Here is a 45,197-nt window from a genome sequence, read left to right as displayed (position 1 = left end):
CCTGAGCACCGCCACCAACGGATACTCACAAGTCTGTATCGCGACGATCGGCGCCACGGGTGCCGCCGTCACGTTTACATACGACGGCGTCGGAATCACGTCGGGTATCTCAATTGGTACGGTTGACGTCGGCGTTACGTCATATGTCAAAATAACGCAGTACGTGAGTGCGGCTTCCAACCCGAACAACCCAGCCTTCACGGTCCAGGACGGAGCGATCGAAGGCGCGGTCATTCAGATCGGAATCCAATCCACGAACACCCAGACCTTGCGGCTTTCCAACGTTAACGTTGCGGGCTCCATCGGAACGGGCTCCGGAACGCTGGCGGCGGAAGACGCAATCGGTCAGATCGACTACGCGTTGAACCAACTGCTGACGCAGCGCGCGTTGCTCGGCGCCGTGATCAACCGGTTGAACGAAGACGAAGACAACAACAACATCGCTTCGGTCAACCTGACGGCCTCGGCCTCGAATATCACCGACCTCAACGTCGCAGGGGCGACCACCGAATACACCAAGCTTCAACTCTTGGTGCAGGTCGGAACGTCGGTTTTGGCGCAATCTAACGCCAACGCGGACTCCGTCTTGGCTCTGTTCAGGTAGGGATCTACCAAGAACGAGGGGCGGGCCCGCTGAGGCGGGCTCGCCCGTCGGTCCCGAAAGGAGGCGGTTGACGACATAAAAGCCCACGGATAAAACTGAATAAGATCTTTTCGCAACATCTTTAGGAGGATGTTCCGTGCTCGTACTGCGGGCGCGGATCAAGGAGGAAAAGATAATATGCCAGGAATTGGTGGCCTCTCTATTGCTACCAACCTACTTGCCAATGCCGTCACGCTCGACCTGAATCGCAACCAGGATCGGCTTCAGACGGTAGTAACGCAACTTTCGAGTGGTCTCCGGATCAACACGGCCGCAGATGATCCCTCGGGATTGGCAATCGCGACTCGCTTAAACGCACAAGCTCAAGCGTTCGATACGGCGAGTCAAAACGTCCAGGACATGAACAACGCGGCGACCGTAGCGGACGGCGCTCTGCAGACCGAGACCGACATTCTGCAGCGCATTCGCAACCTAGCAGTTGAAGCGTCCTCAGACGTTACGTCGGACAACGACAAGTTGAGTCTGCAAGCGGAAGTCTCGCAGCTATTGCTCGAGGTCAACCGCATCTCGCAAGACACCAACTTCAATGGAGCATATCTGCTGAGTGGCTCAAATGAGGGCTTCACGCCGCAGATTAACTTCAACGCGGTTATCTACTCGAACTCGGTTCTTGGCGCAGCGTCAGGCACTCCGGGCGTCAATAACCTGCTCATCGCGAGTACGACGTACTCGGTGACGAACAACACGTCACTGGACGGGACGCTCGAACTGCAAGTCGCACAATTGGGTCCGACACAGCAGGGCGTCATCTTCTCGTTCCTGAGCACGGCAACGAGTGGGTATCAGCAAGTCTGCATCGCGACGGTGTCCGGCGGCGCGACAGTCACCTTCACGTACGACGGCGTCCAAGTCACCACCGGTATCTCGATCGGTACGGTTGACGTCGGCGTCACGTCATATATCAAGGTCACCCAGTATGTCAGCGCAGCTTCTAATCCGAATAGCCCCGCGTTTACAATCCAAGACGGGGCAGACGAAGGGGCGGTGATCCAGATCGGAATCCAAGCTACCAACACCCAGACACTTCGTCTTTCCAACATCAACGTCGCGGGCTCTATCGGTACGGGTTCCGGGACGCTGGCAGCGGAAGACGCGATCGGGCAAATCGACTACGCCCTAGACCAGCTCCTCAATCAGCGGGCACTCCTCGGTGCCACGGTCGTCCGGCTGAACGAGGACGAGGACAACAACAACATCGCCGCGGTCAATCTGACCGCGTCGGCGTCGAACATCACGGACCTCAACGTCGCAGGGGCGACGACCGAATACACCAAGCTGCAAATCTTGGTGCAAGTTGGTACCTCGGTTTTGGCGCAAGCCAACTCGAACGCCAACTCGGTTTTGCCGCTCTTTCGGTAACATCTCGGTGACCGCACCCGGGGCTTCCACGTCGACGGATAGCCCGTAAAGGGGTAGGAGCCGGAGCGGGCCCGCTGAGGCGGGCCCGCTTGCTCCGTCTCAAGCCGGCGGCCGCGGCTTCCGATGAATCTATGAGAGAGGTTCATCATGGCCACCGATTCGTCACGCCCCGCAGAGGCCGAAGCGCCGACCCTGCTTTTTGGTATTCCGCAGCCGCCTGACGAGCATCAGCAGCTTCCTGAGGGGATCAGCCTGTGCATGATCGTCAAGAACGAGGAGCGCTTCCTCGAAGCGTGCCTTCGCAGCGTCGAGGGGATCGTCGACGAGATCAACATCATCGATACCGGCTCGACGGACCGGACGCTGGAGATCGCGGCCAAATTCGGCGCCAGAATCGAGCACCGCGAGTGGCGTAGCGACTTCTCATGGGCCCGCAACGAGGCGCTCGGGATGGCGACCAAGCGCTGGACGCTGGTTCTGGACGGCGATGAAGAGATCGCTCCCGAATCGCGCCGGCGGCTTCTCGACTTGCGGACGGTCCCGTCATTCCTGACGGTGCTCTACTGCCGCATTCATAACGACACGACCGAGTACGGTGCGTCGACGATGATGTCGCACAGCCTTCCGCGCATCTTTCCGACGACGTCGCGCATCCGCTATCGCGGCCTGATTCATGAGACGCTCGTCGTCGATGAAGGTGAGACGAAGGCGACCGCCGTCATCTCGCCGATCCGCATTCTGCACCGGGGCTACACGCTCGAGATCATCGGCGCGAAGAAGAAGGACGATCGCAACGCGCCTCTCTTGGAGCGCGCGACGATTGAAAATCCTGAAGACTCATTCTCTTGGTTCAATTACGCGAACTACTTGCTGGGCCACGATCAGTACGACGAGGGCATCAAGACCATGGAACGCATGGTCGAGATGGAGCGCGGCAAGGACATGCGCGGCTACATTCCACTCGGCTACGTGTTCTTGGCGGGAGCCTACGCCTCTCAGCGCAACGATTTCGAGCGCGCTTTGGCGACGATTGACGAATGTCTGGAGCGCGCGCCCGGCTACGTTCTTGCGATCTATTGCAAGGCCGAGATCTTAGCGCGAGCCGGACGATTTGAGGACGCGCGCGAGTGGTTCAAGAAAGCCATCGCAACCAAAGGACTCGAAGATCGATACAGCGTCGTCGACGAAGAAATTTCGCTCTGGAAGGCGCAATCCAATATCGCCGCCACGTACTTGAATGAGAACAAGTTCGAAGAGGCGATTCCCTGGCTCGAAGAAGCCCAGCGCAACAAGCCCGACATTTGGATGGTACAGGAGCGCCTGGCGTGGGTCTTCGAGACCTGCAAACGCTACTTCGATGCTGAGATCGTGCTTCGCGGAGCGTTCGAACGCGAGAAGAACGACCAAACCATCACGGCCTATGTAAATTATCTCGTGCGCCGTCAGCGCATGACACGCGCGCTCGAAGTGATTGAAGAGGCGCTCGAGCGCGTCGACGAGCAAATGACTTCATCGCTTAACGTTGCCGCAGCGATTATCGTGCGGCGTGCCAAGTCGGCCGATCCGGTGCCGTATCTGCGTACGGCGCTAGAGCGCGCTCCCGGGAACGGGCTTGCGCTGGGGATGCTCGAGGAAATCTATCGCGAGCAGGGAGACGAGGTCGCCGTAGCGCGGTTGCGGCGCGACGAATTCGAAGCGCCGCTCGTTGCCGCGGACGATTTCTTGCGGCGCTCGCATCGCCTATTGGAAGAGGGGCGCGTTGCGGAAGCAGCCGTCGTCGCCGAAGAAGGGCTGATTAAATCCCCGAACAACGCCGCTTTGCGATTCAATCTCGGCCTCGCGCTCGCGCAGGTCGATGGCGAGACGGATCGCGCAATCCACATGCTCGGAATGGCGCGAATCGGTGAACGGAGAGTCGTCGAGACGGCAACCTTCTTGCGCGCATCGCTTATGGAGCGCAAAGGAAACCTCGACGACGCCCTCCGGGTTCTCGACGAAGTCTTCGGAGAGGCGCCGGTTCATGAGGACGCGCTCCTGTTACGTGCGCGACTCCTCGAGGCTTTGGGACAAATGCTTCCCGCCGAAACGATGCTGCGTTCTGCGATGGGGGTGGGACGCAAGCGCGTTGGCGTCGAGCTCGCAGCCTTGATGTTGCGGCAAGGCCGCTATGCGGAAGCCAGCGGCGTGGCCAGCGAGGCAATGGCGACGGCCTGACATGGACGTTGCGGTCCTGTTTCTCGGTGCGCCGAACCTCTCGTCACGACGAAGCGTTCCGCGCGACATGCCGGTGTTCGAAAGCAGTCCGGAAAACGTGCTTGCCGCAGTGGCTGCAGTCGATGCACGGCAGCTGCTGGTCGTGGAGCCACAAGGTTACGCCGGACCCAACACATATGCAGCCGCACTGAGCCTCAACGCCGACGGTGGAATCCTCGGCGGCTGCCAGCTCGAGGCGGACGGCACTCGGCGCTTTGGTGCGGTTTTCGCTTCGGTCCGATTCGGACCGTATGATGTCGAGCCGTTCCCTCTTATCGATCCGCGCGGAAAAAATGCTTTGCAGCAGCCGCAGCGTAACGCGATCGACGTCGTTTGCCCGGGAGTCTATCTCGTCGATCGTGCCGCTCTCATCGAGGTCGGCGGAATCGATCCGAAGCTCGAGACACCGTGGCGGGTCTACGATCTGTGCATGCGCATGCGAGCCACCGGTAAGAGCGTGCGCTGGGATCCACGCCTAACGTTTTCCGTGGAGATCGGCGTCGTTCGCCCCATCGAGGCGGTCGACCGCCGGAATTTCATTCGCCGCTGGAGCAACGCGCTCGCGCCGCGTTTCGATCTGGAAACTCCCGTACGCGGCGCAATTCGACGAACGGTGCGGACGGCACTGGGCCAACGCGAGGTCGTCATGGTCGCGTTGCCGGCGACGGAAGTCATTCTTTACGGCGACGGTCCGCTTTCGCCGAACGCGCTTCGCTCGACGATACGCGCACAGCGCGTCAGCATTACCGATGCACGCGGTGAGGATCCGCGTTCGATGAAGGCGTTGCGCGATGCGCTCGGCTCGCGCGCCGATCGTTATGTCGCGCTTGTCGACTCCACCAAAACGCCGCCTGCCGGTTGGCTCGAGCGGATGCTCGTCCAGCTAGAGTCACGGCCGAACGTTCGCGGCGTGCGCGAGGAAAGTTGCGCACTGCTGGCCGTCTCACGCATTCCGTTTGATATGAACCCGCCGCAGCACGAAGCTTCGGTGGTGCGCGCCGTTGACCGATTGCTCGGACCGCGCGCGCCGGCCGGTCGAAAGCTCTCGATCGTCATGGTTGCGCATGCGCGTGCCGACATTCACCGCACGTCGTTTGAAGGTATCTATGGCGGTCAGCTGGATGTCGATTACCATGCGGTGGTTAGCGCCGCGAAGCCCGACGTGATCGCACTTTTGAAAGCGCATGCGACGCTCGACGTGCTCGTCGACGAGTCGCGCGGCATGGCCAAAGGCATCAACACCGCGTTGGCGCGCTCGACCGGCGAGATCGTCATCGTCATCGGCGACGATTTCTATCCGCCGCCCGGCTGGTTCGACATCGTACGCGAAGCATTCGGGCTCAGGCCCGAGATGGGTATGCTCGGGTTCAGCTCTGTTTTCGTCCAAGGCTCGCAGTGCGTCGATCTGGCGTATGCAGACATCAAAGCGTTCAAGGCGCTCGCGGAGCAACGCCGTGCAACGATGGCACGCGATGCAAAATTGACGGACGGTCTTACAGCACTCGATTTCGCGATCGATGCGCGTGCGCTCAAGTCCGTCGGTGGCTTCGATCCGAAACTCGGCGCGGGACGCTTTGGGGTCGAAGACTTGAGCCTGCGCGTCCGGCGTGCCGGATACGAAGTATATGTTGCCGACGATCTGTTTCTGCATCACTTCGAGCGTGAGATGGCCGAAGCGTTGCTGGGCGATCCGCAAGATGAAGCGCGCAACGCACGCATCTTCAGTGACAAGTGGAAGACGCGGCCGGATTACGTTCCGGCTCGCGACGCCGTAGCGCTCGCATGAGATATCACCTGACGCACCATGAGCTCGCGATCTGCTTCGGCAGTGCGCCCATTGCGGAGATCGCAGCCCCCGAGACGCTCGTCGCGGCGCGGTTCGAGCCGGTCTTGCGTGGTGACAAAGGCAGCGCGACGCTCGATCTGCACTTTTCGCGCGAAGGCAAGCACGCGAGCGTGGCGTGTATCGTCGTTGACGTTGCGATGCTCGAAGCACGCGAACGCGATCCGCTCGTATGGCCGGAATCGATTCGTTCATCCGGTATCGACGACGCCGCAATTGCTGCGCGCGTCGAGCCCTGGCTCGCGGAGCTGCTCGCGCAGGGAAGTTGTACGCGCGAAACCTGGAAGATATTCGGTGACGAATCGGAAGAAGCGCGCTTCATGCGCGCGCGCGAGGCCGGTTTCCTCGGTGCCGCGCCGCTCGAAGACGTCGCGCGTCGTGCCGCACCGTTTGTCTACGCACGGCGGCTCATTCGCAGCCGCGACGTCGTGATCGCTTCACGCGACGCTGCCCTTGGAGCGACGTTGCTTGCGAGTTATGCGCGCCGCGTACGGATCGAGGGCGACGACGCTCTCGGGATCGCGTGGTACGGACCGGCGATCGAACCGGCGGATTCCGACGTCCTGATCGTTGACGGCGAGCATCGTGCAAATTCCGAGGCACGTGAAGCCCGCGTCGTGATCGACCTGGATTGCGCGAGCGACGGTTTCCGCATCGCGGTTGCGGAGTCGATTCCGCTCGATAGTCTCCTCGATTTCACGCAGATCTCCGGCGCTGATTCAGCCTTCTCAGTCGAGGTACGTTCGCCGCGGTCGCTGCCCGAGCCGAATTTGCCCGCACGCGACGCGGTCGGCGGTTCGACTGGGCGAATTCTGTTCGTGCTGCGGCGCGGCGCGCGACGATTCGGCGGCGCCGACGTCGATCACGCCGAGGCGATCGCGAGTGCGATGCGTGACGAAGGCTTTACGGCTGGCGTCGTTGATGATTTGAACGAGATCGCGGAGTTCCAGCCCGATCTAATCCACGCGATCGGACTCGCGGATGCGGGCGCAGCAGCTGCCGCTCAGCGTGCGGCCGCATCGCGCGGCATTCCCTTCGCAATCCATCCCTTGTACGATGCAGCCGGACTTGGCGGATACTGGGGCGCGACGGTGACGCCGTATTGTTATCGTTTCAACCAAGATGAAGCCAGCGTTGCGCATCTGCTCGGACTGATGCGGGATCGGCGGCTTGCGCTCAACGAGATCGTTTGGGGGATGCCGTTTCATCCGACCAACGCACGTTGGGAAGATGAGGTTCGTGCGGTGCTTCGCGCCTCCGATGCCATCTACGTTGGTGGCGACGACGAGCTCGAGGCGATTCGAAACTTCGGCGTTCAGACCGAAATCTTCAGCGTTCCACCGCCCGTTATGCCGGCATTAGAGGCGGCCGCGATCGACGCGCTCGTCGGCAGCGAACCGTACTTGTTGCTGCACGCGCCGTTCGAGTCGACGCAAAATCAAATTCAAGCCGTTCGCGCAGCGCAGATCGCCGAGCTTCCACTCGTACTCGCCGGACCGATAGCAGACGCGGGATACGCCTCGCTCGTGCGCTCCTTCGCCGGCGACCGGACGGTCGTCTTGGGCGAGCCGGACGCCGCGACCCTCGAGGGTCTTTATCGCGGGGCAGCGGTTTACGTCGACGTCGCTTGGGTTGGTTGTGGACTCGCGCGTGCCGCTCGAGCGGTTTCACGAGGCGCGGGCCTGGCGATCTCAGCGCGGCTTCCGGCCGTCGATCTCGGCGCCGGTGAATTTCTCTGCGTCGTCGATCCTGGGGATGTCGAAAGCATCGCGCGAGGTTTTGGTAATGCTTGGTACCGCCGTCAGGAAGAAGCTGGGAAATTCGAGGGAATTCGCGCGGGTTTCAGCGAGCGAGCTGACGTGCGCGAGGTCACACGCTCCATCGTCGTCGGGTACGTCCAGGCTCTCGAACGGCGGGAGCAACTCGTTGCGCTGTAAAATGTAGATGCAGCCTGTCCGATATATCTCTAGGAGGGACCCTTTTTTACATGGACGTGTTCAGGCTGAATTTCCTATTTACGCTCGGAGGTCCTAACTAATGTCAGGACTTTCAGGCGTCGGCTCATCTACGAGTTCGACCCAGACCGGAACGCTCGGCAACGCTGCGCCGATTTCGTTCCCCGGTATCGCTTCGGGTATCGACTACAACGCAATTATCGAGAAGTTGACCTCGCTCACGCTGGCACAAAACCAGCCGTTGACTGCCGAGAGCAGCACGCTCGCGTCTGCAAACAAAGAGCTACTCAAGATCAGCGGGTTGGTCCAACAGGTCCAGCAAGCGATCATGCAGCTCGGCGATCCCTCCCTGTTCAATTCGTTTGCTGCGACCGTTAGCAATGGGGCCTTCGCATCGGCGCAACAGATTTCGGGCCAGACGCCTCAGCCCGGCACGACGACGATTCTGTCGCAAACGCTTGCGACCTCGACGCAGCTCTCGAGCGACTCGGCGGCGAACAAGGCTGTCGACGTCACTCAGACGCTCACCAATGCCGGATTCCAGATCACGCCGAGCAACGGCTCCGGAAGCTCAGGCGGAAAATTTACCGTCAACGGCACGCAGCTTTCGTACGACGCCGGCACCGATACGGTCAACGGCGCTCTTCCCGCAACCTCGATCGTCTCGATGCTGAACGGCATCAGCGGCATCAAGGCGAGCTTCCAAAACGACGAGTTGACGATTACGTCGACCGGCAGCCCGCTCTCGCTCGGCTCGGCATCGGATTCCGGAAACCTCGAGCAAATCTTCAAGCTCGACACTGCCCAGATCGTCGGGGGTCAAGAAAGCACTTCGACGACCGGCGGCGTGACGGCAACTGATACGCTCGGCGGCGACGGCGCGACCGACGCAACCGGTACGCTGACGATCAACGGGAACGCTATCGCCTACAACAGCGGCGAGACCGTCCAGCAGCTGATGAACTCAATCAACGCGGTTAGCGGGTTGAGTGCTTCGATTCAGGGTGGGAATCTCGTCATCGCGACGACCACCGGCGCGGCGCTGACGATCAACGACAGCAACGGTGACGCCGGCAGCTTCATGCTCGGCTTCAACGGTGGAATGGGAGCTGCGACGACCTATCAATCGGTCACGTCGTCAGCACCGGTCGGCGGTATCAATCCGAACGTTTCGCTGAATCTCGCCAACAGCACGACGGCGCTCAACAGCGGGACGACGTTTAGCATCAACGGCGTTGCGTTCACGATCAATCCGGCGACGATGAACCTGCAAGACGTGATCAACATGATCAACGCCTCGAATGCTGGCGTTACCGCTGCGTGGAACACGACGGCCGGTCAGCTGCAGCTCGTTGCCAAAGCGACCGGACCCCAAAGCATCGTCCTGGGCTCGCCGAACGACACGAGCAACTTCCTCCAAGCCTTCGGCCTGACAACAGCAGGAGCGACGACGCAAACGGGCCAGCAGGCCTCGGTTACGTATCAGACAGCGTCCGGCGGAACAGCGACGATCTACAGCAACAGCAATGCGATCACGAACATCATTCCGGGCGTGACGCTGACACTGCAGCAGAGCACGACGTCCGCGAATCCTTACACCGTTACGGTCGCGGCCAGCAATACGAACCTCATCAGCGCGATCAACACGTTCGTATCGACGTACAACGCTGCGATCAATGAGATCAACAGCTCAACGACGCCGCCGGTCGTCCAGACGCAAGCTCCGGGTACGCCCTTAACGTCCGGCACGGCGACTTCCAGTCAAGTCGTCCCGGGCGGCGTGCTGTTTGACAACTCCTCAGTTCAAGAACTGAAGGATCAGCTTACCAATCTCGTTTCAGGGCTCACCCAAACGGGATCGTCGTCGTATAACTCGTTTGCTTCAATCGGCCTTTTGCTCGACTCGAGCATTGCGGTTATCACGAGCGACTCGACTTCCGGCTCTGGCGACTCGAATGATTCGGACGACACCGGCGGACTCTCGACCCAGACGTTCGATGGAACGAGTGGAAAACTACAAGCACTCGATGCCGTAACGTTTGATGCAGCCATGGCAGCAAACCCGGCCGCAGTGCAGAGCATGTTCACCGGCACGAGCGGCATACTTTCGCAGCTCGGCACGTATCTTACATATGTCACGGGCTCACCGACGCAACTCGGCCCGAACGGCAACTTCCTCGGCAATGCGCCGGACGTATCGTTGCTGCAAGGAATCGAGAACACGAACTCGGCGCAGATCGACTCGATCAATCAGCAGATTGAATCGGTCAACGATCAGGCGACGGCGCAGGCCAACCAGCTACGCGCGCAGTTCACGGCGTCGGAGACGATGATCGCGCAGCTGCAGCAAGAGCAGGCATCGCTCTCGAGCATCCTCGGAACGTCCTCGACGTCGTCGACCTCGAGCTGATCTCGTGACGCCGCAAGAGCTCAAGTATCTCGAGACGTCTCTAACGACGGCTCCGAAAGAGGAGCTGATTCTGCGCGTTTACGACGCGTTGATCATGTTCGCTCGTCAAGCCGTCGATCGTCTTTACAACGATCCGGGAGACATCCAGACGATACACAATCTCTTGCTGCGGGCGCAGCGTGCGTGCATCGAGCTGATTTCCTCGCTCAATTTCGATCTCGGCGGTGACCTCGCGACGAACCTGAACCTCGTGTACGCATACTGGCATCGCGAGCTGGTGCGCGGGAACATGGAACAAGACCCGACGCGCATCGAGAAAATTCTTCCCGACATCATCGACTATCGCAAAACGTGGGCGGAGGCAATCAAGGAATGGCGCAAGCAACAAGCCGCAGGCGGAGAGGAGCTCGGCGATGAGTTCGCAACGACCGCTTAGCGAGCGCCTCGCGGTGCTTTTGGACGAGTTCGAAGAGCAATGCGCGCAGGCCGAAGTCGCGCTTCGGGGCCGGCAATGGCAAGCGCTCGAGCGATTCATCTCGGATCAACGCCGTACGCGTCAGGCCATCGTCAACGAGCTTGCGGCTGAAAACGCAGCGGTTCAAACGATGCCGGACGTCTTCGGCCGTTTGCAGGCGATATTCACGCTTCGCAACGACCAGATTCGGAGGCTCAACTCGTATCGAACCGAGGTCAGCCGCCGTTTGCAAATCACGCGCAAATGGAAAGATGCGGCGCGCTCGGCGCGGCGCGGCATGGGCCCCTCGCCCGTGCTATTTTCGAAGACGCAGTAGACTACTCCACGCTTAGATAGTCAAACGTCACCGCGCGATGCTCTTCGTTACCGCGCGGTAACGACTCGTCAGCTGCGATCAAGGCTTCGCCGCTCGGCGTTTGCACGTACATACGCGGCCGAGCAGTAACGCTAGGATCCTCCCACTGCGCGGGAGCGAATTGCTGGCTCTTCCGGTCGAAGTGCCGGCAACGTACGCCGGCGTGAAGCCGCACGCGGTGCCCCGCCCCGCGAAGCCGTTCGCAGAAGAGATAGTCCTCGTCGGCGACCCATACGCGCCGGGCTTTGCGTTGCACGAAGATGTGCGCGGAGAGAAATGGACGCGATAACGCGGCCACCGCTGAAAGCCGAATCACGACGCAACCGAATCCGACACCGTCGACGACGACGGCCGAGTCATCGAATGCCGGGATAAGCGCAGTCGTCGTGTCCTCTCCGGACCAATTGTCGACGGCCATCGGACGCAGTCCGTCGCGGCTATAATAGAGCGCGCCGACTAGGGCAGTCTGGGCATCTTCGTTGAGCGCGCTGACCATCTGAGCGAGCGCGTCGGGTGGAAACTGAATGTCATCGTCGATCATTGCAAGCACCTCGAAACCGCGTGAGAGTGCTTCGTCAAAGAGCAGTTCGCGTTGCGCCGGAATGAAGTTGCCGGCAACCAGACATCGATCGAAATCGACGCAGCCCGGCGGTAAGACCAAGGCGGCGAGGCTTTCAAGAAACGGTGCAGTCGGAGACCCCGCGGACGGTAAGCCGAGAAGAAGCCTCACTCGCTCTCGGTGATCGTCCCTCTGATCGCCTCGATAACTGCGCGAGCCGCCGCGTCGAGCTGCGTTGTTGCGGCACGAGTCGGATCCAGGCGGCGATCGAGTTTCATGCGCGTTCCGAACGCAACGAATGCAAGGCGCGCTTGCAGAGCGTACGCGTTCAATGCGGATTTGACGGCTGCAGCGGCAGGCCCACTATCGTCGGCCAGCCCTTGCGCGCAGAATGTCAGCGTTACGAGACGAAGCGCAAGCCAGCGTGCCAGGGGCCGATCGTACGCGTTGCGGGCTTCAGTGAGACGCTGCGCGTCGAGTGGCGCGCTCAGAAGTGCGGCGCCCGAAATGCGAGTCGATTGCGGATCGACGAAACGAAGCATTGCGTGATCGATCTCGAGCGCCGGTGGCGAGCCCGTGGTCTCCTCGAGCGGAAGCGGCTTTCCTAAGCGGGCTGCGACTTTCAGTCGTCCGAGCAGCGCAGCTTCGCGATCGATGAACGCCGCAAGACCAAGCGGATCGCTTCCGTCCCCGGCGGTTGCAACGGCGAGCAGATTCGTGAAAACGAAATGCGGCAAGAGCCCGAGCGGCGCTTCGAGCAAACGCTCGACGAAGCTTAAATCTCCCGGACGAAGCGTACGGTACAACCTTTCGCGCGGCGGCGCGATCGGAGCCGGTTCGACGACCGGCGGCGCGGGCGAGGTCGAGATCGCGCTGAGTATCGCGGTCTCTTGAATTTCTTCTTCGGTCGTAAGCTCGTAGAAGGGCGCTTCGACGTCTTCGTGCGTGGTGGGGACGCGGTCGAGGCGCGACACGGCTTCCGCGACGTCGGTGCGAAAGGCGCCCGACATTTTGCCGCGTTTCAGAACCAGTGGACGTGCGGCGACAATGGGAACAGCAGCCTGCACGCTGGGTGAAACGATGATGTCGGTGGTGCCCGCGAGGACGTCCAGCTTCCATGTGATCGCGTTGCGTCCGGCGGCGACGATGCGGCCGATTTTGAGCCCCTCGCCGAAGAGCGCATCGGTGCTGTCGTCAGCGTCACGTCCGTCGTGTTTGAGAGAACCGGTCCGATAGGCGCATCCCGAGGGGATCGGGGCCGCGACGGTGATGGAGTCGGCGTTTTCGATGCCGCCGTTGTTGAGGACGATCGTAACCGTCACGACCGCTCCCGGAACGAGTCCGTCCGCCGGCCACGCCGTGACCGCGACGTCGAGCCGCGCTCCGTTGCGATCGATCGTCGCCGCAGGGGCCATCGAGGTTGGGCTCTCGCGGGTGCGGCTCCAGGTGGCGTTCGTGGTAACGGCCGACGGGGAAGCACCAAGCTCACGGCGGCGATGCTCGAGTAAGCGCCGTTCGGCGCTCTGTGATAGCGCCTCGTAATCCATCTAGACGCCTATCCGCCGCGTGTTGAAAAACCGCATGAAGCCCCCGATCCGGCGGCCTGATTCCGTGACCGGAATGCGCGCCTCGGGAATTCCACCGGCGACGACCGGGACGGGCTCTGGAATCGGCAGCGGCGCGCGCTCGACCAGAGTTGGCGGCGGCGCGATATCGCGGCGCGTGACGGCCAGGCCACGGTCGCGGGCTGCAAGGAGCGCCTGCTCTTCGAAAACTCGGCTTTGGCCGTGGGCTGCGGCCTCTTCCATCGCACCGCGTGCGACGCGAATCAGGCGGCGCGGAAGTCCGGCTGCCGCGCGTACGACGATATCAAGGGCACCCTCGGTGAAGATCGATTGCGGGTCGCGAGCGCCGGCCCGCACCAAGCGGTGAAGGATCAGCGCCCGGGCGGCCTGTTCGTCAAGCGGTCCCAGACGGATCCAGCCGTCGACGCGGTCGTAGAGATTGCGTTGCCCGAGAATCCGCGGCTCAAGCTCGCTCTGTCCGAACAGGACGAGATTGATGAGCTTGCGCTGCGGGATGTCAAAGTTCAGAAGAAGACGGAGCGTCTCGATGCTCTCGGGAGCCAGCGTTTGCGCCTCGTCGAAAAACAGAACGACGGTGCGGCTCTCGAGAACGGCCGTATCAAAGAGAAAGTTCTTCAGCGCGTTCTTAAGGAATGCGGGCGTTCTCGCGGGCAAACCGAGGCCGAACGCGCGACCGACGGCGAGCAAGAATTCGGTCTCGCTCGTAAAGTGCGGGTCAAGAATCTTTCCCAACAGGACATCGTCCCGTACGAGAAGGGTAGTCTCGACCGCAAGCGCGAGGCTTGTCTTCCCGGAGCCCGGATCGCCGATCACGACCGTGAGGCCACGCGACTCGTCGATGGACGAGAGCAGCTTGGCCTTGGCTCGCGCGACTGCCGGCATCTCCCAGAAGAAATGCGGATCAGAGGTATCGAGAAACGGATCTCTCTCGAGACCGAAGCGTTGGAAGGCCCTTGACATGCCGCGCCCATATTTAGCCGGTCCTCGTCCAAACTCTTCGTCCCGAGCCTGAAATCTATACTAAGTCTGTGTTAACTGCGAGCCGATACCAGGTATGCGATGGCTCACAGCCCTGTGTGCAGGTTTTGCCGTGCCCAATTGCGTGTGGTCTTCGTCGATTTGGGGATGTCGCCGCTCGCTAATCGTTTTCTTTTTGAGGGCGAGTTGCAGAAGATGGAATCGTTCTATCCGCTGCGGGCATACGTTTGCGAAAACTGCTTTCTCGTGCAGCTCGAGGCGTTTGCGTCGCCGCAAGCGATCTTCGGCGACTACGCATATTTTTCGTCATATTCGTCGACCTGGCTCGAGCACGCGAAGAGTTTTGCGGATGTGGCGATCGACCGGCTTTCACTCGGCTCGAAACATTTCGTGCTCGAAGTTGCCTCGAACGACGGCTATTTGTTGCGGTGGTTTCGCGATCGCGGCGTCGGCGTGCTCGGGATCGAGCCGGCCGGGAACGTTGCGGAAGCGGCGCTGGGCGAAGGCATTCCGACGCGCGTTGAATTCTTCGGGGTCGAGAGCGCGAAACGTTTAGTAGAAGAGGGCTACGCGGCTGATCTCTTGGTCGGAAACAACGTGCTCGCGCACGTTCCGGACTTGCGCGATTTCGTCGGTGGCTTGGCGCTCGCCGTCAAACCGGGCGGAATGATCTCCGTCGAGTTTCCGCACCTCTTGAATTTGATCGAACGCTGCCAATTCGATACGATCTATCACGAGCATTTTTCGTACTTGAGTCTAACGACCGTGCGACGCATGTTTGCTGAACACGGCTTAACCGTCGTCGACGTCGAAGAAATCTCCACGCACGGTGGATCGCTGCGCGTCTGGGCGATGCGGGCCGATTTGGCCAAAGCTCCGACTCCGCGCGTTGCGGAATTGATCGCACGCGAGATCGCTGCTGGTCTGGATCGCGTGCACACGTACGAGCAGTTCTCGACCTCGGTGATGCAATGCAAACATGCCTTGCTCGAATTTCTGATCGGAGCGAAACGCGCCGGACACTCGGTCGCCGGTTACGGCGCGCCGGCCAAGGGCAATACACTGCTCAACTACTGCGGCGTTCGAGGCGATTTCATCGACTATACCGTCGATCGTAATCCGCACAAAGTCGGACGTTATTTGCCGGGTACGCACATTCCGATTCATGCCGTCACGCATATCGCCGAAACGAAACCGAACTACGTGTTGATCTTGCCCTGGAACCTGCAAGACGAGATCGCCGACCAAATGAGTTTCATCCGCGATTGGGGCGGGCGGTTCGTCACCGCGATACCGCGCACGGTCGTTCACGAATGACGGCGGGATGAAACCGCTCGTCCTCTGGGGCGCGACGGGGCAAGCGGTCGTCCTGGCGGAGTTTGTTTCCCGTCTCGATTTCGAAATCGTCGCGCTCTTCGACAACGATCCGGCCGCGCGGTCCCCACTCTCAGGCGTCGAGCTCTTTGCGGGAAGCGATTTCGAGAACAGGCGCCCGGCATTCGGCGCGGCGCTGCACGCGCTCGTTGCAATCGGAGGCGAGCAAGGTGACGCACGTCTCGAGATTGCGGATCGTCTCGTCGCAGCAGGCGTCACCCTGGCGACGGTCGTGCATCCCGCCGCCTACGTCGCAAACGACGCGACGCTCGGCGCCGGCGCACAAATTCTCGCAGGCGCGGTCGTGTGCGCAGGCGTCGCCATCGGCCGCTGCGTCATCGTCAATACGAAAGCGAGCGTCGATCACGAATCGAGCGTCGGAGACGGTGCGCACATCGGGCCGGGAGCCTCGCTGGCCGGCTGTGTCGAGATCGGCGCACGCGCGTTCATTGGAACCGGTGCGTCAGTCTTGCCCAGAATCGCAATCGGAGAGGATGCGCTCGTCGGCGCCGGGGCAGTCGTTACGCGCGACGTCCCGGCCAGGGCGGTGGTGGCGGGAAATCCAGCAAAGTTGCGCCGATACCGTTAGTATGCCCGAGCAAATTCCCGTCTTCGTGCCGTGCGTCGGCATCGACACCCTCAAGCACATGACCGATGCGCTCGACGTCGGGTGGCTCGGCATGGGTGCGACCACCAAAGAGTTCGAGGAGCGCATCGCGACCTTCTTGGAGCTGAACGACCGTTACGTCGTGGCAACCAACACCGGAACGTCCGCGCTGCATCTGGCCATGCTCCTTGCCGGTATCGGACCCGGCGACGAAGTGCTGACAACATCGTTCAACTACGTCGCCGATCACCAAGCGATCCATCTCGCCGGTGCCGACGTTGTGATGTGCGATATCGAGGACGAGACGTGCGGCATCGACGTCGCCAAAGCGGAAAGGTTGATTACGCCTCGGACCAAGGCGATTCTACCGCTTCACTTCGCAGGGATTCCATGCGACCAGGACGGCGTGTACGGGCTCGCGCGCCGTCACAATTTGCGCGTCATCGAGGATGCGATGCACGGGTTCGGCACGCGCATACGTGGCCGGCGGATCGGCAGTTACGGCGACATCGCGTGCTTCAGCTTCGATCCCGTGAAGCTGGTGACGTCGATCGACGGCGGTTGCATCATCGTCAATACGCCGGATGAGGTCGAGCGTCTACGACGCTATCGATTCTTGGGCGTCGATAAAGAAACGTCCGAGCGCTACAAGAATCAACGCGCGTGGGAATACGACGTCGTGAGCGAAGGCTTCCGGTACCACCTCACCAACATCATGGCGAGCGTCGGCGTTTCGCAAATCAAGCGCGCCGAAGAATTCATCGAGTCACGCGCTGCCGTTGCGCGCCGTTACACCGAAGCGTTCAAATCGATCCCTCAGCTGCGCGTTCCGAATTCCGATTTCGACGGCATCTCGCTCTTCATTTATAGTCTGCGCGTGCTGGGCGGCGAGCGCGAAGCACTGATCGAGCATCTGCGGGCACGCAACATCGCGACGGGGATTCATTTCCTCCCGGTCCATCAGCACACGTTCTTCCGCGATGCGCGCCGCGGCAACATGTCTGTCACGGAAAAGGTCGCCGACGAAGTACTTACGATCCCGTTTCACTCGAACATGCGTGAAGAATTCATCCAGCGCGTGATCGAGGGCATCGTTAGCTTTTTTAGCGGGAAGCGAGCGCAACGCGGTTCTGAGCGCACGGCAACGACAGTTGCGCACGCGTAAGGGCGCGTAGATCGTCGCCGCCGCGCCAGGCCGCGTACCAATCGGCCGTTGCGGCGACCGCGGCCTCGAAATCGAAGTGCGGTGTCCATTCCAACTCTGCTCGGGCGGCGCTGGAGTCGAGCGCAAGAAATGTCTTTTCCGTAAACGCCGGCGCCTCGAGCTCGAGGCGGCACGCGCTATCGTAGCGAGCAAGAAAGCGTTCTGCTAACATGCCGACGGAAACGTTGGCGCCGGCGGCGGGGCCGAAATTCCAAGCGCGCGCGAGCGCGCGATCGGCGCTTAACCGCTGCGCGAGAAGCGCGTAGCCGGCGACAACGTCGGCGACGTGCTGCCACGGACGGACTGCTGCGGGATAGCGTAGCACCGCGGGCTTGCCGCTCGTGGCTGCACGCACGAGATCGGGGATCAAGCGATCTTCGCTCCAATCGCCGCCGCCGATAACGTTGCCGGCGCGCGCCGTCGCAAGATGTACTCCGTCTCCGAAATAGGATGCACGATACGATGCAGTGACGATCTCGGCGCAGCCTTTGCTCGCGCTGTATGGATCGTCGCCACCGAGCGGATCGTTCTCGCGCATCGCACGCGGTTCTTTATTCGCATAGACTTTGTCCGAGGTGACGACAACAACACTTTCGACCGACGGCGTTTTCCGGATGGCTTCCAAGAGAAGCGCTGTACCGAGCACGTTGGTCGTAAGCGTGTCGATGGGCTCGTGGAAACTGCGGCGTACAAGCGGCTGCGCCGCCATGTGCACGATCATTTGCGGTCGTGCCGCAGCGACCGCCCGCCCTAGGCGTTCCCCGTCACGAATATCGCCGATCTCTTCGCGGACGCGCTCACCTATGCGGAGCAACTCGTATGCGGATGGTCGCGTCTCGGGCGCGAGGGCGTAACCGGTAACGTCGGCGCCGAGCTCGCACAGGAGCAGAGCCATCCAACTTCCCTTGAAACCGGTGTGGCCGGTGAGGAAGACGCGACGGCCCCTCCAAAAACTCACGTGCGCACCGCCCGCTGGCGTAGTCGCGTTCCGGCTGCGACGCGATAAAAATCCGGCAACGCACTTGGCGAGCGGCTGGCTTTCGGATGGTTTGCGCTCAGGAGCTCGAGATCGACGAGCATCTCGCGTCGCAGCTCAACTTCCGTTTCGTCGTCCGGCCCGGGCCATGCGGCATAAAGTGCTTGCGCTGCGGCGAGTAGGGCGCCGAACGGAATATCACGATCCGGCCAGGTCAGCATCGTGCGAATCTCGACTTCGGAATCGAGCGGTGTAATCGGGGTGGCGTTTTGCAAGCGAAGTGCAATCTCCCAATCTTCGAAGACGGGCAGCTGCTCGTGGAACGGGCCGATCTGATCGTACATTTCCATGCGAAACGCCAGCGTGTCGAGCGGTACGACCGAGGCAACGCGCAGCATCGACATGTCGGGCCAGCCGTGCAGGTCGCGCCACAGATCCAAACGGCGGCGGTTCGGCATCTCGCCTTGGAGCTGATCGATTGCAATTGCTGCGCGCGCCGCAGTAATCTCGACACCGTCACGCTCGAACGTCGCTGCCAAGGTTTCGAGATGCTGCGCCGGCCAGACAGTCCCCGCATGCATGAACGCGAGCACGTTGCCGCCAGCGATGCGAAGCGCTTGATTCAAACGTGCGCCATCGTGACCGATCGTAATCAGCTGCAGAGTCTTGATCCGGCCGCGCGGGTCACATTGTCGCGCCAGGGGTGCCCACGAGTGTCCCGGCAGCTGGACGACGAGCGCCTCCCAGTCCTCGAACGTTTGCGCTACGAGTGAGCGTAACGTTTCCTCGAGAGGCGTAATGTATTTTCCGGCGAGGATAACGATCGTCGGACGGCTTTTCCGCGGACGCTCGCGGTTGCGTTCTTTCACTCCTGTCAGGTAATCCATGGCGTTCCGCACGTCTGCGACAAGCTCGGCATCGTCAGCCAGCTGTGCATTATGTTTTGCGCCGTACGTGAATGCGCCCGCGATGTGCTGCGCGATGCGCTTTTCGTATCCGGCTATGCGCGGCTCGTTTTCGGGAGAGACGTACTTGCGGACGAGGTAGATCTGTTCTCGCACGTCGAGGCCGGTCGCAAAGTTGTTCTGGATGCCGCTGAGCTGTTCGCTGTGGAGCCTGACGCCAATGACCGGCTCCGGGTCGTACGCAAAACGCACGCCCTGTCCCGCCCAACGAATGACGATTTCAAAATCCGCAGCTTGAATCGTGTCGTCGAGTAGACCGAACCGCGTGTAGAGATCGCGCCGCATGAGCATCGTAGGGAAGCACATGTAACATCCCATGCTCAGCAGCGACGCCAATTCGTTGCGCCCGCCGTCATAGGCGAAAACCGGCTGCCCCGGCATCTGTCGGACGCCGCTGAAATTGCCACCGGCGTCGGTGAGATACGCGCCCGCGTAACGAACATCGATATCCGGATGCGTGCTGAGATACTCGTACGACCGCGAGATAAAGCCAGGCAGCATGAAGTCGTCGGCCGACAGGAACGCGATGTACTCCCCACGCGCCATTTCGAGAGCGGCGTTGTGATTGGGGACCATCCCGATGTTCTCGGGGTGCCGATGGTAGCGCAAGCGTCGATCGCTCGAGAACGTCGCCACCAACGGCTCGGTCGCGTCGCTCGAAGCGTTGTCGACGACCAGAACTTCGAGGTTGGGATAGTCCTGGCCGAGGGCGCTGCGAATGGCGTCTCCGACGTAGTGCGCGTAGTTGTACGTCGTGATGATGATGCTGATCAGCGGAAGGCGCATCTCCCTTGGAGTATCGGCACTGCGCCAAGGCGTCCTGGCGGATGGGGAAAGGAGAGTCCTTGCACACGAGTCTTGCAACGGACCAGCTGGCTACTTATCTCGAGGCTCAGCTGAACGGGATGTTCCCCGACGGCCGCGTGGTCGAGGTGAGGGATGTCGTTCGCCGCGCCCTCGTGCGTGTTGAACAAGCGTTCGCGCACATCGTCTTACCGGGCTACAGGCGGGACGGGCAACCGGTCTTTTCGCATTTGCACGGCGACCAGTATGCGTCGTTCCTCTACTTTGCGGCACATGCAGCATGGTCCGAGCGCGAGAACGAACCGCTTGCGAGCAAGCTCTTCCTTCTGAATAAAGCGCTCAACGGGATCGTGATCATGTACGACACGATCTTGCCGGAGGTGTTCGTCCTGATGCATACGGTCGGGACAATGCTCGGCAAGGCCAACTACGGCAATTATCTCGTCGCCGCGCAGAACGTGACCGTCGGCATGGATCGCGGCGAGATTCCGACTTTTGGAGAGCGCGTCGTCCTGTACGGCGGGTCGGTCGTCATAGGAAAAGCGTCGATCGGCAGCAACGTCACGGTCGCAGCCAACACGACCGTCCGCGGCGAGAGGGTCCCTTCGGGCAGCGTCGTGGCCGGTGCCTCACCCGATCTCACGGTCAAGGACGCGAAAAGGGACGTCAGCGCCCTGTATTTTGGCTAAGCCATTCGCGTGCACCGGCCGATAGCTGGGTTGTGAAAGCCGTCATCTTAGCCGGTGGCTTTGGCACGCGCATCAGCGAGGAAACCGGCGTGCGTCCGAAACCGATGATCGAGATCGGTGGAAAGCCGCTGCTGTGGCACATCATGAAGATGTACGGTGTCCACGGCATTACGGAGTTCGTCGTTGCGCTTGGTTACAAGGGGTACCTCATCAAAGAGTACTTCGCGAACTACTATCTGCATACGGCCGACCTGACGCTCGACATCGCGCGCAACTCGATGACGGTCCACCGCAGCGACGCCGAGCCATGGCAAGTCACGCTCGTCGATACCGGAGTCGAGTCGATGACGGGCGGGCGAATCAAACGCTGCCGTCCGTACGTCGCGGATCAGACATTTTGCTGCACGTACGGTGACGGCGTGAGTGACGTCGACATTTCGGCCGTGATCGCGTCGCACCGTAAGAGCGGCGCGCTCGTGACGCTCACGGCAGTGCAGCCGCCCGGTCGGTTCGGCGCGTTGGAATTGATGGGCGAGCACGTCGCTGGTTTTCACGAGAAGCCGCGCGGCGACGGCGCATGGGTCAACGGCGGTTTCTTCGTGATCGAGCCGCGAGCGCTCGATGAGATCGCCGGCGACGACACGATCTGGGAACGCGAACCGCTCGAGCGATTGGCTCGCAGCGGAAAGGTCGGCGTCTATCGCCATGCCGGCTTTTGGCAACCACTCGACACGATCCGCGACAAACAGACACTCGAGGACTTTTGGGCGAAGGGTGCGCCATGGCGACGTTGGTGACGGGGCGTTGGTGACGGCGTGATCTTCGAGGCAACCCCCATTCTCGGCGCGTACGTGGTGAAGCTGGAACGGCACGCCGACGACCGGGGTTTCTTCGCGCGCACATTTTGCGTCGACGAGTTTACATCGGCCGGCCTCGTGACGGCGGAGTTCGTACAGCAAAGCTTGGCGCGAAACATGCGGCGAGGAATTCTGCGCGGTATGCATCTGCAGATCGCGCCTCACGCCGAAGCCAAATACATCCGCTGTGTGCGCGGTAGCATTTTCGATGCCATCTTCGACGTGCGGCCGGACTCGGCGTCATATCGCACGTCGTTCGCCATCGAGCTCAATGCGGAGAACGGCGATGCGCTCTTCATTCCGCCCGGCTGCGCGCATGGATATCAAGCGCTGCAGGATGGAACCGATGTCCTCTACGCGATGAGTAGCCGCTATGCGCCCGACGCCGCGCGCTCGGTCCGCTGGGACGATCCGGAATTGAGCATCGCGTGGCCGATTCGTTCGCCGCTCCTGAGTGGATCCGATGCAAGCGCACCGCTGCTGCGCGAGTTCTTGGTGGAAACTTACGGCTTGGAGCAAGTGTGAGCGCCCCGCTCGTTTCGGTGGTCATCCCGTCCTACAACTATGGACGCTATATCAAGACTGCGGTCGACAGCGTGCTCGCCCAGGACTATCCGAATATTGAAGTCGTCGTCAGCGACAATGCATCGAAAGACGAGACGTCCCGGGTGCTCGCGGCGTACGCGAACGATGCGCGCGTGCGCGTGCACGTGAATCCTCGCAACATCGGCCTGACCCCGAACATCAACAACGGGATAACGTTGGCGCGCGGCGAGTTCGTCACGATGCTTTCCGCCGACGACTTCCTGCTCCCGGGGCATACCTCGCGCTTAGTCGCGCTCGCGCAAGCATACCCCCAGACGGCGTTCGTGTACGGCAATTCATACTTCGCGGAAGAGACCGGCGTCCCGCATTCGGTGCGCAACGTCTACGGGCAGGTCGCGGCCCGCTATGCCGAGGGGCGAAACGAATTCGCCTGGTTGTTCATGACGTGCTACATGTGTTTGCCGACGATCCTGTTTCGTAAAGCGGTCCTCGAGCGATATGGATTGTTTGATGCCACGCTCGACATCGCGTCGGATTGGGAGATCTGCATGCGTTTGGCGCACGGTGGCGAGCAGTTCGCCTACACGCCGGTACCGGTGGCTGGGGTGCGCCAACACGCCGCTCAGCGGTCAGCCGCGGCGTACACACATTCGGGCGACGAGCTCCGCGAATCGCTCGAAATCGGCGAACGCTACGCGACGACCGAGAATGCACCGCGGTTCCGCGGATTCGAGAAACGCATGCGGATGCTCGTCGGTGACCGTTTGGCGCGCCTGCGCGAGACCAATCCCGATCTTTTCGTAGAGCTCGAGCCGCGAGCGCAATCGTTTGCCCATCGGTTGGATGAGTTGCGCTCGCAGCGCAGCCCCATCCGCGAGCCGAAGATCAGCGTGATCGTTACGAGCAGCGGCCGAATCGTTTCGCTGCGGCGAGCTCTCGGGTCACTCCAGGCGCAGTCATATCCGAATTGGGAAGCAATCGTCGTGCAAGACGCCGGAGCGGACGTCGAATCGTTCCTGCGGATGCTGCCGCTCTCGAACCATATCCGCTTTGCGCGAACCTACGATCGCTTAGGGCCCGCATCGGCACGTGAAACGGGATGCATGCTGATAAGCGGTGATTTCGTCGCGTTTCTGGATGAAGACGACGAGTTCGATCCGACGCATTTACAGTCACTCCTCGCGCTGACTCTTGACGGCAAGTTGGCGGCCAGCTCTGCGACGCGCCTCGTATGCGACGAGTATTTTCATTCGACGATGTATGCGCGACCGGTTGCGCACAGTGATGAAGCGCTGCCCGAGCGTCCGAGCTCGCAGGATCTCGAGATCGCGCCGTGCATGCCCCTGGGCTCCGTGCTCTTTGCGCGCGAATTGCTCGACAACACGATGGTCTTTCGCGGCCGGTACGGCATCCTCGCCGAATGGGAGATGATGCTGCGAACGCTCGCCCCATCGGGTTGGGCGTCGAGCGGTGAACGAACCTTTGTCGAGCACGTCGCCCTCGGGTTGTCGCGACAAGAGCTTGCCAAACGGTTCGCTTCGTATCCAAAGGCGCTGGCAACCGTCTATGAGGCGCATCCCTCCTCGAGCGACGGTATTGCGGAGCGCCGGCGCGCGCATGAGGCTAACCTCGGCAACCTTTTTGCGCGTGATGCGGCGAGCTTTTTGACGCCCGCGGATTTGGTTGGGCTGTACGCGAATCTCGCCGGCCGCAGCGTCGTCGCCGTCTCGGTATGAGCGATACGTTCACGGTTATCGGTGCCCGGGGTTTTCTGGGCTCTGCGATCGTCGCGCACCTCCGTGCGCGCGGCGACAACGTCATCGAGCGGCGGAGCGACGAATCAGCCACCGGCGATCGCGGACACGTGATCTACGCGTCGGGCGTTGCCTGGGGCGGAGACGAGCGCCATCTCGAATCGTACGAGATTCACGTCGAACGCGCACGGCGCGCCCTCGAATCGGGCGTGCGGGAATCGTTCACGTACATTTCATCGACGCGCGTTTACGACGGTGCTGGATCGACGCGCGAAGACGCAACGCTGTGGATCGAGCCCGCGGCGCGCGGCGCGACGTACAAACACTCGAAGATCGCCGGCGAGACGCTCGTTTTGGGAATCGACGATCCGCGCGTTCGCCTTGTCCGCGCGTCGAATCTGGCCGGACCGCACTTCCGCTCCGGGCTCTTTCTGAGCGACGTATTGCGCGGGGCCGTGCGAGAGGGCGTCGTTCGCGTGCGCACGAGCCGTGAATCTTCGAAAGATTACGTCAACGCCATCGACGTCGCACGTCTGATCGCGCAGATCGCACGCTCGGGAAAGTATCGCATCTATAACATCGCGCGGGGAGAGAACACGACGAACGGAGCGATTCTTGATGCGATCGCCGCAACGAACGGCGCGCGGATCGAAATCGAGCCCGGCTCTCCGACGATTGTGACGCCTCGGATCGACATCCAAAGACTTTCGCAAGAATTCGATCCGCCGCGTCTGCGCGTCGAAGATTCGATCGCCGAGCTGGTCACAAGGTTTGCCGAGGCCGAACTCGCCAGGAACGCTCGCTGATGTCGAATCGATTTCCGATTCCGCGCGACGCGGACTTGATTGCCGCCTCGGCGCGCGATGAAGACGTGCAGGCAATCCGCGCCGGATTCATGTCCAAAGCCTTTGCGTACGGCTATCACCGGAATTTCGAATGGCTTGGCATTCCGATCATCCAGTTGCCCCAAGATATCATCGCGCTCGGTGAGATCATCTGGGATACGTGTCCAACGCTCGTCATCGAAACCGGCGTTGCGTTTGGAGGTGCGCTCGTCTTCTACGCCTCACAGCTCGAGCTGATCGGCGGACGCGGCGAGACCCTCGGGGTCGAGATCGAGATGCGGCCCCAAAACGAACGCGCACTGCTCGAGCATCCGATGTCCAAGCGCATCTCGCTGATCAAAGGCAGCTCGACCGACGAATCGGTCGCGCGAGCGGTTGCCGAGCGCGCGCGAGAGCATGAGCGCGTGATGGTCGTTCTCGACTCGAACCATGCGCACGCACACGTCGCGCGCGAGCTGGAGCTCTACGCCGGTTTGGTGAGTGCCGGCTGCTATCTCGTGGTCTTTGGAACGTCGGTTGCCGATCTTCCCGTGGACTCAGCCTATCAGCGGCCGTGGACGCCGGAGCATAATCCAAAAACGGCGCTGGATGAATGGCTGGCAGCCGGGCAGCCCTTCGAAGTCGATCGCGCGCTCAGCGATCGATTGATTTTAAGCGATGGTCCGGGCGGCTATCTTCGACGGGTGCGATAGGCGGACATGACGCTCAAGCCGATCGCGTTCGTCGGTTGGGAAGACGGAACTGCCGGTCAAGCCGACTCGTGGATCGCGAGCTGCGGATATGAGGTCGTGTGCTTCGTCCATCCCGAAGACGAGCCGCCGGCGATCGATCCCGTCGCGGCGCGCAATCGTTCCGCAAGAATCTTCGACTTTCCATCCGGTGGAGTTTTCAAAGGCCGTCCGTTGCTGTGCGCACGCGATTGGCCGCAAGCGATTCGCGAACGCGGGATCACGTCAGCGCTCGTCACGCTTGCCGACAAGGAACGTCGCGTCCAGGAGATTCGGCGCGCGCAGCGTGACGGAGTCGAGCTTCCGAATGCGATTCATCCGAGCTGCATCGTGCTGCCGGATGCCGTTGTCGGTTGCAACCTGATCGCGCATGCGCGCGCGACGATCGGATATCGGACCGAGATCGCGGACGGCGTGATCTTGGGAATCGGTACCCAACTCGACCACCACAACGTCGTGCAGGAAGGCGTTACGCTCGATCCCGCGGTCGTCACAGCCGGAAACGTGTTGATCGAAGGCTATGCGCAGCTACACACGGCTGCGGTCGTCATCAATCGCATCAAAATCGGCCATCACGCGATCGTCGCTGCCGGCGCCGTCGTGATTCGTGACGTAGCGCCGAGAACGATGATCGCCGGCGTCCCGGCGATCGTGAAGAAGAACTTATAGACCTCAGGCCGCCCAGCGGCGCGGCGGTAGCACGGGCGCTTCTCCGTGCACCTTACCCGCGATCGAACGGAGAACTTCGATCGTTCGTGCGACGGCGTTCGGCGGCAGATCCGGACCGGACGGTAAGAAGATACCGTGCCGCGCGAATGGACGCGAGTTCGGGAAATCTTCGTCGCGCGCGCTCAGATGCGTTGCTTCACTCAGGTTCGGCAAGAATGGCCGGACTTGAATTCCGTTTTCTGCCAGCAACCGGATGACGTTTTCGCGATCCGCAACGAGCGCCTCAGCCCACAGCGGGACGTTGCCCGCAGCCAGATCGACCTCGAGCATGCGGATAAACGGAATGCTCGTGAGTCCGTCGGTGTATTCCGAGTAGAAGCGCTTGTGACGTTCGATCTTGTCGCTTACGCGACCAAGCTGCACGAGACCGACCGAGGCTTGCATGTCGGTATATTTGAGATTGAATCCGAAGCGTTCGTAGGTCGCATCGAACGTGTCGAAAACCCCGTGGCTGCGAAAACGCCGAAGACGCTCTGCCAGCTCCGGTGTGTGCGCGATGACGAGGCCACCCTGGCCGGTCGTAATCAGCTTGGTGACGCCGAGCGAAAAACAACCGGCATCGGAAAGCGTGCCCAAGTAGCCTTGAGGTGAACGCGAGGCAAACGCTTGTGCGGCGTCCTCGAAAACGGCCAGCCCCTCTTTGCGGGCGATCGCGCGGATTCGTTCCATGTCGGCGTGATTGCCGTTGAGATGCACCGCGCAGATTGCACGCGTGCGTGGTGTGATCGCTGCGGCGATCTGGTCTTCATCGATGATCGTGCAATCCGAACGAACGTCCACGAGCCGAACGCTGGCGCCGGTGAGCATAACGGCGTGCGCCGTCGCGACGAACGTGCGGTTCGGTAGTATGACCTCGTCTCCGGGTCCGAGCCCAAGTCCGGCGCAAGCCAGAAAGAGCGCTGAGCTTCCGCTGGTCGTACACACGACGCTGGGGACGCCGAAGAAATCCGCAAGCGCGGCTTCGAAGCGCTCGGTTATGGCGCCCATACTAAGGCAGCCTTGCTCGACCGCGCTTGCGACAGCGTCGCGTTCCTCGGCGCGCAGTTTCGTTCGCCAATACGGAATCTCGTAATTGCCCATATACTTGGGGTTATCGGTCGGCCCGCGGCAGCCTTGACCTAGGCCGTGCTGGGGCCGCGTACGATGCCGGACGAAGCCTAAGGGGATGCCGGCCCAAGCCTTCGGCGAGCGCTCCTCTCGCGTCGCCGCCCGTTTCCCGACCCTGGATGCCGTCTTTGCCGACGTCGGCAACCTAAAAGAGGCCTACCCGCGGCTCGTCGAGCGCCGAATGCGCGGTGACCTATTCTACGGGATGCTGCTGTGGGAGGACCCGCGTTCCCGCCTCGCCTTCGATGTCTCACCCTCGCTGCTAACCCAGTTTTCCGATCTCGATCAGCGGCGTGCGGCGTTCGACGCCCTCGCCGCTGGGACGCTCGTTGTCTCGGGAACCCCGGTTGCGCAACTTACGGCGTTTGATGCCGCGACGACCGCCCTCGCGCGTGAATTCGCGGAATTCGCAAGCGCACAACTTTTCTGGTCGAGCAACGAACGCGAGCGCTTCGCCGCGCAGTTCGGCCGTCGCCGGACGTGCACGGAGATACTTGCGTCGCCCGAACGGATTCCCGATTTCTCGGCCGTCACGCCCGCCGAGCCGCGCGTCGTTATTTGGGCGCCTGAGCTCCCTGCTGCTGCGACGGGGCTGCTCGCGTTCGCGTTCGAGGAGTGGCGAGGCGACGTGTTCGTCGTTTGTGCAGGCGGTGACGCGCCGCGTGTGCGCGCCGAATATTTAGACGCCGGAGATCCGCACGTCGGCGATCTTCTTTCCGGTGCAGCGTTGGTCGTGACGGCGTCGCTCTCGGATCCTGGAGCGGCACTCGCGTTTGCACAACGCAACGTTCCACAGCTCGTCGCTTCGACCAGCGGCGCGCACGAAGCGATCCGAGGCGCGGTCGTTTACGAACCTTCGCAGTGGCGCTCCGTCTATGCCGGTGCTTTGCGCGCGTGCGGACGGCCGACGGAGTTGCGGGCACAGATCGGGCAACCGCCGCCGCTACGGATCAGCGTCAGCGATTGGTCGAAGAGCGCACCGCTCGTTTCGGCGATTATCGTCACGTACAACCGGCAAGTTGAACTCGAGGGTGCGCTTGCGGCCGTCGCGGCGCAGACATATCCGAATATTCAGACCGTCGTCGTAAACGACGGCGGCGAGCCGGTTGCCGGCGTTTGCGCGCGATTTCCGCACATGAACATCAAGCTGCTCGACCGGAAAGAGAACGTCAAGCACATTCGCGCGATGAACGTTGGTATCGAGGCATGCGACGGGGAGTACATATGTGCGTGTGCCGATGACGACCGGTTCTTTCCGGATCACGTCGAGCGTCTGACGGATGCGCTCGAACGTACCGGCGCTCTGGTCGCGCATACGAACTGCATTGCGCACTACACCAAACGCTTACCAGAGGGCAGTCGCGTCGACATCGGATTCAATGGATCCGTGTATATCGACGGGCTCGACCCGACGTTCGCACTCGTTGCGACATCGATCAATCCGACGTCGTTCATGATGCGCAAGAAACTCTATGAACAAATCGGGCTTTGGGATCCCGAAACGGGCTATGCCGATTACGATATTCAGCTGCGGATGTCGCTCGTTAGCCTGTTCGTACACGTGGACCACTTTACGACATCGTGGGTGCTCTACGATGACGCAGACAGCTTTGCCGCGACGATGGTGGGCGAAAGAGCCCACAGCTCGCTCCGTCGCATCTTTGATAAGTACCCGGCTGCCGGACGTCCCGCGATCGAGCAAGCGCGCCGGAACCTCGAGGAAGTGGTGCGCAAGCGGCAGGCCGGGACGAAGTATCTCTTTCTTCCGACCTTCTATATGCCGGGCTTCCGCGCGGGCGAGGGGGGCGATTCGATCGTCTCGATCTGAGCGCGAGCGATTGTCCCGAGGGGCGGCGGCATAGTATACTGTCGCGGTTGCCCAAATTCGCCCGGCATGAGGCCGGGCGCTATGGTCCCCCGGGTCGGGTCGACAGGATGTCCTCCCCCGCCATGGACCAGAAAGGATCCCAATCCCAGTGGAAACCCTCGAGGCTGCCGAGCAGGCGATTCCAGCTAGCGAAGCCGCCGCCGGAAATCAGGTCATCACCATGCGCGAGCTGCTCGAAGCAGGCGTGCACTTCGGTCACCAGACGCGACGCTGGAACCCCAAGATGAAGCCGTACATCTTCCAAGAGCGTAACGGCATCTACATCATCGATCTCTCGAAGACGATTGCGCGCGTGCGCGAGGTCTACGAGGTCGTCAAAGGGATGGCCGCGTCGAACAAAGTCATTCTGTTCGTCGGCACCAAGAAGCAAGCGCAAGACGCCGTTAAAGAAGAGGCCGAGCGCTGTGGAACGTTTTTCGTCAATCAGCGTTGGCTAGGTGGCACGCTTACCAATTTCGCAACGATTCAAAAGCGTATCGCGCGCCTTCGCGAGCTCGAAGGGATGCGTCAACAAGGCACCTTCGATCTGCTTCCTAAGAAAGAAGTCGCGAAGCTCACCGACGAGCTCGACAAGCTCGAGCGATTCTTGGGTGGGATCAAAGACATGCACCGTCTGCCTGACGCCCTGTTCGTCGTCGATCCCAAGAAAGAGCGCATCGCGGTACTCGAAGCCCGCAAGCTCAAGATTCCGATCATCGCGGTTGTTGACACCAATTGCGACCCCGACGAGGTTGACTATCTCATCCCCGGCAACGACGATGCCATTCGCGCCGTCAAGCTGATGGTCTCGAAGATCGCGGACGCTATCATCGCAGGCCACACCGAAGCAGAAAGTTCTTACGATTCGACCTCTTACGAAACCGAAGAGGTCGCTCCCTAACATGCAAACCACAGATTATAAGCCCAGCACCGACGACATCAAACGTCTCCGCGAAGAAACCGGCGGCGGAATGATCGATTGCCGCAACGCCCTTGTGAAAGCGTCGGGCAATTATGAAGCGGCAAAACTCGCGCTCACGGAGCAAGGCCTCGCGCGCGCCGAGAAAAAAGCCGAACGCGTCGCCAATGAGGGGCGCGTCGCGAGCTACATTCACGCTGGCGGCAAAATCGGCGTCCTCGTCGAGGTCAATTGCGAGACCGATTTCGTGGCTCGCAACGAGCGCTTCATCGAGCTCAGCCGCGACGTCGCGATGCATATCGCGGCGATGAAGCCGTCGTACTTAGATCGCGAGAGCGTTCCAGGCGAGATCGTAGCGCAGCAACGGGCGGAATTCGAGAAAACCGTCCCACCCGGGAAGCCTGCGGCGGTCGCGGAAAAGATCGTCGAGGGGAAACTGGGCAAGTGGTTCGAGGAACATTGTCTGCTCGAGCAGCAGTTCGTGAAGAACGACGAGGTGACGATCGGCGAGCTCGTTGCCGGCGTTTCGGGCGTTTTGGGCGAGAAGGTTCGCGTCAGGCGCTTCGCGCGGTTCGCCCTCGGCGAAGAGTAGCGGCGGAGTAGGCGCCGTGGAACCAGTTTTCCGACGCGTCCTGCTCAAGCTCTCCGGCGAAGCCTTTGCCGGCGCCGACCATAGCGTCGATGTCGAGACGACGGCCGGTATGGCGCGTCAGATCCAGGCTGTCCATAAGGAAGGCATCTCGATCGCCGTCGTCGTCGGCGGAGGGAATATTTGGCGCGGGAAGACTCACGAAGCCGCGGGGATGGAACGCGCTACGGCCGACTACATGGGTATGCTCGCGACCGTTATTAATGCGCTCGCGCTCCAGGATGCGCTCGAACGTATCGATGTCGCTTCGCGCGTGCAGACGGCAATTGCAATGCACGAAATCGCGGAGCCTTACATCCGCAGGCGGGCTATCCGTCACTTGGAGAAGGGACGCGTCGTCATTTTCGCTGCGGGGACGGGCAATCCGTATTTCACGACCGATACGACCGCAGCATTGCGGGCCGTCGAAGTCGGCGCGCAAGCGATCCTCAAGGCAACCAAAGTCGACGGCGTCTACACCGCCGATCCGAAAAAGGATCCGACCGCGACACGCTTCACGCACGTCGATTATCTTCAAGTGCTGCAGCTCGGGCTTGAAGTCATGGACAGCACGGCGCTCACGCTTTGCATGGACAACGGACTTCCGATCGTTGTTTTCGATATGAACGTCCCGGGCAATATTCGCCGTGTCGTTTTCGGCGAGCCGATCGGAACGTACGTCGGACGCCCCACGCCGAACCAGGAGTATGCGCATGCTCAATGACGTCTTCAAAGACAGTGAGTCACGCATGGGCAAAGCGGTTGAATCAACGCGCCACGATTTTGCGGCGATTCGAACCGGGCGCGCCTCGCCGGCATTGCTGGATCGTCTCGAGGTTGAAGCCTACGGCGCGACCGTTCCGCTCAAACAAGTAGCAAGCGTCAGCTCACCGGACGGACGTTCGCTGGTCGTCAGCGCATACGACAAATCGACGGTCGCGGGAATCCGTAAGGCGATCGAGACCAGCGACCTGGGACTCAATCCCAACGTCGACGGTCAAAACGTTCGGCTCAGCTTTCCACCGCTCACGGAAGAACGCCGCAAAGATTTGGTCAAGATCGTGCACAAGCGCGGCGAAGAAGGCAAAGTCGCAATTCGCGGCATCCGGCACAAGAGCGTCGACGCCGTCAAGGCGCTGCTCAAAGATCACAAAATCACCGAAGACGAGAACAAACGCGCAAGCGATCAGCTGCAGAAGATGACCGACAAATACGTCAAGGACGTCGATGCGCTGGTAGCGGCAAAAGAAAAAGAGATCATGGAGGTATGAGCTCCGAACTCGTCCTCGTTCCGGAAGTCGAAGCGCGCGCGCAGCTCGCCGGCCGTAATGTCTCGCTGCGCATGTTGCTTCCACCGTATCCTGCGATCGGCTTGGGCAAGTTGCGCGTCCTGCGCGTGAAGGAACGCGCCGACGTCACCGAGTTGTTGTGCAGCTACGAAGGATACGAGAGGATCTAATCCGATTCGCAGGAGCGTCGCGGCGCCGGCGAGCGCGCTAGCTCGTTCCAAATCGCGGGGCGCCGGCGGTTCGATCGGAATGCGCCGCGTCGCGATCGGCATTGGGCTCGCGATCCTTGGCCTCGGCTGCGCTCTGGTCTATCCGCTTTTCGCCGTGCTCGTCGCGGTCATCGCCATCGGCTGCTTGTGGGAGTTCGACAAGCTCGCGCTGCGCAAAGGAACCCCGGTCGAGGGCGCGATCGCGGCACCGGCGGTGCTCGCATATATCGGGCTGACGACGTTCGGCGTCGTTCATCGTTTCGAGAGTCTGCTGCTCGCGGCGACGATCATCGCGACGTTCGTGTTCTCGACGTTCGCGCACAAGGGTCACTATCTCGCGCGCAGCGCCTTCACGCTCTTGGCCGTCCTGTACATCGGGAAACTGGTCTCGTACTTTATCGTGATTCGCGGCATTCCCGAAGTCGGCATGTGGCTGACGCTGTACGCAATCTTCATTATTGCGCTCACCGACGTGTTCGCGATGCTGGTCGGCGTTGCGATCGGGAAACGCCCGCTCACGAGAATTTCACCCCGAAAAACGGTTGAAGGCTCGATTGGAGGACTGCTCGTCGGCATCGGAGTCGGCGTCGCCTTCGGGATGTTGCCGCAAATCGGATTCGCATGGTGGCAAGGCGCGCTCGTCGGAGCAATCACTTCGATCGCGGCGCAAGCCGGCGATCTGGTCGAGTCGGCTCTCAAGCGCGATGCGCGCGTCAAGAACGCCGGGAGTGCGATCGGCTCGCACGGCGGCGTGCTCGACCGCTTCGACAGTTATCTCTTCGCCGGTCCGGCGTTTTATTTCTCGCTATGGATTCTCGGCTTCGTCGCTCACGGAGGTCTGCCACCGCCGTGAAACGCGTCGCTATTCTTGGGTCGACCGGATCGATCGGGCGTCAGGCCCTCGACGTCATCAGCCGGCATCGCGATCGTTTCCAAGTCGTCGGCTTGGCGGCGGGACGAAATGCCGAGCTGTTGCGTGAGCAAGCCGAGAAGTTCGAAGTCGGCGTCATGTCGCTAAAAGATGACGGCGGGACGCGCGGATTGATGCGCGTTGCAACGGAGAGTGGGGCCGACGTCGTATTGGCAGCAACCGATGGCGCCGTCGCGTTCGACGCAGTCTTCGCAGCGGTCGCGCGGGGCATCGACGTTGCGGTTGCAAACAAAGAGCTGATCGTAGCAGCGGGCGAGCTGCTGTTGCGTGAAGCTGCGCAAAGCGGCTCACACATCTTGCCGGTCGATTCGGAACACAGCGCACTCTTTCAGTGTTTGGTCGGCGAGCCGAAGGAGCGAATCGCGCGCCTTGTCCTCACGGCGTCGGGCGGACCGTTTTGGGACAAAACAGCGCAAGACATGGAAAACGTGACCGTCGAGGACGCGCTCGCACATCCGACCTGGCGCATGGGAACCAAGAACACGATTGATTCGGCGACGCTGATGAACAAAGGTTTAGAAGTCATCGAGGCGAGCCGTTTGTTCGAGATGCCGTGGGATCGCATCGACGTCCTCGTGCACCGCACGAGCGTTGCGCACGGGCTCGCAATCTTTACTGACGGGGCGGTCAAAGCGCAGCTCTGTCCGCCCGACATGCGCGTCCCAATCGGCTATGCGCTCGCGTATCCGGATCGGTTGGAAGATACGTCGCTGTGGCCGGACGCGCGTAATGTCGATGCGCTTACTGCGCTTGGCGCTCGCGAAGAAGAGGATGCAATCGCGCTGCGTTTCGAACGGCCGGATCAGGACCGCTTCCCGTGTCTGCGGCTTGCGTATCGAGCACTCGAACGCGGCGGAACTGCGCCCGCGGCGCTCTCCGCGGCGAACGAGATTGCAGTCCAAGCTTTCGTCGAGGGCCGGATCGGTTTCACGCGCATCCCGGAGGTCGTCGAATCGGTCCTCGAAGACGTCGCACCCGAAGAGCTTTCGCTTGATTCCGTGCGTGGCGCCGACGCGCGCGCACGTCACCTGGCCGAAGGACTCGTCCGCGAGTTAGGAGTTGTCGCGCGCTAGTGGAGCAGCATCTCGCCTTGTCCCTTGCATTACCCAGCTTCGCGGCCGTCGGCAAGGTTGTCGTCTTCTTGGTGATGCTCTCGGTGCTGGTCGTACTGCACGAGCTCGGGCACTTCATCGTTGCCCGGTGGAATAAAGTGCGGGTCAACGATTTTGCTCTCGGGATGGGACCAACGCTTCTCAAGTGGACGTCGCCGCGCAGCGGAACGAACTATCGTTTGAATCTTTTTCCGATCGGCGGCTACTGCGCGATGCAGGGTGAGGACGGGAAAACGAACGAGGCGGTTCAGCAACGCCGCTACTTATCCGAAGCCGAAAGCGACGACGAGGAGAACTTCCAGGCCAAGTCGCCGGTACGCCGTCTCGCGATCATTGCAGCGGGGCCGATAGCGAATTTCATGGTCGCATTGGTTTTATTGTTCGTCGCGGCACTCGGATTCGGAAGCATGATCGCAACGACCACGGTCGATGCGTTACAACCCGACATGCCGGCCATAAAAATGGGATTGCATCCGGGTGACACGATCGTCAGCGTCGATGGGACTCAGATCAAGAGCGGCGCGCAGCTGGTCGAAACGATTCACGGCTCGGCCGGCAAACATTTAACGCTCGTCGTGCGACGGGGCGATCAAACGCTAACGCTGACCGGTACGCCGGTCGAACGCATGCTCGGCGGCAAACGCGTGGGGTTGCTCGGTTTTGCTCCGCGGCAACAGGCTCAGCGCGCCGGCCTCACGGAAGCGCTTGCAGATGCCGGCGGCTCGTTTTGGTTCTTTCTCGTGATGCAGCTCGGCGTACTTGCTGCGCTCGTCACGTCGCCGCAGCATGCTATCGGCGGCCTAGCGGGGCCGGTCGGAATCGCTGCAATCAGTGGTCAGGTTCAGAACCTCGGATGGGGTCCGTACTTCATGCTTGCGGCGCAACTCTCGATCTCGCTCGGAATCTTTAATTTTCTTCCGATTCCGGCGCTCGACGGTGGTCGAGGTGCATTCATCATCGCTGAGTTCTTGCGCGGCAAGCCGGTCGATCCGGAAAAGGAAGCGGTCGTACACTTTGCCGGTTTCGCGGCACTGATGATCTTGATGGTGCTGGTTACGTATCATGACATCGTGCGGCTCGTCGCCGGAAGAGGGGCTCTCTGAGAAGAGCCCGGCCGTTCGGTCCCGGCGCCGATGCCGTGGCAGCACAACTCGGTGATACACACGTTTTCGTTGTGGCCCAGGAAGTGATTCCGACGGCGTATTTCGATATTGCAGCCGCGCGGCGCGCAGGTGAAGTATTCGCCGCGATGTTTCTCATACCGGATCGTCGAGCGGCGTTGGCGTACGAATTGTCACACGCCTTCATTGAAGGCGACTACGATCGACGGCGCTTCGTGTTCGACGCGATTGGTTCGGGATCGTTGAACGTCGGCGGGCGGGTGCTCGCAGAGCTCAATGTTTATGAAGCGGAGGTCAAAGTTGCGCTTGCGGACGTTTCCCGTATTCCAGATGCATTGGTCGTGCGCTCCTGGACCGAGGCCGAAGCGCATCGCGTGCTGCGCGGGTACGCGCGTCCGCACGTCGCGCGCTGGTATCCCGCCCGCGATCTCGGTGTGTGGACCAAGGCTGCTGGCCGCGACCTCGTGATCGTTTGGGCGCCCGACTATCCAGCCGAGAAGTGCGCGATCCACACGTTCGCACTTCACGATCTTCACGCGCCGGTCGTCGTGGTTTGCAGGGGCGGCCAAGGTTCATCGAAACGCGCGCGTTACGTCGACGTCGACTCGGCGGACGTTCCGGGCCTGCTTTCTCGTGCGCTCTGCATTGTCGATACGTCTCTCGATGATCCGAGCTGGACGCAGGCCTTCGCTGCACGTGGGATGAGCGTAGCGTCGGCAACTACGAGTGGTGCGCACGAGGTCGCTGACGGCGTCGCGCTCTACGAGCCCTGGTCGTATCGTTCGATTTGGGCGGCGACCGCAGAAGCACTCGGCAGTCGTGCCAGCGCGGCTCGCGAATCTCCGCCGTCGCTTGACGTTATTCACAGGGCACTCGAAGATTCTCGACCGCGCGTACCTGAGCGAGAGCCACTCGTTAGCATCATCATCCCAACGTATAACCGGCGAAAAGATCTCGCGCGAATACTGAGGTCGGTCACGGCGCAGTCCTACGCAAACCTTGAAGTCTTAGTCGTAAACGACGCGGGCGAATCCGTCGCGGACTTTGCAGGCATCGATCCGCGCATCTCCGTTATCGAACGCGAGGTCAATCAGGGGACGTTCGCCGTGATGAACTACGCACTGGATCTCGTGCGCGGCCAATATGTTGTCGTCATGGCTGACGACGACGAGGTCTATCCGGATCACCTCATGCGGCTCGTCGAAGCGCTCGAGCGGACCGGCGCTTCCGTCGCGCACTCGAACGTGCTCATCCGCTTTGAGAAGGCACGCAACGGCGAGTTTCAAACGACGGGCTACAATTGCTCGGTGTTCTGCTTTCCGCTGGATCGAACCCAAGTGTTTTCGTCATCGCCGGTCGCTGGACAGGGCCTCATGTTTCGGCGCACGGCATTCGAGCGGATCGGCAAGTGGGACGTCGACAGCGTGGTAGGAGATCAAGAAATCCAAATCCGACTCGCTGAAATCTCGGATTTCACTCACGTTCCGCACGTGACGGCCGAATGGTTGCTACGCGATTCTGGGGCTCAGATGTCCCGAACGTGGCAGAAGGACGTCGTTGCGGATATGAAACGCGTCTTCGAGCGCCATCCGGCGCCGGGGCGTCCATATGTCGAAGCCCTCCGGAAGCAAGCACTCGAACGCGTCGCCTCTCGGCCGCCTGGCGATGTTTTTACACCGACGGTCTCTGTTGCCGACTGGGGGGAACGTGTTCCGGGAGCGGATGCTTGAGGTACGATAAGGAAGGGATGTCCGCGTGATCCGTCTGCGACGCAAATCGAAGCCTGTCTTCCTCAAGAATAAAACCGACGTCTCGGATGCTAAGGGTGTTTGGATCGGCGGCGATCATCCGATCGCGGTGCAGTCGATGACGACCACCGACACGGCGAACGTCGATGCGACGCTCGAACAAGTTTACGGCCTTGCGATGGCTGGGTGCGAGATCGTGCGGGTCACGTGTCAGGATCCTCGAGACGCCGCGGGTCTGCCCGCCATTGTCAACCGCTCGCCCGTTCCTATCGTCGCCGACGTGCACTTCGATCATCGCATGGCGCTCGCCGCAATCGAAGCCGGCGTCGCAAAGCTGCGACTCAATCCGGGCAACATTACCGATCCGGAGAAGACGCGCGAAGTCGTGAAGCTCGCCGTCGAGCGCGGGACGCCGATTCGCGTGGGCGTCAACTTAGGGTCGCTTGCGAAAGATCTGGAAGAACGCCTTGGGCTCACTCCTGAAGCGATGGTCGAATCAGCGGTTAGGCACATCGAAATTCTCGAAGATCTCGGCCACACCGATGTCGTGATCTCGCTCAAAGCGCACGAAGTACAGACGACCGTCTACGCGTACCGGCTCATGGATAAGCGGCTCCGGGAACGCGGTACCCCGTACGCGCTGCACTTGGGAATCACGGAAGCAGGCCTACCGCGCGATGGGACGATCAAGAGCGCGATCGGGCTTGGAATTCTGCTCTGGGAAGGCATCGGCGACACCTTGCGGGTCTCGCTGGCGGCCGACCCAGTCGAAGAGGTCCCGGTTTGCTGGGGGATCCTCAAGTCGCTTGGTCTGCGCGAAAAAGGCTTCGATATCACAGCCTGCCCCTCGTGTGGCCGGGCCGAGATCGAGGTCGTCGACCTAGCCGAGCGCGTCGAGGCCCTAGCCAAAGAGTACACCGCACCCGTGAAAGTCGCCGTGATGGGATGTGTCGTCAACGGCCCCGGAGAGTCTAAAATGGCAGATGTCGGGGTTGCCGGTGGTAAGGGCAAGGGTGCCATCTATCGCCGGGGTAGCCTGGTCGGGACCTATCCTGAGGAGCGCCTGCTCGGTGCTTTGCGGGAAGAGATCGAAAAGGTTATCGCAGAGGTCTATCCGGACTACGCACACGAGATCGGACGACATGAACAAGCCGCGCCCGCTTAGTCTTCGAACCTTGCTCTCGACCGGCGCGATCGCACTGGCCGCTTCGGGTACGCTTGCGTTTTCACGTCCCGCGACGATCGACGTCGATGGCCGTCGTGTGGCTTCGGATGTTCCGCCCGTGACGATCGATCAGCAAGCCTACTTGCCGCTCCGCGCTGTTACGACGGTGCTCGGTGCGCAATTGCGCTACGAAAAAGCGAGCCGTTCGATTGAGGTTGTCCGGGGTGCCGATACGCTCAAACTCCACCTCGGAACGCAATCGGCAACGCTGAATGGACGAACCATCAAGCTGTCTCACGCACCCTTCACCGTCCGCGGACGAACGATGGTCGCCGCGCGCACACTCGAGCGGGCGCTTGGGCCGAAGGTTCGCTACAACGCGCGCAAATCGCAGATCAACGTCTTCACGACGGACACTTCGGTCGCAGCGGATCAGAGCGACTCCTCGACTTCCGACGCCTTCTAAGCGCACGCGCCCGTAAAGGGCGCCGGAAATTTGGCCGATGATCCGTACGATCCAATGATTCAAACATTTGGTCCGAAGGCTCAGCGGTTCGCACAACAGTTGCGCGATCCAAAATTCGACGCGATCTTCGCGGACATGGAATACGTGTCGCAGGCGTATCCAGCCGCAGTCCAGGCGCGCCAAAACGGAGTTCAGGTCTACGGGATGGTTTTTTGGGACGATCCCCGCTGCGTATCGGTCGAAGGTCCTGCGTTGCACATTCTGCAGCACAACATGGGGATGGATGACCGGCTTCGATTGTTTGCCTCGATGGCGGACGGCTCTTTAGTCGTCAACGGCAAACCACTGAGCACAACGATTACCGTTCCACCCGAGCTCAGAGCGCTGTTGCGTGAATTCATCGCGCTAGTGCCCGCGCAACTCTTCCGAAGCGTCAGCGATTGCGATCGCTTCACCAATACCTTCGGATGCCGGTCTTCCGAATGGGATCTCGCCGTTGCGCCTGCGGCGATTCCGGACGTTACGTGGCAACCGTCGCAACAAATGCGCGTTGTCGTTTGGGCGCCGGAGACGCCGCCGGATCGACTGGCCATCGTCGGTTTCGCGCTCGAAGAATTGCATGCCGAAACATGGATCGTTTGCGCTGAGGGCGAGCAGGTAGACGTTCGCGCGCATTTTATCGGCGCGACCGATCGCCGTGTTCCAGAGTTGTTGTCGACGGCTTCGTGCGTCGTCGTCCCTGCGCCAAGCGATCCCTCCGCGGCAATCGCCTTCGCCGAGCGAGGTTTCCCGCTCGTCGTTACCTCGACGAGCGGTGCTGCAGAGTTCATCGCGCGCGCCGAGATCTACGAGCCCTGGGATGGTCGCGGCCTCTTCAAAGCTTTGCTCCGTTCGGTTGGCAGATCGGCATCGTGTCGCGCTTCAAATGTCCGCATGCCGCCGGCGCTGCGACCGTCCGGCATCGATTGGACGGACCGCGAAGCCCCGCTCGTCTCCGTCGTCATAACAACGTACAACCGGCCGGACGAACTACGCGAAGCCCTTGCGTGTGTTGTGAGACAGACGTACCCGAATATCGAATGCATCGTCGTGAACGACGCAGGAACGCCGGTCGGTGACATCTGCAACGAAGTTTCGCGGTTTAACGTGCGTCTCATCGACCTGCCTGAAAACGTCGGTGTTATGCACGTGCTCAATAAGGGATTGCGCGTGGCCACCGGCAGATATATTTGTGCCTTCTCGGACGACGATCGGATCTTCCCGGATTTCATCGAGCGGCTCGTCGAGGCGACGGAGGGCTCCGGATCTCCGGTCGCGCACACGAACACGCTGGCACGCTATATGCGGCGGCTCGAAGACGGCTCGCTCAAGCTAATCGGCTACAATGCAACGGTTCTGAGCCAGACGATCGATCCCACTGGAATCCTGTTCTCTCCATGGATTGCTGCCATGAGTATGTTGGTACGGCGAGATCTCTACGAGACGCTCGGCTACTACGATGAAACCTCGATTTTCAACGACTATGAGATCTATCTGCGCTTTGCAAAGCACGTCGACATCGTTCACGTCAACCATTTCAGTTGCGAATTTACCTGTCGAACCGACGCTTCGAACTTTGGAACGACGGCCGTTGCCGGAGAAGCGGCACGCGAGCACCTCGCGGCCATTTTCGAGCAGTTTCCACTTCGAGATCGGCCCGCGCTCGTAAAGCTACGGGAAAACACCCTTCGCGTCGTGGCTCAGCGACCAAGCGGCATGAAGTATCCGTATCCGCCCACCTTCGTCTTTCCGGGCGAAGAGCAGCACGCCTGAGGCCGCCAGGGCCCTTCCAGGCCGGATAACGGTCGGGGTCCCTTTCACCGATATTCTTACTGATATGGATATGGTCGAGCGCTACCTCGCCGAGATGGAGCGCGCCCTGCGCGCGCTTTCCCGTGACGACGTGCGCCGGGTCGTCGGCGCGCTGTTCGACGCTTGGCGCTGGGACAAGAACGTCTGGATCATCGGCAATGGTGGCAGCGCAGCCACGGCCTCGCACATGATGAACGACCTGTGCAAATGCACGCTTGTCGACGGTCAGCCGCGCTTTCGTGCAATGGCGCTCACCGACAATGTCCCGCTCGTCACCGCGATTGCGAACGACCTCGAATACGAGGAAATCTTTGTCGAGCCGCTGCGTACGCACCTGAGGAAGGGCGATGTGCTCATTGCGCTTTCGGGCTCCGGCAATTCCGTAAACATTTTGCGCGCCGTTTCCTACGCGAAAGAGTTCGGTGCGCTGACGATCGGACTGTGCGGACAGCCCGGCGGCAAGCTCGCAGTTTCTGCCGACATGTGCGTGATCGTTCCGGCCGATCGGATCGGGCAGCAAGAGGACGGTCACCTGATCCTCAACCACGCGATCGCTTTGGCGCTCCGCGAGCGCATCGAGCTGTACGCGACGCGGAGCGTCAACGCGTCGGCGATTGCCGGATAGAGTGCCGATGCGTGCCATAGTAACCGGAGGTGCCGGCTTTATCGGCAGCCACCTCGTCGATCGTCTTGTTGCGGACGGCGCCGACGTCACCGTCATCGACAATCTGCGTACGGGGCGTCGAAGCAATCTCGATGCGGCGATCCGCAGCGGGCACGCAACGCTCGTTCAGCTCGACATCGCCGGTGCGCTCGATGAGATGCGCAAGCTTTTCCGCGATGCAGCCGTCGTCTTTCATCTTGCGGGTTTGGCCGACATCGTGCCGTCGATCGAGCGCCCCGAGGATTACTTCCGGGCAAACGTCGACGGAACGTTCGCGGTCGTTGAGGCAGCGCGCGACGCCGGCGTCCCGCGTATTGTGTACGCCGCCTCCTCGTCGTGTTATGGGATTCCTGATTCCTATCCGACGTCCGAAGCTGCCGAACTCCGGCCTCAATATCCGTATGCGCTCACGAAACTGCTCGGCGAGCAAATCGTCCTGCACTGGGGCAAAGTGTACGGCATTTCGACGACGTCGCTGCGGCTGTTCAATGTGTACGGACCACGTTCGCGCACGACCGGAACGTACGGTGCGGTCTTCGGCGTCTTTCTGGCGCAGAAGCTCGCCGGAAAACCCTATACCGTCGTCGGTGACGGAAAACAAACCCGCGACTTCACGTTCGTTTCCGACGTTGTTGACGCGTTTGTCACGGCGGCTGCAGTCCTCGAACGCGGTGGTCCGGCCAATCAAATCTATAACGTCGGGTCAGGTGCGACGCAAAGCATCAATCGGCTCGTCGAGCTGCTCGGCGGCGACGTGGTGCACATTCCCAAGCGGCCGGGAGAACCGGATTGCACGTTCGCCGACACGTCGAAGATCGCGCGAGAATTGCATTGGAGGCCGCAGGTACGGTTCGAGGACGGGGTCGCCGGGATGCTGCAGGCTATCGATGCTTGGCGCGATGCTCCGCTGTGGGATCCCGACTCGATTGAAAAAGCAACGAAGACCTGGTTCGAGAGACTGGGTTCGACCCAAACGGTAGGAGCGTAAGATGAGCCGGAAGGTGCTAGTTACCGGTGGCGCGGGTTATGTGGGCGCGATGCTCGTCCCCAAGCTGCTTGGACGTGGTGACGCCGTCACCGTGCTCGATACGTACTACTTCGGTCACGATCCGCTCGCTAGCTTGCACGGTGCAGCCGGTTTACGCGAGGTCGAAGGCGATCTCCGCGATCGCGACGCGATCCGCCGGGCACTCGAAGGCTGTGATACCGTCATCCATCTGGCGTGCATCTCCAACGATCCGTCCTTCGAGCTCGATCCTTTGCTTGCAAAGTCGATCAACTTTGACGCGTTCGAGCCGCTCGTCGAGGAAAGTAAGCGCGCGGGCGTGCGCCGTTTCGTCTTCGTCTCGTCCAGCTCGGTTTACGGCGTCAGTGAAGCCGAGCGCGTGACGGAAGAACATCCGCTGCGGCCGCTCACAGATTACTCGAAATATAAAGCGTTGTGCGAACCGGTTGCGCTCGCGGCGCAGAGCCCCGATTTCACCGTCATCGTCTTACGGCCGGCGACGGTTTGCGGCTTTTCGACGCGCATGCGTTTCGATCTCTCGGTCAATATTTTGACCAATCATGCGGTCAACAAACGGAAGATTACGGTTTTCGGCGGCACCCAGACGCGCCCGAACATCCATATCGAAGACGTGACCGATCTATACGTCGACATTCTCGACGAACCGGCCGCCAAGGTCGCGGGCGAAATCTTCAATGTCGGTTATCAGAATCACACGCTGGCGCGGCTGGCCGAGATCGTGAAGAGCGTCGTCGAGCACGAGCTTCCGGATTTGGCGCCGATTGCGATCGAAACCACCCCGACGAACGACAACCGTTCGTATCGCGTCGAGTCGGAGAAGATCGCGCGCGTGCTTGGATTTCAACCACGCCGGACGATCGAAGATGCCGTTCGGGATCTTTGCCGGGCGTTTCGCAACGGCCGCTTCCCGTACGCCATCGATGACGAACGCTACTACAACGTTCAGCTAATGAAAGGCGCCAAGGCGCGCACGAACGGATCGGCGCTCGCAGCCAGCGGCTGATCGGTCTTTTCGTAGCGGCCGCCGAGCGGCGCCTTATCCAAAAGAAACGCGACCGAAAGCAAATCCTCGAAGCGTTCGATTTGGGCAGCGGAGCGCAGTTCGAGATTTTCGAGCGCCGCATGCAGCGTCGCTCCGGATTCCAGGATGCGCGTGTAGAGCTCACGCCGGCGAGCAGCTTGCGCAGGCAACATGAAGACGCTGAAGCATACGATTGCCTCGAGTTTGGGAAGCTCGCGCAGCACGTTCTCGAGCATCATGTAACACTCGGGCATCGCGTATTCGGCGGAGCTCACCAAATAGATCAGACCGCGCCGCGTGCAATAGTCACGAATGACCAGGTTTTGCACGCGTTGCGGTATGACCGAGCCGCGCACCGGCCGGCTTGCAATATACCCTCGCGCCCCGCGGTGCTCAGTCATCGAATCCCGGAGGAAGCGCGTAGCTCATGCCAATCCGGGTCGCCGGTCGTATCAGGATTGGGTCGAAGAAATCGCCGAGCTGCTTGTCGGAGTACGGCGTGAAGAGCGCTTTGAAGCGGATATTGATCGACCAGCGCGTCGTCGGTTCACGGTTGACCCGATTGCCGTGCATGACGGTATGGGTGAAGACGAGCACGTTTCCGTATGGGATATCGAGGTACGTGAGATCATCAGCAGCCGCGTCGGTAAACTCTTCGACCGAGCGTTTCGCATATTCATGAAGCCGTTCGCGCCAGCGCGCATCCGCGTCACGTGTCAAAACGAACATGCTCTTGGTGCGAGCCACGTCGACCAGCGGTATCCAGAGCACGGCTTCGAACGGAGAATCTTCCGACCAGGCATCGGAGTGAAGCGGAAGGACGGAACTCTCGTCGTTAGGGAGCTGAATCGAAAAACCAAGCCCGCGTTGCATCGCGAGCTCATTGCCGACGATGCGTTCAAGCAGTCGCCGAGCGCACGCGAAATACGTCGGACGAAACCAAGCCGCCGCTTGCAGCGCGTCGATGAGCGTCAATCGCAGATCGTTGAGCTGGGCCGGCTTCACGCTCTCTGCGATGCGATCGAGAAACTCAGTGGGGTTCGCCGGCGCGGGCACGCCGAGCGCCTTCGCAGCCGTGCTCGCGACGAAGCTTTGGATATGATCGAGCGCCGAGCGATCTTCGGCCGGTTCGATGACATAGCCAGCGCCGAGAAAAGACTCGCGGATACGCGCGTCCTCGGCGTCTTCAAAGCGGGTGTGCGGGTCGATGGAAACGGGCATGTTCACCGCTCCTGCGGTCGAAGGTGAGTTGTGATGCTGCGAATCGGGATCGATTTCGACAACACCATCGTCGATTACCGTCCGATCTTTGCGGCGGCCGTTCCGGGTCTGATTGCGGGCAAGACGAGCGTGCGCGATGCGTTGCGTTCGCGCCCGAATGGAGAAGCCGAATGGCAGCGGTTGCAGGCGCATGTCTATGGAACCGCGATCGTAAATGCTCCCGCGTTCTCGGGGTTTGATGCGTTTCTTCGAACCGCACGCGCGAACGCTGCCGACATCTATATCGTGAGTCATAAATCGCGCTTTGCGGCAGCCGATCCCCAGGGGCGCGATTTG

At 61.1% G+C, this 45,197-nt stretch carries 43 protein-coding genes (1 of these 43 cut by a window edge); 35 read left to right on the top strand and 8 right to left on the bottom strand.

All coding sequences use genetic code 11. From position 1 onward, the window contains the following. The 8 genes from VGG22_05940 to VGG22_05905 form a co-directional block, all read left to right on the top strand. On the top strand, positions 1-604 hold a 604-nt coding region (locus VGG22_05940), incomplete at its 5' end, for a flagellin (protein HEY1727890.1). A 177-nt stretch (positions 605-781) separates the two neighbouring features. Beyond that, positions 782-2,023 carry a flagellin gene (locus VGG22_05935; GenBank protein ID HEY1727889.1) on the top strand — a complete coding sequence of 414 codons (1,242 nt, stop codon included), beginning with the start codon at positions 782-784 and terminating at the stop codon, positions 2,021-2,023. Positions 2,024-2,170: 147 nt separating this feature from the next. Next, complete coding sequence (locus tag VGG22_05930; protein HEY1727888.1) at positions 2,171-4,237, top strand: tetratricopeptide repeat protein; 2,067 nt, start codon at positions 2,171-2,173, stop codon at positions 4,235-4,237. A gap of 1 nt (position 4,238) precedes the next feature. Further along, the gene (locus VGG22_05925) at positions 4,239-6,062 is read left to right on the top strand and encodes a glycosyltransferase (protein HEY1727887.1); all 1,824 of its coding nucleotides are present in this window, start codon (positions 4,239-4,241) and stop codon (positions 6,060-6,062) included. Then, a complete protein-coding gene (locus VGG22_05920; GenBank protein HEY1727886.1) occupies positions 6,059-8,056 on the top strand; it encodes a hypothetical protein in 1,998 nt (665 codons plus the stop codon). The genes VGG22_05925 and VGG22_05920 overlap by 4 nt, the downstream gene beginning before the upstream one ends. 100 nt (positions 8,057-8,156) lie before the next feature. Further along, positions 8,157-10,484 carry a flagellar filament capping protein FliD gene (gene fliD, locus VGG22_05915; GenBank protein HEY1727885.1) on the top strand — a complete coding sequence of 776 codons (2,328 nt, stop codon included), beginning with the start codon at positions 8,157-8,159 and terminating at the stop codon, positions 10,482-10,484. A 4-nt stretch (positions 10,485-10,488) separates the two neighbouring features. After that, a complete protein-coding gene (locus tag VGG22_05910; protein HEY1727884.1) occupies positions 10,489-10,920 on the top strand; it encodes a flagellar export chaperone FliS in 432 nt (143 codons plus the stop codon). Further along, the gene (locus tag VGG22_05905) at positions 10,898-11,275 is read left to right on the top strand and encodes a hypothetical protein (GenBank protein HEY1727883.1); all 378 of its coding nucleotides are present in this window, start codon (positions 10,898-10,900) and stop codon (positions 11,273-11,275) included. Before VGG22_05910 ends, VGG22_05905 begins: the two co-directional genes overlap by 23 nt. A 1-nt stretch (position 11,276) precedes the next feature. Here the strand turns inward: VGG22_05905 and VGG22_05900 are convergent, their stop codons facing one another. The 3 genes from VGG22_05900 to VGG22_05890 are packed head-to-tail and all read right to left on the bottom strand — an operon-like array spanning position 11,277 to position 14,419. Next, positions 11,277-12,044, bottom strand: a complete 768-nt coding sequence (locus VGG22_05900; GenBank protein ID HEY1727882.1) for a hypothetical protein — start codon at positions 12,042-12,044, stop codon at positions 11,277-11,279. Beyond that, on the bottom strand, positions 12,041-13,420 hold the full coding sequence (locus tag VGG22_05895) for a hypothetical protein (protein ID HEY1727881.1): 1,380 nt from the start codon (positions 13,418-13,420) through the stop codon (positions 12,041-12,043). Before VGG22_05895 ends, VGG22_05900 begins: the two co-directional genes overlap by 4 nt. After that, on the bottom strand, positions 13,421-14,419 hold the full coding sequence (locus tag VGG22_05890; protein ID HEY1727880.1) for an AAA family ATPase: 999 nt from the start codon (positions 14,417-14,419) through the stop codon (positions 13,421-13,423). A gap of 99 nt (positions 14,420-14,518) precedes the next feature. Here VGG22_05890 and VGG22_05885 point away from each other — a divergent pair, with 99 nt between their 5' ends. Genes VGG22_05885 through VGG22_05875 form a run of 3 tightly spaced genes read left to right on the top strand, consistent with a single transcriptional unit; the run spans position 14,519 to position 17,583 of the window. Continuing rightward, positions 14,519-15,754: a class I SAM-dependent methyltransferase gene (locus VGG22_05885; GenBank protein HEY1727879.1), complete on the top strand. Its 1,236-nt coding sequence runs from the start codon at positions 14,519-14,521 to the stop codon at positions 15,752-15,754. Positions 15,755-15,761: 7 nt separating this feature from the next. Then, entirely contained in the window at positions 15,762-16,400 is a 639-nt protein-coding gene (locus tag VGG22_05880) for an acetyltransferase (protein ID HEY1727878.1), read from the top strand. Between the two features lies 1 nt (position 16,401). After that, a complete protein-coding gene (locus tag VGG22_05875) occupies positions 16,402-17,583 on the top strand; it encodes a DegT/DnrJ/EryC1/StrS family aminotransferase (GenBank protein ID HEY1727877.1) in 1,182 nt (393 codons plus the stop codon). Here VGG22_05875 and rfbG read toward each other — a convergent pair. Further along, on the bottom strand, positions 17,522-18,580 hold the full coding sequence (gene rfbG, locus VGG22_05870; protein HEY1727876.1) for a CDP-glucose 4,6-dehydratase: 1,059 nt from the start codon (positions 18,578-18,580) through the stop codon (positions 17,522-17,524). The genes VGG22_05875 and rfbG overlap by 62 nt on opposite strands. Next, the gene (locus VGG22_05865; GenBank protein ID HEY1727875.1) at positions 18,577-20,349 is read right to left on the bottom strand and encodes a glycosyltransferase; all 1,773 of its coding nucleotides are present in this window, start codon (positions 20,347-20,349) and stop codon (positions 18,577-18,579) included. Before VGG22_05865 ends, rfbG begins: the two co-directional genes overlap by 4 nt. A gap of 59 nt (positions 20,350-20,408) precedes the next feature. On the opposite strand from VGG22_05865, the gene VGG22_05860 reads away from it, so the two are divergent. Genes VGG22_05860 through VGG22_05830 form a run of 7 tightly spaced genes read left to right on the top strand, consistent with a single transcriptional unit; the run spans position 20,409 to position 26,455 of the window. Further along, a complete protein-coding gene (locus VGG22_05860; protein HEY1727874.1) occupies positions 20,409-21,056 on the top strand; it encodes a hypothetical protein in 648 nt (215 codons plus the stop codon). A 32-nt stretch (positions 21,057-21,088) separates the two neighbouring features. Beyond that, entirely contained in the window at positions 21,089-21,853 is a 765-nt protein-coding gene (gene rfbF, locus VGG22_05855) for a glucose-1-phosphate cytidylyltransferase (protein ID HEY1727873.1), read from the top strand. Positions 21,854-21,871: 18 nt separating this feature from the next. After that, positions 21,872-22,438, top strand: a complete 567-nt coding sequence (locus VGG22_05850) for a dTDP-4-dehydrorhamnose 3,5-epimerase family protein (GenBank protein ID HEY1727872.1) — start codon at positions 21,872-21,874, stop codon at positions 22,436-22,438. Continuing rightward, the gene (locus VGG22_05845; protein HEY1727871.1) at positions 22,435-24,195 is read left to right on the top strand and encodes a glycosyltransferase; all 1,761 of its coding nucleotides are present in this window, start codon (positions 22,435-22,437) and stop codon (positions 24,193-24,195) included. The genes VGG22_05850 and VGG22_05845 overlap by 4 nt, the downstream gene beginning before the upstream one ends. After that, positions 24,192-25,019, top strand: coding sequence for an NAD-dependent epimerase/dehydratase family protein (locus VGG22_05840; GenBank protein HEY1727870.1), 828 nt, complete (start codon positions 24,192-24,194; stop codon positions 25,017-25,019). Before VGG22_05845 ends, VGG22_05840 begins: the two co-directional genes overlap by 4 nt. After that, a complete protein-coding gene (locus VGG22_05835; GenBank protein HEY1727869.1) occupies positions 25,019-25,750 on the top strand; it encodes a CmcI family methyltransferase in 732 nt (243 codons plus the stop codon). The genes VGG22_05840 and VGG22_05835 overlap by 1 nt, the downstream gene beginning before the upstream one ends. Positions 25,751-25,756: 6 nt before the next feature. Further along, positions 25,757-26,455, top strand: coding sequence for a hypothetical protein (locus VGG22_05830; protein HEY1727868.1), 699 nt, complete (start codon positions 25,757-25,759; stop codon positions 26,453-26,455). A 3-nt stretch (positions 26,456-26,458) separates the two neighbouring features. On the opposite strand, the gene VGG22_05825 is transcribed toward VGG22_05830, so the two are convergent. Beyond that, on the bottom strand, positions 26,459-27,595 hold the full coding sequence (locus VGG22_05825) for a DegT/DnrJ/EryC1/StrS family aminotransferase (protein ID HEY1727867.1): 1,137 nt from the start codon (positions 27,593-27,595) through the stop codon (positions 26,459-26,461). An 85-nt stretch (positions 27,596-27,680) separates the two neighbouring features. On the opposite strand from VGG22_05825, the gene VGG22_05820 reads away from it, so the two are divergent. The 16 genes from VGG22_05820 (at position 27,681) to VGG22_05745 (ending at position 43,622) form a co-directional block, all read left to right on the top strand. After that, positions 27,681-29,450, top strand: coding sequence for a glycosyltransferase family 2 protein (locus VGG22_05820; GenBank protein ID HEY1727866.1), 1,770 nt, complete (start codon positions 27,681-27,683; stop codon positions 29,448-29,450). Between the two features lie 148 nt (positions 29,451-29,598). After that, positions 29,599-30,390 (top strand): 30S ribosomal protein S2, encoded by a 792-nt coding sequence (gene rpsB, locus VGG22_05815; protein ID HEY1727865.1) that lies wholly within the window; start codon positions 29,599-29,601, stop codon positions 30,388-30,390. 1 nt (position 30,391) lies between these two features. Beyond that, positions 30,392-31,000 carry a translation elongation factor Ts gene (locus VGG22_05810; GenBank protein ID HEY1727864.1) on the top strand — a complete coding sequence of 203 codons (609 nt, stop codon included), beginning with the start codon at positions 30,392-30,394 and terminating at the stop codon, positions 30,998-31,000. Between the two features lie 16 nt (positions 31,001-31,016). Continuing rightward, a complete protein-coding gene (gene pyrH / locus VGG22_05805) occupies positions 31,017-31,760 on the top strand; it encodes a UMP kinase (GenBank protein ID HEY1727863.1) in 744 nt (247 codons plus the stop codon). Beyond that, a complete protein-coding gene (gene frr, locus VGG22_05800; GenBank protein ID HEY1727862.1) occupies positions 31,744-32,307 on the top strand; it encodes a ribosome recycling factor in 564 nt (187 codons plus the stop codon). Before pyrH ends, frr begins: the two co-directional genes overlap by 17 nt. Continuing rightward, the gene (locus tag VGG22_05795; protein ID HEY1727861.1) at positions 32,304-32,495 is read left to right on the top strand and encodes a hypothetical protein; all 192 of its coding nucleotides are present in this window, start codon (positions 32,304-32,306) and stop codon (positions 32,493-32,495) included. Before frr ends, VGG22_05795 begins: the two co-directional genes overlap by 4 nt. Positions 32,496-32,574: 79 nt before the next feature. Further along, a complete protein-coding gene (locus VGG22_05790) occupies positions 32,575-33,387 on the top strand; it encodes a phosphatidate cytidylyltransferase (GenBank protein ID HEY1727860.1) in 813 nt (270 codons plus the stop codon). Beyond that, entirely contained in the window at positions 33,384-34,538 is a 1,155-nt protein-coding gene (locus VGG22_05785) for a 1-deoxy-D-xylulose-5-phosphate reductoisomerase (protein HEY1727859.1), read from the top strand. The genes VGG22_05790 and VGG22_05785 overlap by 4 nt, the downstream gene beginning before the upstream one ends. Beyond that, positions 34,538-35,680 carry a M50 family metallopeptidase gene (locus VGG22_05780; protein HEY1727858.1) on the top strand — a complete coding sequence of 381 codons (1,143 nt, stop codon included), beginning with the start codon at positions 34,538-34,540 and terminating at the stop codon, positions 35,678-35,680. Before VGG22_05785 ends, VGG22_05780 begins: the two co-directional genes overlap by 1 nt. A 35-nt stretch (positions 35,681-35,715) precedes the next feature. Further along, positions 35,716-37,428 carry a glycosyltransferase family 2 protein gene (locus tag VGG22_05775; GenBank protein HEY1727857.1) on the top strand — a complete coding sequence of 571 codons (1,713 nt, stop codon included), beginning with the start codon at positions 35,716-35,718 and terminating at the stop codon, positions 37,426-37,428. 25 nt (positions 37,429-37,453) lie between these two features. Further along, positions 37,454-38,611: a flavodoxin-dependent (E)-4-hydroxy-3-methylbut-2-enyl-diphosphate synthase gene (gene ispG, locus VGG22_05770; GenBank protein HEY1727856.1), complete on the top strand. Its 1,158-nt coding sequence runs from the start codon at positions 37,454-37,456 to the stop codon at positions 38,609-38,611. After that, positions 38,589-39,077: a copper amine oxidase N-terminal domain-containing protein gene (locus tag VGG22_05765; GenBank protein HEY1727855.1), complete on the top strand. Its 489-nt coding sequence runs from the start codon at positions 38,589-38,591 to the stop codon at positions 39,075-39,077. Before ispG ends, VGG22_05765 begins: the two co-directional genes overlap by 23 nt. Positions 39,078-39,107: 30 nt before the next feature. After that, complete coding sequence (locus VGG22_05760) at positions 39,108-40,889, top strand: glycosyltransferase family 2 protein (protein ID HEY1727854.1); 1,782 nt, start codon at positions 39,108-39,110, stop codon at positions 40,887-40,889. A 64-nt stretch (positions 40,890-40,953) separates the two neighbouring features. Then, a complete protein-coding gene (locus VGG22_05755) occupies positions 40,954-41,553 on the top strand; it encodes an SIS domain-containing protein (GenBank protein HEY1727853.1) in 600 nt (199 codons plus the stop codon). Positions 41,554-41,560: 7 nt separating this feature from the next. Continuing rightward, entirely contained in the window at positions 41,561-42,580 is a 1,020-nt protein-coding gene (locus VGG22_05750) for an SDR family oxidoreductase (protein ID HEY1727852.1), read from the top strand. A gap of 1 nt (position 42,581) precedes the next feature. Continuing rightward, positions 42,582-43,622 carry an NAD-dependent epimerase/dehydratase family protein gene (locus tag VGG22_05745; protein ID HEY1727851.1) on the top strand — a complete coding sequence of 347 codons (1,041 nt, stop codon included), beginning with the start codon at positions 42,582-42,584 and terminating at the stop codon, positions 43,620-43,622. Here VGG22_05745 and VGG22_05740 read toward each other — a convergent pair. After that, a complete protein-coding gene (locus VGG22_05740) occupies positions 43,562-44,041 on the bottom strand; it encodes an LIC12192 family sporadic carbohydrate cluster protein (GenBank protein HEY1727850.1) in 480 nt (159 codons plus the stop codon). The genes VGG22_05745 and VGG22_05740 overlap by 61 nt on opposite strands. Continuing rightward, positions 44,034-44,861, bottom strand: a complete 828-nt coding sequence (locus VGG22_05735) for a sporadic carbohydrate cluster 2OG-Fe(II) oxygenase (GenBank protein ID HEY1727849.1) — start codon at positions 44,859-44,861, stop codon at positions 44,034-44,036. Before VGG22_05735 ends, VGG22_05740 begins: the two co-directional genes overlap by 8 nt. A 33-nt stretch (positions 44,862-44,894) precedes the next feature. Here VGG22_05735 and VGG22_05730 point away from each other — a divergent pair, with 33 nt between their 5' ends. Next, a protein-coding gene (locus tag VGG22_05730) for a hypothetical protein (GenBank protein ID HEY1727848.1) crosses the window boundary here: on the top strand, positions 44,895-45,197 show its 5' portion. The gene runs 225 nt beyond the window's last position; only the first 303 of its 528 coding nucleotides appear in the window; its start codon is at positions 44,895-44,897; its stop codon lies beyond the right edge, outside the window.

Source organism: Candidatus Baltobacteraceae bacterium (genome assembly GCA_036489885.1).
Taxonomy (GTDB): Bacteria; Vulcanimicrobiota; Vulcanimicrobiia; order Vulcanimicrobiales; family Vulcanimicrobiaceae; genus JAFAMS01.
The sequence above is the reverse complement of the archived record's forward strand: the minus strand, read 5'-3'. Positions and strand labels throughout refer to the sequence as shown.

What these genes read in the sequence shown, in the direction of transcription:
- VGG22_05820 (HEY1727866.1), top strand. Translation starts at nt 27,681, where the DNA reads ATGCCGGCCCAAGCCTTCGGCGAGCGCTCCTCTCGCGTCGCCGCCCGT.
- VGG22_05885 (HEY1727879.1), top strand. Translation starts at nt 14,519, where the DNA reads ATGGCTCACAGCCCTGTGTGCAGGTTTTGCCGTGCCCAATTGCGTGTG.
- VGG22_05750 (HEY1727852.1), top strand. Translation starts at nt 41,561, where the DNA reads ATGCGTGCCATAGTAACCGGAGGTGCCGGCTTTATCGGCAGCCACCTC.
- VGG22_05745 (HEY1727851.1), top strand. Translation starts at nt 42,582, where the DNA reads ATGAGCCGGAAGGTGCTAGTTACCGGTGGCGCGGGTTATGTGGGCGCG.
- VGG22_05810 (HEY1727864.1), top strand. Translation starts at nt 30,392, where the DNA reads ATGCAAACCACAGATTATAAGCCCAGCACCGACGACATCAAACGTCTC.
- VGG22_05795 (HEY1727861.1), top strand. Translation starts at nt 32,304, where the DNA reads ATGAGCTCCGAACTCGTCCTCGTTCCGGAAGTCGAAGCGCGCGCGCAG.
- VGG22_05890 (HEY1727880.1), bottom strand. Translation starts at nt 14,419, where the DNA reads ATGTCAAGGGCCTTCCAACGCTTCGGTCTCGAGAGAGATCCGTTTCTC.
- VGG22_05835 (HEY1727869.1), top strand. Translation starts at nt 25,019, where the DNA reads ATGTCGAATCGATTTCCGATTCCGCGCGACGCGGACTTGATTGCCGCC.
- VGG22_05880 (HEY1727878.1), top strand. Translation starts at nt 15,762, where the DNA reads ATGAAACCGCTCGTCCTCTGGGGCGCGACGGGGCAAGCGGTCGTCCTG.
- VGG22_05905 (HEY1727883.1), top strand. Translation starts at nt 10,898, where the DNA reads ATGAGTTCGCAACGACCGCTTAGCGAGCGCCTCGCGGTGCTTTTGGAC.
- VGG22_05735 (HEY1727849.1), bottom strand. Translation starts at nt 44,861, where the DNA reads ATGCCCGTTTCCATCGACCCGCACACCCGCTTTGAAGACGCCGAGGAC.
- VGG22_05755 (HEY1727853.1), top strand. Translation starts at nt 40,954, where the DNA reads ATGGATATGGTCGAGCGCTACCTCGCCGAGATGGAGCGCGCCCTGCGC.
- VGG22_05935 (HEY1727889.1), top strand. Translation starts at nt 782, where the DNA reads ATGCCAGGAATTGGTGGCCTCTCTATTGCTACCAACCTACTTGCCAAT.
- VGG22_05865 (HEY1727875.1), bottom strand. Translation starts at nt 20,349, where the DNA reads ATGCGCCTTCCGCTGATCAGCATCATCATCACGACGTACAACTACGCG.
- VGG22_05930 (HEY1727888.1), top strand. Translation starts at nt 2,171, where the DNA reads ATGGCCACCGATTCGTCACGCCCCGCAGAGGCCGAAGCGCCGACCCTG.
- VGG22_05875 (HEY1727877.1), top strand. Translation starts at nt 16,402, where the DNA reads ATGCCCGAGCAAATTCCCGTCTTCGTGCCGTGCGTCGGCATCGACACC.
- fliD (HEY1727885.1), top strand. Translation starts at nt 8,157, where the DNA reads ATGTCAGGACTTTCAGGCGTCGGCTCATCTACGAGTTCGACCCAGACC.
- VGG22_05895 (HEY1727881.1), bottom strand. Translation starts at nt 13,420, where the DNA reads ATGGATTACGAGGCGCTATCACAGAGCGCCGAACGGCGCTTACTCGAG.
- VGG22_05740 (HEY1727850.1), bottom strand. Translation starts at nt 44,041, where the DNA reads ATGACTGAGCACCGCGGGGCGCGAGGGTATATTGCAAGCCGGCCGGTG.
- VGG22_05790 (HEY1727860.1), top strand. Translation starts at nt 32,575, where the DNA reads ATGCGCCGCGTCGCGATCGGCATTGGGCTCGCGATCCTTGGCCTCGGC.
- VGG22_05840 (HEY1727870.1), top strand. Translation starts at nt 24,192, where the DNA reads ATGAGCGATACGTTCACGGTTATCGGTGCCCGGGGTTTTCTGGGCTCT.
- VGG22_05920 (HEY1727886.1), top strand. Translation starts at nt 6,059, where the DNA reads ATGAGATATCACCTGACGCACCATGAGCTCGCGATCTGCTTCGGCAGT.
- VGG22_05765 (HEY1727855.1), top strand. Translation starts at nt 38,589, where the DNA reads ATGAACAAGCCGCGCCCGCTTAGTCTTCGAACCTTGCTCTCGACCGGC.
- VGG22_05925 (HEY1727887.1), top strand. Translation starts at nt 4,239, where the DNA reads ATGGACGTTGCGGTCCTGTTTCTCGGTGCGCCGAACCTCTCGTCACGA.
- VGG22_05830 (HEY1727868.1), top strand. Translation starts at nt 25,757, where the DNA reads ATGACGCTCAAGCCGATCGCGTTCGTCGGTTGGGAAGACGGAACTGCC.
- VGG22_05825 (HEY1727867.1), bottom strand. Translation starts at nt 27,595, where the DNA reads ATGGGCAATTACGAGATTCCGTATTGGCGAACGAAACTGCGCGCCGAG.
- frr (HEY1727862.1), top strand. Translation starts at nt 31,744, where the DNA reads ATGCGCATGCTCAATGACGTCTTCAAAGACAGTGAGTCACGCATGGGC.